Below are 55,074 nucleotides of genomic sequence, written 5' to 3'. Positions count from 1 at the left end.
TCTCAGTAAAGATGTTTGATAAAAGCTCAAAAAGAATTTGACGTTTCGTTTTGTCCAGTTTTCAAGGAACAATCACATCTTGTGACGACTTTTATATCATAACATATCCGGCAGCTTGTGTCAACAAAAAAAGCAAATCAACAAGCAACCATAAAAAGCACAATTTCTATTATACTCGTTATGCAGTAAATTGCAAGTACTTTTTTCGGTTCGCGCAACAAAATCCTATACAATGCACAAAATCTAAATAAATTGAACTTAAGGTTTTTACGTAAAATCAATTATGCTCCGGATAGATATTGTTTCTGGCAATACATAAAGTAATAAATTTATCTCTCCTGAAGGCTTCCGCTGGTACGACAATAAATACGGCATCGGTGTCTAAGGGTTATCCAAACAAAATATAATAAAGCTTCTATTTTGGCCGGTTTCTGCTTTTCAAACCTCACCGGATTAATTCTGTAATAAACAAATCAGGCCGGCTTTCCAAATCCACCATTTCATTGCTGCTAAAAATTTTTACAAGCGGTTTAATGGGAGCGGACGGTTTCATGTAAAGCACTTCTGCTTCTTCATTGTTGGATAAAAAGACCTTTGATCCAATCGTTAAATGGGCAACAAGGCTAATTAATGCATGGATCACAGCAATATCGAACTCTCCGAAGTGATCCTCCAGCAGCTCTTCAATGGCCTGAAACGGGATTTTCTTCTTTTTATAAATATGGTCGCATACGATGGCATGGTATACATCCGCAACGGCCACAATTCTTGACAGGATCGGAATTCTGTCCGGTTTTTCACCAAATGGATAGCCGCTTTTGTCAAGACGTTCATGATGCTGTAAAATTGCGAGTTTCGTTTCGGATTTCAAAAGGGGCGAGTGCTGGACCATTTTTAGCCCGTATACAGGATGGTTCCTGATTTCTTCGTATTCTTCTTCTGTTAAGGAGGCTGATTTTCTCAGCAAAGGCGCAGGGATTTTTGCCATGCCGGCATCTGCGAGGCAGCCCGCCAATGCAGCCTGATAGCAAGTTCCCTTCCCGAGTTGCAGTTTTTGGGCGATTGCGCCGCTTAACAGTCCGACCGAGACGGCATGATGATAGATGTATTCCTCTTTTGTTGCATATTGATGAATAATGCGGATTTTCCCGGGATCCTGTTCGATCAATTCAAAAAGCGGAATAAAAAAATCCCTCACTTCCCCTACACTGACTTTGGAACCGGACTGCCAGCTTTGAAACATTTTCTTGTAACTACCAACCGCAGCCGTGTACTGCTCCCGGAATGCTTCTGGCACTGTTGCCGTTTCCTGACTTTCTTCCCTCGTGCTCTCTTTCGTCTCTTTACGGCTATTGGAACGGCCCACATCCACTTCTTCTATCCCGAATGCTTTCAAAACATGAATCATTTTCTGCGTTAAAAGGGTTCCTTTTGGCATAATGGGGTGAGCCGTTTTCCCCATAACATCCTCAGCCAAACAATAGCCGGGGACGAGATCGACTACTTTTATCTTCAAGTTTTTCTCCCTCCGTCAACAAGCAACTGTGCTGCCCATATTTTATCAAAAAAAAGAAGCATTGTGTGCAATGCTTCCCGAGATTTCTTATTCCTCTCCGGTTTCTTCCACCGGATCAGCATGATTTTCTTCTTCATCTTTTTCCACTTTTGCGACTGTGGCAACATATTCTTCGTCACCAAGACGGATCAGTTTGACGCCCATTGTATTTCTGCCGAGCACCGAAATATCCCCGACAGCCATCCGGATCAGCACGCCGCCCGCTGTAATGAGCATGACATCTTCTTCTCCCGTTACCGTCTTCACAGCAATAAGCGGGCCGTTCTTGCTTGTGATATTGCAGGTTTTCAAACCTTTTCCGCCCCGGCTCTGGATGCGGTACTCGCTTCCCTTTGTCCGTTTTCCATAGCCGTTTTTGGTCACAATAAGCACATCATCGTTTTCTTCCAGAATCTCCATGCCGACCACTTCATCATCGCCGCTTAAGGTAATGCCTTTTACCCCTGTTGCCGACCTTCCCATTGAACGGACATCCGTTTCGGGAAATCTGATCAGCATGCCGTTCTTCGTACCGATAATGATTTCTTTATGGCCGTCCGTCAGTTTTACGGAAATCAGCTCATCTTCTTCTTTCAGATGAATGGCAATCAGGCCGTTCGTCCGGATATTGGCAAATTCAGTTACAGGCGTGCGTTTTGAAATGCCTTTTTTTGTGGTAAAAAATAAAAACCAGTCTTCTACGAAATCTTCCACACGGATCATCGTATTGATCCATTCATCCTTGTCAATTTCAAGCAGGTTGACAATCGGAATGCCCTTTGCCGTTCTGCCGTATTCCGGAATTTCGTATCCTTTCTTCTTATAGACCTTTCCTTTATTCGTGAAGAAAAGGATCGTATCATGGGTTGATGTCGTTAAAAGATGTTCAACGAAATCGTCTTCATTCGTGCCCATCCCCTGCACGCCGCGGCCGCCGCGTTTCTGACTCCGGTACGTCGAAATCGGCAGGCGTTTGATATAGCCGTTATGGGTCAGGGTGATGGCGATGCTTTCCTGCGGGATCAAATCCTCGTCCTCAATCTGGTCAACGCTTGCTGCTATAATTTCCGTGCGCCGTTCATCATTAAACCGTTCTTTAATTTCGAGCAGCTCTTCACGGATGATTTCAAGCACTTTTTCTTCATCTGCCAAAACGGCTTTCAGTTCTGCAATCAGTTGGATCAAGCCCCGGTATTCTTCTTCAATTTTTTCGCGTTCCAGTCCGGTCAAACGTTGCAGCCGCATATCGAGAATTGCCTGTGCCTGCTTTTCGGACAGGGAAAATTGCTCCATTAAGCCGTTGCGGGCAATATCCGTTGTTTGCGAGGAACGGATCAGCTGGATAATCGCATCAATATGGTCGAGTGCAATGCGCAGACCTTCCAAAATATGGGCGCGCGCTTCCGCTTTTTTCAGTTCAAAAGCCGTTCTGCGGCGGATCACTTCTTCCTGATGGTCAAGGTAATACTTGAGCGCCTGTTTTAAATTCAGCACTTTTGGCTGGCCTGCAACAAGTGCCAGCAGGTTGATGCCGAATGTCGTCTGCATGGCGGTATGCTTGTACAAATTGTTCAAAATCACATTCGCATTTGCATCACGGCGGACTTCAATCACCATCCGCATGCCGTTGCGGTCGGACTCGTCACGCAGATCGGTAATGCCATCGATCCGCTTTTCATGCACGAGTTCTGCAATCCGTTCGATCAATTTGGCTTTGTTGACCTGGTAAGGCAGTTCGGTCACAATGATGGATTCTTTGCCATTTGATTTTTGTTCAATTTCCACCTTTGCCCGGAGTGTGATAGAGCCTCTTCCCGTTTCATAAGCACGGCGGATGCCGCTTCTTCCGACAATTAAACCGGCCGTAGGGAAATCCGGCCCGGGGATATATTCCATCAATTCCTGAATCGTAATATCCGGGTCTTTGCTTAAAGCAAGAATCGCGTCGATGACTTCACCGAGTTGATGCGGTGGAATGTTCGTTGCCATGCCGACCGCAATCCCGGAAGAACCGTTCACCAACAGATTCGGAAAACGGGAAGGCAGGACAGCCGGCTCCTTTTCCGAACCATCATAGTTGTCCTGAAAATCAATTGTATCTTTGTTAATATCGCGCAGCAGTTCAAGGGAAATTTTTGACATGCGCGCTTCCGTGTAACGCATGGCAGCAGCCGGGTCGCCGTCAACCGATCCGAAGTTGCCGTGCCCGTCAACCAGCATATAGCGGTAGCTGAAATCCTGCGCCATCCGCACCATTGTTTCATACACGGCCGAATCGCCGTGCGGGTGATATTTCCCGATGACTTCCCCGACGATACGCGCCGATTTTTTATACGCTTTATCAGGAGTCATCCCGAGATCGTGCATCGCATATAAAATTCTCCTATGCACAGGCTTTAATCCGTCCCGTACATCCGGAATGGCCCGGGAAACGATGACGCTCATCGCATAGTCAAGAAAGGATGTGCGCATCTCCTGGGTTAAGTTTACTTCCACAATATTTGATTCCGGTGTGTCAGCCATTTATGCAACCTCCTTTTCTTTAAATGTCCAGGTTTTTCACGTAAATGGCATTTTCTTCGATAAAATTCCGCCGCGGTTCCACTTTATCGCCCATCAGCATTTCAAATGTGCCGTCCGCTTCAATCGCATCGTCAAGGCTCACTTGCAGCATCGTCCGGTTGGCAGGTTCCATCGTCGTCTCCCAAAGCTGTTCCGGGTTCATTTCGCCGAGACCTTTATAACGCTGGATAGCGGGCTTCGGCTGGGCGGGTAGCGTATTAAGCAATTCCTCAAGACCGCGGTCGCTGTATACATATTCGACCCTTTTTCCCTGCTGCACTTTATAAAGCGGCGGCTGGGCGATATAGATATAGCCTGCATCGATTAATGGACGCATATAGCGGTAGAAAAACGTTAATAATAACGTGCGGATATGGGCACCGTCGACATCCGCATCCGTCATAATCACGACTTTATGATAACGCGCCTTCGAGATGTCAAAATCTTCTCCGACACCTGTGCCAAGCGCGGTAATAATGGTCCGGATTTCCGCATTTGACAAAATTTTATCCAAACGCGCTTTCTCTACGTTTAAAATTTTCCCTCTTAAAGGCAGGATCGCCTGAAACATCCGGTCCCTTCCCTGCTTGGCAGAACCGCCGGCCGAGTCTCCTTCGACAATGTAGAGCTCGCTCTCAGCCGGGTCGCGTGATGTGCAGTCTGCAAGTTTGCCCGGTAGGCTTGTCGATTCGAGCGCGCTTTTTCTCCGTGTCAGTTCGCGCGCTTTTTTCGCAGCCATCCTTGCCCGGGCAGCCATCAGCCCTTTTTCGACAATTTTCCGCGCCACTTGAGGATTTTCCATCATAAACTTCTCAAACGTCTCGGAAAATACCGCATCTGTAATCGTTCTTGCTTCTGTATTTCCAAGCTTCGTTTTCGTTTGTCCTTCAAACTGCGGATCCGGGTGTTTGATGGAAACAATCGCAGTGAGGCCTTCCCGGACATCTTCGCCCGTTAAATTGGCTTCATTTTCTTTGATCAGATTGTTTTTCCGGGCATAATCATTGATGACGCGCGTTAAAGCCGTTTTAAAACCGGACTCATGTGTGCCGCCTTCGTAGGTGTGAATATTATTGGCAAAAGAATAGATATTGCTGGCAAACCCGTCATTGTATTGAAGGGATACTTCAACGGTTATGCCGTCTTTTTCGCCTTCTACATAAATCGGTTCCTTATGGAGCACTTCTTTCGAGCGGTTCAAATGCTCCACGTACGATTTGATCCCGCCTTCGTAATGGTATTCTTGTTTGCGCGGATTTTTTTCGCGTTTGTCCTCAATGGTGATTTTGATCCCTTTATTTAAAAAGGCAAGTTCACGGAGCCGGGTTGTAAGAATATCAAAGTCGAACTCGGTCGTTTCCGTAAAAATTTCCGGATCCGGCTTGAAGTGAGTCGTTGTGCCGGTACGATCCGTTTCGCCAATGATTTTTAAGTCAAAGGCAGGTTTGCCGCGGCGGTATTTTTGGTAGTAAATATGCCCGTCGCGGTGGACATAGACATCGAGCTCTGTAGACAGGGCATTCACAACAGACGCACCAACCCCGTGCAGACCGCCGGACACCTTATATCCGCCACCGCCAAATTTCCCGCCGGCGTGCAAAATGGTCATGATGACTTCAACGGCAGGCCTGCCCACTTTTTCCTGGATGCCGACCGGGATGCCGCGTCCGTTGTCCTTCACGGTAATGCTGTTGTCTTTTTCAATAAAAACATTGATTTCATCGCAAAAACCGGCCAGTGCCTCGTCAATGCTGTTGTCGACAATTTCCCAGACAAGATGGTGAAGACCTCTCGCACTTGTCGAGCCAATATACATCCCCGGACGTTTGCGCACCGCTTCCAGCCCTTCAAGAACCTGGATTTGCTCGGCATCATAAGACTGCTTCTGTAATTGTTCTTGTTCCAATTATACCACCTGCACTCTCTTAAATTGAACCGCTCACGATGGATGTTGCGGGATTTGCGGATACTTTAGCACCTACTGGTTATCCCGGCAGATTGCACCCGCCACTTTTTGCGGTTAGCCGGAAACAGACGTGCCAAAAAACACGCCTTGCATAAAGCCGGTTCAACCTGTAACGGGTGTTACAAGCAAGCACCGGTTGAGTAAGCAACATTCTCTTATGTTAAACCGGTTTTCCGGTAAAATGTTCGGTTATAAACCCGGCCGGAGAAAGGCCGATTGCCCGTTTGAACAGAATGCCGGGGGAAAAAGGCGATAAATAGACCGCATTTTGGGTAATCACGGCCGATTTAAAGCTGCCCTTTGCCAAATTGACTGTGGCTTTTTTGAAAGCCTGCAAATAAGCTTTGTTGATCCCGGAGCTATTGAGCGATCTCTCGTCCATAATAGCGATAATGTCATCACTTCGAATCATGACATCTTCTGCGAGATGGAGATACATAGGCACACCTCACCTGACAATTTGTCCTGCCTTCACTGTATACATGGATGCCTCCCGTAACGTTTGATGATCAACCCCATCCACGCTTGTCGTTGTCACAAATGTCTGCACCCTTCCCTGAATCGCATTCAGCAGATGGGACTGGCGGTAGTCATCCAGCTCCGACAGTACGTCATCCAGTAGCAGGATCGGATATTCCCGGATTTCCGAATAAATCAGTTCAATTTCAGCCAACTTAACAGATAATGCGGCTGTCCGCTGCTGCCCCTGCGATCCGAATGTATGGACATCTCTGCCGTTCACGACAAAAGCCAAATCATCGCGATGCGGGCCGGCCATCGTCACGCCCCTGTCAATTTCCCGCTCCCTTATTTCAGCAAATTTATTTTCGTATGATTTTATCATTTTTGACCAATTGAGCTCTTCTGATACATTCACAGAGGGTTTATATTGGATCTCAAGTTGTTCCAAGCCGCGGGAAATCGAATGGTGGATCGGGCGTGCCCATTCTTCGAGCATCCGCACAAATTCAAACCGCCGCATGACAATTTTAGCGGCTTGTTCAATCAACTGTTCGGTTAAAATATCGAGCATCGTCTGGTCTGTCTGTTTTTTCATTTGCAGCTGCTTCAAATAATGGTTCCGTTGCTGCAATATTTTTTGAAACCGGCTCATATCATACAGATAAACCGGCGAAATTTGCCCGATCTCCATATCGATAAAGCGGCGCCTGACCTGCGGGCTCCCCTTTACAAGATTCAAGTCTTCGGGCGCAAACATGACCACATTCATATTGCCGATATACCGGCTTAGTTTTTTTTGCTCAATATGATTGTACTTTGCTTTTTTGCCTTTTTTGGAGATGGTCAATTCAAGGGGGACAGAACCATGCGTTTTGTGAAGTCTCCCTTTTATTTTAGCATATTCTGCGTCCCAGCGGATGAGTTCTTTATCATTTGACGTCCGGTGGGATTTCGCCAATGCCAAAACATAAATGGCTTCCATCAGGTTGGTTTTTCCCTGGGCGTTTTCCCCGAGGATCACATTGACTTTGTTTTCAAACGGAATGGTCAATGTTTCATAGTTGCGGTAATTGTGAAGTTCCAGTTCCTGCAGGTACATATGCCAACATCCTTTATGCGGAAAAAGCGCCGGTCAACCGCGGATAATTTGAAACGTACCGATTCCGCCAATTTCAACCCGGTCCGCCTCTTTCAGTTTCCGCCCTCTTCTTTGCTCCGGTTCTCCATTGACGAGCACTTCATGTTCGGTTAAAAACCATTTTGCCATTCCGCCGCTTTGAATGATATCCGCAAATTTTAAAAATTGGCCAAGCGTAATGGTATCTGTTGAGATTTTTACATTTTTTGCCATTTCTTCACTCTTTTCATGTACTCACTAACATATTATTTTACTAAAAATCAGGCAGAAACACAAAGCATAACAAGGCATTCCCGTTGCCGCCCGCTGTTTTCCGCATGCAACGGAGATGAAAAAAGCCTGTTTTTCAACAGGCATTTTTCATCAATACGTCCTTACCGGCAAAATCAGCTGCAATGTCGTATCATCATTTACCGGCCGGATGACAAATGGCCTCATCGCACCGGTAAAACGGATCGTGATTTCCGTTCCCTCGAGCGCTCTTAACGCGTCCATCATATATTTTGAACTAAACGAGATCTTTACTTCTTCCCCTTCAATCGATTTGCAGTTTACTCTGTCCGTCACTTTCCCGATTTCGGGCGAATTGGAGGTGATTTCAATCGTGCCCGGCATATCCGTAACGGATGAAAGTTTCACAACATTTGCGTTTTGCCCCTCTTTTGCGAGTAACGACGCCCTGTCAATGGCTTGCAAAAACTCTTTTGTATTCACCACGATTTCCGTTTTTCCATCTGTCGGGATCAGCCGTGATGTATCCGGGTAATTTCCTTCCAATAGCCGCGAGAAAAACAATAAACGCTTTGCTTTAAATAAAACCTGATTATCCGTTATCACAATTTCCACTGGTTCATTCGAATCCGGCAAAATTTTATTCAACTCATTTAAACTTTTCCCCGGGATTACAATATTATACTCGGCATCTGCAGCCGTTTCGATTTCCGCTGTCCTTTGCGCCAGGCGGTGGCTGTCTGTTGCAATACAGTTCAGCCGGCTACCTTTAATGCTCCAGTTTACACCTGTCAAGATCGGGCGGGTTTCCGCGGTGGAGACGGCAAATACCGTTTGCCGGATCAAATTTTTTAAAATATCTGCCGGAATCCGGATCACTTTGTCTTCTGTAATTTGCGGCAAATGCGGGTACTCTTCCACATTAAGCCCGTTTAAATTAAAGTTCGATTTGCCTGAGCGAATGATGGTCTGGAATTGATTGACAACCTCTATCTCTACAATATCCATCGGCAGCTTTTTGACCAGTTCCCCGAAAATCTTTGCTTGCAGCACAATGCCGCCTGTTTGCTGAATCACAGCCATTTCATCCCCGTCTTCTTCTTTTGGCACAAATGACTCAATGGAAATATCGGAATCACTGCCCGTAAAAGTAATGCCTTCTTCTGAAGCAGTAATTTTAATACCGGTTAAAATCGGAATCGTGGTTCTGGACGTAATGGCTTTTGACACATCTTGGACACTTTCGATCAGGCGGTTCCGCAAAATAGAAAATTTCATGGTTATTCCTCCATCGTGTGACGCATATACTTATACTTAATCTTTTTTTAAAAAAACAGTAGTACTAGTAATAGGGGTTGTGAACATGTGGATAACGTTGCTGGTACAATGAAATACAGTCTATCCACATGTGGACAGACTGTTCATACATGATCCGTTGTTATGCACAATATGCTCAAGCCCGCTTTTAAAACGTGGACTACCCGTTTTTCAGCAAATTTTGCAGTTCTTCAATTTTCTTTTGAAATTGCGTATCCGTTTGAATCAAATTGGCGATTTTTTCATGGGCATGGATGACGGTTGTATGATCCCGGCCGCCGAATTCTTCCCCGATTTTCGGCAGTGAAAAATCCGTCAGTTCCCTTGATAAATACATGGCAATCTGGCGCGGAAATGCGACCGATTTTGTGCGCTTTTTCGCTTTAAAATCTTCCATTTTTACATGGTATTCTTCCCCGACCACTTTTTGGATGTCCTCAATCGTAATCGTTTTCGGCTTGGAACTTGGAATGATATCTTTCAGCGCTTCTGCAGCAAGGTCGGCATTGATATCCTTGTTAATAAGCGAAGAATAGGCGACAACACGGATTAATGCCCCTTCTAGTTCACGAATGTTCGTGTCAATCTGATTCGCGATGTAAAGCATGACTTCGTTCGGGATATCTAAACCGTCCGCTTTCGCCTTTTTTCGCAAAATGGCGATCCGTGTCTCAAGGTCAGGCGGCGTGATGTCCGTAATTAATCCCCACTCAAACCGCGAACGCAGCCTTTCTTCAAGCGTCGGGATTTCTTTCGGGGGCCGGTCGCTTGAAATGACGATTTGCTTGCTCTCCTCATGTAGCGCATTAAAGGTATGGAAAAATTCCTCCTGCGTGGATTCTTTTCCGGCGAGAAACTGAATATCATCTATCAGAAGGATATCCACATTCCGGTATTTGTTCCGGAATTCGCCTCCTTTATTGTCTCGAATGGAATTGATGAATTCATTCGTAAATTTTTCAGAAGACAAATACACCACTTTGGCTTTTGGATTATGCTCCAGTACATAGTGCCCGATTGCATGCATTAAATGCGTTTTTCCAAGGCCCACGCCGCCGTATATAAATAACGGGTTATAGGCTTTCGCCGGCGCTTCGGCAACGGCAAGGGAAGCAGCGTGTGCAAAACGGTTACCGGAACCAATGACAAAGGTATCGAATGTATACTTTGGAATCAACATACTCTGATAGTCGCGGGTATCATTCAGTTTTTCCGCTGATTTTTTCGGGGACGGGAACAGTTCCGGTTCATCACTGTCCTGCTGTTGCGGAATAACGAATTTAATTTCAAGCTCTTCTCCGGTTATGTCGTACAAGACCGTTGTGATGAGCGGAATATAATGGCCCTCCAGCCAATCCCTGGCAAATTCATTCGGCACGGAAATGACAAACGTATCGTTTTTGAGCGAGTATGCCTTCGTCGATTTCAGCCAGGTGTCAAAGCTGGGTTTACTGATCTTTTTTTCAATCACGGACAATGCTTTTTCCCAAAGATCAGCGATATTTTCCAACGCCAATCCCTCCTTTTTATCAAACGAAAAATAACCATTCTCTCTGTCTGTGTAACAATGTTTCGGCGAAGGTTACGGCCATTTATAAACATGCATATGTTTGTATAGTGGAAAAATATATAATAAGGAATAAATACGGTTTTTCGACAGCATCCACCAATTGTGGACAACTTTACTCCATTGGTCTGGATAAACTGTCCACAAGTTATCCACAAACTGTGGATGAACAAGTTATGCACAACCGGTTATCCAGGGTTAAAACACAATAATCATAACAGATAATCTTAGGTGTTGCAATGATCTTTGTAAATTATCCACAATTCGCAAAAGGTGTGAAAAAACATTATCCACACGCTCTGAATTTGTGTGAAACTTGTCAATAATTGTTGTGGACAGTTAAAAATTCACCGAAAAATTATCCACATACCGGATATGTGGAAAAATGGCGGCTGATGACAAAGGGTGATCATCATGTCCCGTTCTTTTCGGAAACCCGAGCCGTTTTGACCGGAAAAGCAAGGAAGCGGAACCGGAAAAACGGCTCGTTATTTCTGCGGGAAAATGAAAGTCTGGTACGTGAGAAGTTTTGAAGAGCCTTGACAAGCAGGAAAGTTCGTCATTATAATGATATAGACTGTCGTTTATCATTCGAACGAATTCCCTCGAGGAGGTGTCATACATGAAAAGAACTTATCAGCCTAATAAAAGAAAAAGAAGCAAAGTCCACGGCTTCCGTGCGCGCATGAGTACAAAAAACGGCCGCAAAGTATTGGCAAGACGGCGCCGCAAAGGAAGAAAAGTATTATCCGCATAACCACTGAAAAGTCTCAGTGGTTTTTTTTAACAAAAAAGGCGGTTTCGGGGTCACCGCTTTTTCACTGCATCACTGTTGGCAGGTCAGAAGGAGTATATATGAGAAAATCTTATCGGATAAAAAAAAATACAGAATTTCAGGAGGTTTTCAAGCACGGGAAGTCGTTCGCAAACCGCCAGTTTGTTGTATACGTGCTGGAAAAGGAAAACCGAAAACATTTCAGAATCGGGCTTTCCGTCAGCAAGAAGCTGGGGAATGCCGTCAAAAGAAATCAAATCAAAAGATATATCCGGCAAGTGTTTTTAGAGTTGAAAGAAGACATCCCGCCCGGATATGATTATATTATTATCGCCAGAAAACCGGCGGCCGAGATGAATTACCATGAAGTCAAGAAGAGCTTAATCCATGTCCTGAAAATAGCCCATGTCCTTAAAAAAAGTTAGAATAAAAGAAAGAAGTGCCAGGGCGTGTGGCAGCATCCGGCTGCTTTGGATCATCTAAAAAAGTAAGCGTTTTTTGCTGAAATCTCACACAGGGGAGGACAAACGATTGGGAAAAAAGTTTTTTCTGGCAGGAATGGTACTTGCCCTTGCCGCCGTGATGGCCGGCTGTACGGAATTTAATCAGGATATCACACCGGAAAGCAAAGGAATCTGGAACCAGTATATTGTATATCCCTTATCCTGGCTGATTATAAAGGCAGCCCAATTTCTGGGGGGCAGCTATGGGCTATCCATTATTTTGATTACGATTATCATCCGCCTTGCCATTTTGCCGCTGAATATCACCCAGTTAAAAAGTGCGAAAGCCATGCAGGCACTCCAGCCTGAAATCAAAAAACTGCAGGAAAAATATGCCTCAAAAGATGCGGTAACACGGCAAAAACTCCAGCAGGAAATGATGAAATTGTATCAGGAGTACCATATCAATCCTGCCGCAGGATGCCTGCCGATTTTAATTCAAATGCCGATTTTAATCGGATTTTACCATGCCATCAACCGGACGCCGGCTATCCGCGAATCCGCTTTTCTTTGGTTTGATCTCGGATCCGTGGATTATGTGCTTGCTGTGATTGCCGGGATCACCACCTTTCTCCAGCAAAAAGTGATGATGTCCGGGGGAAATTATGATGCAAATCCGCAAATGAAAATGCAAATGAACATGATGCTTTGGTTTATGCCCATTATGATTATTGTAATCGGCGTGGGGCTTCCGTCCGCGCTGCCGCTGTACTGGATTGTCGGGAACATCTTCATGATTGTCCAGTCGTATTTCATTAAAAGTCCTACTGCAAGTATGCCTGTCCAAAACGCGAAAGCCAGGGGGACGAAAAAATGAAGGAAACGACTTCAACAGGGAAAAATGTAGAAGATGCTGTCAACCAGGCCCTCAAAGCGCTTGAAACGGAAAAAGAAAATGTGGAGATTGAGATTCTAGATGAAGGCAAAAAAGGCATATTCGGTCTGCTCGGCGCGAAACCGGCAGTGGTCCATGTCCGGCTGAAAGAGACGCCGGTTGAGCAAGTGCTCTCATATTTGCGCAATATTATCGAAAAAATGGGGGTTTCCCCCGGCCTTCAATTCGAAGAACATGACCGGACATTGCATATTAACGTGACAGGCGAAAATCTTCCACTGCTGATCGGAAAAAGGGGACAAACATTAAACGCTTTGCAGTTTCTCACGCAGCTGGCAGCGAACCGGTATTATCCGCATTATGAAAGAGTGATGCTCAATATCGGCGATTACCGGAAAAGGCGGGAAGAGGCGCTAACCCGGCTTGCGGAAAGGCTTTCTGCCCAGGTTTTGCGCACCGGACGGCCGGTAAAGCTCGAGCCAATGCCATCCTATGAAAGAAAAATCATCCACAGTGCGCTCGCTCATCATAAACAGGTCATCACCTATTCAGAAGGAAATGAACCAAAACGTTATGTTGTCATTGATTTGGCAAAGCGTTGAACGGCCTCCTTCCGGGAAACCGGGGGAGGCTTTTTTTTAGCCGCACCCTCTGGACGGAAAGCTTTTTTGCCGGTTGAAAAAAACCAGCATATCCACAACCTGGAGCAATCAGCTTTTTCTGCCGTTGTTATTCACATGTGGATAAGTTAAAATGGAATTATCGGCTTTTTGTGGATTGTGGAAAAGAACATATCGCTTGTATTCGCGAAAAAATTTGGTATTCTATTACGTTAGGTGAAAAAAAGAAAACAGAATGCCAATCTTTTATATAAATGACCAAAAAAGGAAGCGGGGTGAAAAAATGGAAATGGATACAATTGCGGCGATCTCGACGCCGATGGGAGAGGGAGCGATTTCGATTGTCCGGCTAAGCGGCGAAAATGCGATTGCGATTGCGAATCGATTATTTGCAGGTGTCGGCGGAAAAAAACTGGTGGATGTCCCTTCGCACACGATCCATTATGGGAAAATTGTCGACCCGGACACTGGAGAAACCGTTGAGGAAGCGATGGTGAGCGTGATGAAAGCGCCGAAAACGTTCACGCGCGAAGATGTCGTGGAAATCAACTGCCATGGCGGGCTTGTCGCTGTAAACCGGGTATTGCAGCTCGTTTTAAAAAATGGTGCGCGCCTTGCCGAGCCGGGCGAATTTACAAAACGGGCGTTTTTGAACGGACGCATTGATCTCTCACAGGCGGAAGCAGTCATGGATTTAATCCGCGCCAAAACGGATAAAGCGATGAACGTGGCGATCGGCCAGATGGAAGGCAGATTGTCGAAACTGGTCAAAAAGCTGCGCCAGGAAATACTGGAAGTCGTCGCGCATATCGAAGTCAATATTGATTATCCGGAATACGACGATGTTGAAGAGATGACGCACCGCATGCTGAAAGAAAAAGCACAGTACATCAAAAATGAAATTGAAAAACTGTTGCGGACAGCGCATCAGGGAAAAATTTTGCGGGAAGGGTTGTCAACGGCTATTATCGGCCGCCCGAATGTTGGAAAATCATCATTGTTAAACAGCCTTGTCCAGGAAAATAAGGCAATTGTCACCGATATTCCCGGCACGACACGCGATGTGATCGAAGAATACGTCAATGTCCGCGGTGTGCCGCTGCGCCTGATTGACACCGCAGGCATCCGCGAAACAGAAGATATCGTGGAACGAATTGGTGTGGAACGTTCGCGGAAAGCGCTCAAGGAAGCGGATTTGATTTTGCTTGTTATCAACTCATCCGAGCCGCTCAGCCCGGAAGATGAGGCATTGTTTGAAGCGGTGGAAGGCATGGATGTGATTGTCATCTTAAATAAGTGGGACCTGCCGCATCAAGTGGAGATGGAAAGCGTCCGCGAACTTGCACAAGGCGCGAAAATCCTTACCACGTCGCTTGTAACAGAGGAAGGCATGGAAAAATTGGAAGATGCGATTGCTGCGATGTATTTTGAAGGGCAGATGGAAACAGGCGACCTGACATATGTATCAAACAGCCGCCATATTGCGCTTTTGAACCAGGCATTGGAAGCCATTCAAGATGTGCAAAACGGCATTCAATCCAACACCCCGATTGATATCATCCAAATCGACCTGACCCGGACATGGGACCTGCTCGGCGAAATCATCGGCGACACCGTCCAGGAAAGCTTACTGAACCAACTCTTCTCCCAATTCTGCCTCGGGAAATAGAAAAGCGGAGGCGACTGTATAGCGGCGTACGGATTTTGTAGTCTTCGACCGAGATAAAGGAAACACGATGAGCCGGTAGGCGAATCGATGCCCGCTTATCGAAAGGAGAAGACGTAAAAATCCGTACGCCGCTAGGAGCCGCAGCTAGACAAAGAAAAGCGGAGGGCGTTTGCCCGTTGATTTTATAAAATAAAGGAGTGATAAGCATGCGGCAATACGATGCAGGAGACTATGATGTCATTGTAGTCGGCGCCGGGCATGCCGGTTGTGAAGCAGGCCTGGCCGCCGCAAGAATCGGTGCCAAAACGTTAATGATCACGATTAACCTTGATATGATTGCCTACATGCCGTGCAACCCGTCGATCGGCGGTCCGGCAAAAGGGATCGTCGTCCGCGAAATCGATGCACTCGGTGGTGAAATGGGCAGGAATATCGATAAAACCTATATTCAAATGCGGATGCTCAATACCGGAAAAGGGCCGGCCGTTCAGGCGCTCAGGGCCCAGGCGGATAAAGTCGAATACCAGCGTGAAATGAAAAAAACCATCGAAAACCAGGAAAATTTGACGCTTTTGCAAGGGATGGTCGAAGCACTTGTACTTGAAGACGGTGTCTGCAAAGGCGTTGTTACAAAAACCGGCGCAAAATATACAGCCAAAACGGTTGTGCTGACGACCGGCACGTTCCTGCGCGGCGAAATTATTATCGGGGAACTGAAATATTCAAGCGGCCCGAATAACCAGCAGCCTTCCATTGCCCTCGCTGAAAAACTGGAAGAACTCGGCTTTGACCTCGTCCGCTTTAAAACCGGGACGCCACCGCGCGTAAACGGCAAAACGATCGATTACAGCAAAACGGAAATCCAGCCGGGCGATCTGGAACCGCGGGCATTCAGTTATGAAACGACGAAGATGATCACGGACCAGCTTCCTTGCTGGCTGACTTACACCAATGAACGTACCCATGCCATTATTGACGCCAATCTCGGCCGCGCGCCGATGTTTTCCGGCATGATTAAAGGCACCGGGCCGCGTTATTGCCCATCGATTGAAGACAAAGTCGTCCGCTTCCATGACAAGCCCCGCCACCAACTCTTCCTGGAACCGGAAGGCCGCCACACGGAAGAAGTGTATGTACAAGGGCTTTCAACAAGCATGCCGGAAGAAGTGCAAAGAGAAATTTTGGCCTCCATTGAAGGGCTGGAGCATGCAAAAATGATGCGCCCCGGTTATGCAATCGAATATGATGCGATCACGCCGACGCAGTTGTGGCCGACACTCGAAACGAAAAAAGTGAAGAACCTTTATACAGCCGGCCAAATCAACGGGACGTCCGGTTACGAAGAAGCAGCCGGACAGGGGATTATTGCCGGCATCAACGCAGCGCAAAGAGCACTGGGGAAAGAAGAACTTGTCCTCGGCCGTTCCGATGCTTATATCGGTGTTTTAATTGATGACCTGGTCACAAAAGGAACGCGCGAACCGTACCGCCTTTTAACCTCCCGTGCTGAATATCGCCTGCTGTTGCGTCATGACAATGCGGATCTCAGGCTGACTGAAATCGGCTATCAAATCGGGTTGATTTCCGAAGAACGTTACCGGAAATTTACGGCGAAAAAACAGGCGATTGAAGCAGAAATCAAGCGTTTGAAATCCGTCATTCTAAAACCGGATGAAAAAACACAGACACTGATCCGGGAAGCGGGAGGAAGCGAACTGAAAGACGGCATCCACGCCGCTGATCTCCTAAAACGGCCGGAAATGCGGTATGAACATATCAAAGCGCTTGTGCCGCCTGCAACGGAACTTTCGCCTGAAGTGGAAGAACAGGTGGAAATCCAGATCAAATATGAAGGCTATATCGCAAAATCATTGCAGCAAGTTGAGCGGATGAAAAAGCTGGAAGACAAAAAAATCCCGTCTGATATTGATTATGATGCGATCCACGGGCTGGCAACGGAAGCGCGCCAAAAATTAAACAAAGTGCGCCCGATCTCGATTGCCCAGGCATCACGCATTTCCGGCGTAAATCCGGCTGATATTTCAATTTTACTTGTCTACATTGAACAGGGGAAAATTGCAAAAATCCCTGGATAAGGCATGAAGCCCGGGTTTTTCCGGCTTCTCCCTTTTTTTACATATCAACCGAAAGGATGGAAAAATGGACAGCGGACAATTCATTCCATTATTGGCTGAAAAAGGCATTCCCTTAAGCGAGGAACAAAAGCAGCAGTTTGAAACGTATTATAAATGGCTTGTTGACTGGAACAACAAAATGAATTTAACGGCGATTACGGAAAAAGGGGAAGTGTATCTCAAACATTTTTATGATTCGCTGACAGCCGCCTTTTTTACCGATTTTAACGGCCCGCTGCACGTTTGCGATGTCGGCGCCGGCGCAGGCTTTCCGGGCATCCCGTTAAAAATCTGTTTTCCGGAACTAAGGCTTTCGATTGTCGATTCATTGCAAAAACGGATTACGTTTCTCGGGCATTTAACAGAAGCGCTCGGCTTAAAAGAAGTTTCTCTTTTTCACGACAGGGCTGAAACTTTTGCCAAAAAACCGGAACACCGCGAACAATACGATGTGGTCACGGCAAGGGCGGTCGCCAGAATGTCCGTCCTCTCCGAACTGTGCCTGCCGCTTGTGAAACCCGGTGGCAGATTTATCGCGATGAAAGCCCAGCATGCCAAAGAAGAGCTCGAAAAAGCGGAAAAAGCGATCCGTCTCCTCGGCGGAAAAACGGAGAACGTATACCACTTTACCTTGCCGGTTGAAGAAAGTGAAAGAAACCTCATTGTCGTCAAAAAGGTAAAGGAAACGCCGAAAAAATACCCCCGCAAGCCGGGAACCCCGGCAAAACTCCCGCTTGAATAAGGCGGGCGTTTTACCGTGCCGGAAATCGGGATGATGCGCTAAAATGAGAGAGATTGTTCGAAAAATCGCCGGGAGTTTGGCAGGAACTTGTCTTATAATAGAGAATAAGTAGTTAGGGAGAATTTATAAGGTGGTGTACAGTGAATGAAGCATCCTTTCTCTCGTTTTTTCGGAGTGGAGGAAGAAATCGGAGAAGAAGAACTGGAAGCAGAGAATGAAAATGAAGAGATTAAAAATATCTCCGTCTCCTGTATTATTCCGAACCGGTTTCAGCCACGGACCATTTTTAATGAAGAGAAAATAGATGAACTTGCAAGAACGATCCACACCCATGGCATCATCCAGCCAATCGTTGTCCGCGAATACGAAGCAGGCCAGTATGAAATCATTGCGGGGGAAAGAAGATTCCGGGCTGTCCGGAAACTGGGCTGGGAAACTGTGCCTGCCATCATAAAAAATATGAGCGATACAGAAACAGCCTCGATTGCTTTAATTGAGAACCTGCAACGCGAAGAACTGACGCCGATTGAAGAAGCGATGGCTTACGGAAAACTTTTGGAGCTTCACCATTTGACCCAGGAAGCACTGGCACAGCGCCTTGGCAAAGGGCAATCAACGGTTGCAAATAAACTGCGCCTTTTGAAATTGCCCCCGGAAGTGCAGGAAGCCCTTTTGCAAAAACAGATCACGGAACGCCATGCACGGGCATTGATTCCTTTAAAAGAGGCAGAAAAACAGGTTCGCGTCCTCAATGAAATACTCGCAAAAAATTTAAATGTGAAACAAACGGAAGAGTATGTTACCCGTATGATGAATAAGCCGGAAAAAAAAGCAAAGCCGCGCAGACAGGCGTTCAGCAAAGATATGCGCATTGCTGTCAATACGATCCGCCAGTCTGTTTCGATGGTGACCGATTCCGGGATCAATCTCGATTCAAAAGAAGAAGATTTCGAGGACTACTATCAAATTACGATCCGGATCCCGAAAAAGGCGAAATCCTAATAAAAGAAACTTGGATGACAGGTTTCTTTTTTTCAGGTGCAGGTCATTTCCTATCCTATTCCGATAAAATAAAACTGCCAGGTTTGTGCTGCCTGCCTTAGCTTTACAAAGCCCTTTTTCCTGGTTTCGGCGGTGGTCCTGCGTTCTTTTTTAGCATGGGCGCAAGCTTTGGCATGGAAGCTGCGCCTCCTGATTTCCAACTGCCGAAAAAACTTGAAACAACCTTTTTTCGGTTTTCAGTAAACGAATCTTGCAAACTTTGATACAATAAAGTTACGTGTTTGCCGTTTTGCAAATGAGTAGCTATTTGCAGACGGGCCGTGACGAGCGTGACAAAAAAAGGTAGGTGGCAACCGTGGGAAAAGTGATTTCTATCGCCAATCAAAAAGGAGGCGTAGGAAAAACAACCACTTCTGTCAACTTGGGTGCCTGCTTAGCATACATCGGGAAGAAGGTTTTGCTTGTCGATACCGACCCCCAGGGAAATGCAACAAGCGGAGCCGGAATTGATAAAGGCGAAGTTCAGCAGTGTATTTATGATGTGTTAGTGGAAGATGCGAATATAAAGGAAGTAATCAGGGCAACGGCCGTGGACGGGCTTTATTCCGTGCCGGCAACGATTCAACTGGCGGGAGCGGAGATTGAACTGGTTCCGACCATTTCAAGGGAAGTCAGGTTAAAGCGGGCGATCAGCGCCATTAAAGACGATTATGATTATATTATCATTGACTGCCCTCCCTCTCTCGGCCTATTGACGTTAAATGCGCTAACCGCGTCGGATGCCGTCATTATCCCCGTCCAGTGCGAATATTACGCTTTGGAAGGGTTAAGCCAGCTGCTCAGCACGGTCAGGCTTGTCCAAAAGCATTTGAATCACAATCTGATGATTGACGGCGTGCTGCTGACGATGCTAGATGCCCGTACCAACTTAGGACTCCAAGTCATTGAAGAAGTGAAAAAATATTTCAGGGACAAAGTGTACCGTACCATTATCCCCCGCAATATCCGGTTAAGCGAAGCACCGAGCCACGGACAGCCGATTATTCTTTACGACCCGAAATCGCGCGGTGCGGAAGTGTATTTAGACTTAGCAAAGGAAGTGGCGGCAAATGGCTAAAGGACTTGGAAAAGGCATTAACGCGTTGTTTGCCAATATGGACGTTGACAAAGAAGATGCCGTGCAGGAAGTCAATATTAAAGAATTGCGCCCGAATCCTTATCAGCCGCGGAAGAATTTTGAACCCGAAGCGCTTAATGAATTAAAAGAATCCATTCTCCAGCATGGCATCCTGCAGCCGCTTATTGTGCGCAAGAGCATTAAAGGATACGAAATCATTGTCGGGGAACGGAGATACAGAGCCGCAAAACAAGCAAAACTTACGACGGTGCCGGTTGTCGTCCGCGATTTAAACGACCGGCAGATGATGGAATTTGCCGTGCTCGAAAACTTGCAGCGGGAAGATTTAACGCCGATTGAAGAAGCCAATGCGTACCAGTTTTTGCTTGAGAAACTAAATGTCACACAGGACGAGCTGGCGAAACGGCTCGGAAAAAGCCGGCCCTATATTGCCAATCACCTCCGTATTTTGTCTTTGCCGGTCAGCATCCAGGAGGCCATGTCTAAAGGCAAACTTTCGATGGGACACGGCCGTACGCTGCTTGGCCTGGAAAAGAAAGAAAAAATGGAGGAAATTGCGGAAAAGGTTATTGCCGAAGGATTAAGTGTCCGCCAGCTGGAAAAGCTTGTCCAGCAGCTGAACCGGAATGTTTCACGTGAAACGAAGAAAGACAAGCAGGAAAAAGATATTTTTATCCAGGAACACGAAACGGTTCTGCGCGAAAAGTTTGGGACAACCGTCCATATTAAGCGGACAAAGAAAAAAGGAAAAATTGAAATTGAATTTATGTCCAATGAAGATTTAGAGCGGATTTTACAATTGCTGGATGCCGGTTTTGAACAGGAACCGTAACGATATACAAAGATAAAGAGATAAAAACGGGTGAATTAGATGGTATTGCTGGGGACAATTGTAAACGGGCTGAGCATTGTGGTCGGTTCTTTTATCGGAAGGCTGTTAAACCATATTCCGGAGCAAATGAAAGGCACCGTGATGCAGGCGATCGGGCTTGCGGTGATGGTGCTGGGGCTCGGAATGGGGCTGAAAAGTGAACAGTATATTATCGTAATATTAAGCCTTGTGATTGGCGCAGTCATCGGCGAAATGCTGCGGCTCGAAGCCCATTTGAACGGGCTCGGTGCCTGGCTGGAAAAAAAGTTTGGAAACAGCGGACAGGGCAGTACGGCCGAAGCCTTTGTGACGGCAACGCTCGTTTTTGTGATTGGCGCGATGGCCATTCTCGGAGCATTGGACAGCGGAATCAGGGACGACCATACGGTACTGTACACGAAATCTGTTCTGGATGGTTTCACAGCACTGATCTTATCTTCAACCCTCGGTTTTGGGGTGATTTTTTCGGTTGTTCCGGTGATCCTTTATGAAGGTGCCATTGCGTTATTTGCCACGCAAATTAACCGGCTTGTCCCAGCACCGGTGCTGCATTCGTTTATTACCGAAATGACGGCAACCGGCGGAATTATGATTTTTGCTATCGGTTTAAATATTGCGGGGCTTGCCAAAATCAGGGTGGCGAATTTATTGCCGGGCATCGTGGTGGTTGCCGTGCTCATCGGCCTGTTACATGCTTATCATACGGTTTTTGGCTGAATTTTACAGGAATGAAGCAACACCTGTTTATCGGTTGAAGTATGAATGTGAACCGGCAGAAACTTACTGAAGTTGCGGATCCTTTTTGCCGGATCCCGGGCCATACAGGTTGCCGGCTTATTCATTCATCTGATTCCGATTTTTATGGTATAGAAGTTTGCGTTCACCGGGGAATTTCGGATAAACGGTTTCAAAAATGTTGCTGTTTCTGGATCACTTAAATCATTTTCTCCTTCGCCTGTCCGCTGTTCATGGAAATCATGGCGTTTTGATATTGAAGATGCAGATTGGCACGGCTGATGCCTGCAGCGATTAGTTTTGCCATTTTCAGAACAAGATTTAAACGGGTATTCTGAAGGACGGTAAACTCCATAAAACCGCTGATGTTCACAATTCCTGTAATGTGGATGTCGCCAACAGGAGGCAAATCTTTCTTTACACCCGCCCCCGGTTTCACCGGACCGTCGCCGATTTGGATCATGCCGACGCTCTTCATTTTTCCAAGGCAGGCATCGACGGCAATGACGAAGGGGTCGTGGTGCTTTTGATAAATCCTTTCCATATTTTCTTCAAGGTTTAAAGCATGAACCGGCTTATCGAGCGTTCCGTATACGTTGAAGCAGGACAGACCTGTTTCTTCCAAAAAAGTGCCCGTTAAAGGCCCGAGCGAGTCCCCGGTGGAACGGTCGGTGCCGATGCAGACCACCACCAATTCCCTGTTTGTACTTTTCGGAAGTGCTGATAAAATATGATTGGATATAATTTCTTTTGCCAGAACATCATCATGAAATACCTTGATACGATTGCCGCTGAATTCCAATTGTCCTTTTCTCAGATTCATATCAGCCACTCCCTCTTTGTAATAGTACCAGTATACGGAAAATCAAAAAAATCTATACATTTAACATATCTCTTTTTTGATACCCGCAACCGGCAGTTTTACACTTGATTCAGCCGCCAATCAAAAAGGTAATTTTTGAAAAGCGGAGCCGGTTGTCGAGCAAGCGCGGTTTTTTTGTTACAATAACGTTAAAAGAAATGAAGGTTGGTGGAATATGGGCCATTTTGAGACATATCTCAAACACCTCACATCCAAGTGGTTAAATGAAGATACATGGATCGAAATCGGGGAGACAGTGCTGAAGATCATTGTGGTGATGCTTGTCGCATCGCTTGTCATTAAATTCGGCAAAAAGGCGATTGGCAAAATTTTTGCAGTCCGTGCCAAAGCCCCTCTCCGGTTTTCAGAGCGGCGCGAGGCCACGTTGTTGCGGCTGATGGTGAACACACTGACCTATCTCGTCTGGTTTGTTGCCATTGTCACGATTTTGTCCATTCTCGGCATCAATGTCCAGGGGCTTCTGGCCGGTGCCGGAATTGTCGGGCTGGCTGTCGGGTTCGGGGCGCAAAGCCTTGTAAAAGACGTTATTTCCGGATTCTTTATTATCTTTGAAGACCAGTTTTCGGTCGGTGATACGGTGCAGGTCGGGAAATACGAAGGCGTTGTGGAAGAAATCGGGCTCAGGACAACAAAAATCAAAAACTGGACCGGCGAATTATACATCATTCCGAACGGCAATATTTCCGAAGTCACCAATTTGTCCATTCATAACAGCGTTGCCGTTGTGGATGTCCGTATTCCGTACGAAGAGGATATCGATAAAGCGGAAGCGGCCATTCAGGAAATACTGGTGTCATTTGCCGGACAGCACGAAGAGGTCGTGACAGAGCCTGAACTGTTGGGCGTCCAGCAGCTCGGCACCACGGATGTTACACTCAGGGTGGTAGCGGAAACCCTCCCGATGGCACACTGGTATATTGCGAGAGTGCTGAAAAAAGAAATTAAAAAAGCATTGGACGAAAATCGCATCCATGCACCTTATCCGAAAATGGTGACTTATTCCCGTACTGAGAAAGAAGAGGCATTGGCCGGCCAATTTCTAAAGGGGGATGAACATGGAAGATAAAAATTTCGGGTTGTATGATATTGTGGAAATGAAAAAGCAGCATCCGTGCGGCACAAACCGCTGGAAAATTATCCGGATGGGGGCGGATATCCGCATTAAATGTGAAGGATGTGGACATAGCGTGCTGCTGCCACGCAGGGAATTTGCCCGCAAACTGAAAAAAATCCTCGTTAAGCACGAAGAAGCATAGCCCTTTTATGGGTGTCTTTTTTTGGGAGCCGGGGTGCGGTTAAAATAAGGCCGGCAAACGAAACATGTTAACCGGGCGCATCCGGTGGCACCCCGGGGGTTTTTGATACAGCCGGGAAAAACTTGAAAGATACGAGAATGTTTGAAGGAGTGGACATAAAATGGCGTTAACAGCCGGAATTGTCGGTTTGCCGAATGTCGGAAAATCGACTTTATTTAATGCGATTACAAAAGCCGGGGCCGAATCTGCGAACTATCCGTTTTGTACAATTGACCCGAATGTCGGCATGGTGGAAGTGCCGGACGAACGGCTGGAAAAATTAACAGAACTGTACCATCCGAAAAAAACGGTCCCGACCACTTTTGAATTTACTGATATTGCCGGGATCGTCAAAGGCGCGAGCAAAGGGGAAGGGCTCGGGAATAAGTTTCTTTCCCATATCCGCCAGGTGGATGCAATCTGCCATGTCGTTCGTTGTTTTGAGGACGAGAACATTACACATGTTTCCGGGAAAGTCGATCCGATTGATGATATCGAAACGATCAATCTTGAATTGATCCTGGCCGATCTTGAAACGGTGGACAAGCGGATCGGGCGTGTGGAGAAAATCGCAAAACAGAAGGATAAAGAAGCCGTTGCCGAATATGAAGTGCTGACCAAATTAAAGGCGGCTTTTGAAGCGGAAAAACCGGCACGGGCGGTGGAACTGACCGAAGACCAGCAAAAAATCGTCAAAGGGTTCCAGCTTTTAACAAGCAAGCCGGTTTTGTATGTGGCCAATGTCGGGGAAGATGACATTCAGGATCCGTCTGCAAACCCGTATGTCGGGAAGGTGCGTGAATATGCCAAACAGGAAGGTGCGGAAGTGATTGTCATCTGTGCCCGCATTGAAGAAGAAATTGCCGAACTGGATGACGATGAGAAAAAAATGTTTTTAACCGAACTCGGCATCCAGGAATCCGGACTTGACCAGCTGATTAAAGCTGCTTACAGCCTGCTTGGCCTTGCGACTTATTTTACGGCTGGGGAACCGGAAGTCCGCGCGTGGACATTCAAAAAAGGCATGAAAGCCCCGCAATGCGCAGGCATTATTCACTCCGATTTTGAAAAAGGGTTTATCCGGGCTGAAACGGTGTCATATGAAGATTTAATCAAATATGGCAGCGTGGCAGCAGCAAGAGAAGCCGGAAAAGTGCGCCTGGAAGGAAAAGACTACGTTGTCCAGGACGGCGATGTCATGCATTTCAGGTTTAATGTATAACAGGAATTTTGGACGAATATTCAAATTGTATTGAAAAAATTCAAATCATCCGTTAAAATAGGTATCAGTCGAATATTTTCCTTCGGGGCAGGGTGCAATTCCCGACCGGCGGTGATGAGGAAACTCAAAGCCCGTGACCCGTATTCTCCGGAATGCGGTGGATTTGGTGAAATTCCAAAGCCGACAGTGACAGTCTGGATGGGAGAAGGATCAAACGTTTCATTGGAACGTGTATTTCATGATGCCGTTTTGCCCCGCACATCTTCGTGCGGGTTTTTTGTTTTCACGGGTATATGTTGGCGGAAATTGCATACAGGAGGCATGAAAGGATTGCAAAAAGAAGATTATATGCAGCTTGCACTCCATTTGGCCGAAAGTGTGGCCGGGCAGACTTCCCCGAATCCCCCGGTTGGAAGTGTCGTCGTGAAAAACGGCACGATCGCCGGGATGGCGGCCCACTTAAAGGCGGGAGAAAAACATGCGGAAAGGCTTGCGGTGGAACAGGCCGGGCCGCTTGCAGAGGGTGCTGAAGTTTTTGTGACGCTCGAGCCGTGTGCCCATTACGGAAAGACGCCGCCGTGCGCAGATTTTTTAATTGAAAAAGGCATCAAAACAGTATATATCGCTGCATTGGACCCCAATCCGCTTGTCGCAGGCAAAGGAATAGAAAAGCTCAGGCAAGCCGGAGTAAAAGTGGAAACCGGGATATTGAAGGAACAAGCGGAAAAGTTGTACCGCCCTTTTTTCCACTTTATTCAAACGAAAACACCGTTTGTCACTGTCAAAACCGCCATGACGGCAGACGGAAAAATTGCATCTGAAACCCGTGACAGCAAATGGATCACAAGTGAAGAAGCAAGGCGTGATGCCCGCCGGTTAAGAAGCAGGCATGATGCAATACTTGTCGGCATACAAACCGTTCTCCATGATAACCCCCTTCTCACCACACGTTTGCCCCATTCCGGGAAAAATCCTATTCGCATTGTATTAGACACCCATTTGCGCATCCCGCCGGAAGCGAAAGTGCTAAACGGCGATGCGCCAACCATTATTTTTTGTGGAAGCGATGCACCAAAAGAAAAAGAACAATGTCTGAAGCAGCTTGATGTCGAAGTGGTCCGCATGCCGCATGCCCGCCTCTTGATCCGTGACGTGTTAGCAGCGCTCGGGGAAAAAGGCATCATGACTTTACTCGTCGAAGGCGGCGCGGCAGTAAACGGCTCATTTTTAAAAGAAGGCGCAGTGCAACAGTATATTTTTTACATTGCCCCGAAAGTGATCGGCGGGAAAAACGCGCCGTCCCCTTTCGGCGGACACGGGTTTGGCAAGGTGGCCGATGCTTTGCCGCTCCGGTTTGAAAAAGTGGAACAGATCGGACCGGATTTAAAAATTACGGCTGCCGTCCAAAAGGAGGTGCCGGCGCATGTTTACAGGGATTATTGAAGAAATTGGCATATTGAAACGTGTGGAAAGAGGCCCCCGCTCCCTTAAGCTTGCCGTACAGGCCAGGACGGTTCTCCAAGATGTACGGCCTGGCGACAGCATTGCAGTGAACGGTGTTTGCTTAACCGTCACTTCCTATACGCCAAATGCATTTACGGCTGATGTCATGCCTGAAACATTTTTCAGCACGGCATTGGCCGGGCTGAACATCGGCAGCAAAGTCAACCTTGAACGAGCAATGGCTGCAGGCGGGCGGTTCGGCGGGCATTTTGTCACAGGGCATGTTGATGGCACGGGCACGGTCTGTTTGAAACAAAGGATGGAAAATGCCGTTTATATCACGATTTCTGTTCCCTCCTCCCTGTCCGCCTTTCTGATCCCAAAAGGCTCGGTTGCACTCGACGGCACCTCCCTGACTGTGTTCGGGGCTGCGGACGGGCAATTAACCGTTTCATTGGTGCCGCATACGCAGCAGCATACGATATTGCCGGAAAAAAAGATTGGCGATGCCGTGAATATTGAATGCGATATTTTGGCCAAGTATATGGCAGGGCTGTTCAGGAACGGAGAACGGGCGGAAAAAGAGAGCGGCATGATGGCGCTCTTAAAAGACCAAGGTTTTATGTAAACAAAGGGGTGAAAAACTTGTTTCATACCATTGAAGAAGCAGTAGAAGACTTAAAGGCCGGAAAAGTCGTGATTGCCGTCGATGATGAAAATAGGGAAAACGAAGGTGATTTTATCGGCCTTGCGGAAAAAGCGACACCGGAAATGATCAATTTGATGGCCAAAGCAGGACGCGGGCTCATCTGTGCACCGATTACGGCGGAAAAAGCACGGCAGCTCGATCTTTACCCGATGGCACGGCAAAATACCGACAGCCATGAAACGGCCTTCACCGTGAGCATTGACCATGCTGCCACCCGGACCGGCATCAGCGCATTTGAACGTGCCAAAACGGTCCGGCACCTGGCAGAAGACGGGGTGAAAGCAGAAGATTTTCACCGGCCGGGCCATATTTTTCCGTTAGTAGCCAAAGCAGGCGGCGTCCTGGAACGGTCCGGCCATACGGAAGCAGCCGTTGACCTGGCAAAACTGGCAGGCGCAAATCCGGCAGGCGTAATATGCGAAATCATGAATGAAGACGGCACGATGGCACGACTCCCTCAACTGGAGGAAATGGCCAAAAAATTTGGCATCAAACTGGTGACGATCCAATCGTTAATCGAGTACAGAAAAAAACATGAGAAACTGATTCAAAAAGAAGCGGAAATCACGCTGCCGACGCGTTACGGCACGTTCCGGGCTGCCGGTTACAAAGATCTGCTGTCAGGGGGAGAACATGTTGCCCTTATAAAAGGGGAGGTCAACAGCGAAGAGCCGGTGCTGGCAAGGATCCATTCCGAATGCCTGACCGGTGATTGCTTCGGTTCCCTCCGTTGCGACTGCGGCCCGCAGCTTGCCCGGAGCCTAGCGCAGATTGAAAAAGAAGGGCGTGGTGTCCTCGTTTATATGCGGCAGGAAGGACGGGGGATCGGGCTTCTGAATAAATTGAAAGCTTACCGGCTGCAGGAAAAAGGATTGGATACAGTGGAGGCCAACCGCCGGCTTGGATTTCCGGCAGATATGCGCGACTACTGCATCGCTGCGCAAATTTTAAAAGATCTCGGGGTAACACAAGTCCGGCTTTTAACAAACAATCCTGATAAAGTGGAGGCATTAACGCGTTACGGTATCCGAATTGCGGAAAGAGTGCCGGTTGAAATCGCGCCTGTCCGTGAAAATGAAGGATATTTGCGTACGAAAGCGGAAAAAATGGGGCATTTGCTGCATATATAGGAGGAGATCAAAATGGGACAAGTATTTGAAGGCAATCTGGTTGGAACCGGCTTAAAAATCGGCATGGTTGCCGCCCGCTTTAATGAATTCATTACAACAAGGCTCGTAAGCGGGGCAAAGGATGCATTATTAAGGCATGGCGTTAAAGAAGAAGCAATCGATCTTGCCTGGGTGCCGGGCGCATTTGAAATCCCGCTGGCGGCAAAGAAAATGGCGGAAACGGACAAATATGATGCCGTATTGGCACTCGGCGCGGTGATCCGCGGCGCAACCCCGCATTTTGAATATGTAAGTGCAGAAGCGGCAAAAGGGGTCGCCCATGCAAGCCTTTCTACAGAAACACCTGTTATTTTCGGGATTCTGACAACCGATACGATTGAACAAGCGATTGAGCGGGCCGGGACGAAAGCAGGTAATAAAGGCTGGGATGCGGCAGTGAGCGCGATCGAAATGGCGAATGTCATCCGGAAAATAGAAGCATAAATTTGAAAAGGGTGTTATTGCTTTTGATGTAAAAACTTAAGTCCGTTTTATAAAAAAAGCCCTTGCAAAAGGAACGTATGTTTGATAAAATAGGGATGTCAGCGATAGCAAAAAGCGGGATGGAGTCTTAAGACAATTGATTTTGCCTGCGTGATATGGTATACTTACGACTTGTGAGTAATGAATGCATGAACCATTGCTCCTTGCCCTTTTGAATAAAAGGGCCGCATAGTCCATAAGGAGGTGACAAACAGATGAGAAAGTACGAAATTATGTACATTATCCGCCCAAATATTGAGGATGAGGCAAAAAAAGCGCTTGTTGAGCGTTTTGACAATGTCCTCAACAACCAGGGTGCGGAAATCATCGAATCGAAAGAGTGGGGAAAACGCCGTCTTGCATACGAGATTCAGGACTTCCGTGATGGTTACTACCATATCATCAACGTGAATGCTGAACCGGTTGCAGTCCAGGAATTTGACCGTCTGGCGAAGATTAACGGTGATATTATCCGCCACATTGTTGTAAGAGAAGAAGAATAATTTTTAACGATAAAACGTTTCACGTGAAACGGATTTTGAATCATGAGAGGGGTTGATTCTGATGTTGAACCGTGTTGTTCTCGTAGGCAGGCTGACAAAAGATCCCGATTTGCGCTATACGCCGAGCGGAGTAGCGGTTGCTACTTTTACCCTGGCTGTAAACCGTACGTTTACAAACCAGCAGGGGGAAAGGGAAGCGGATTTCATCAATTGTGTTGTTTGGAGAAAGCAGGCTGAAAATGTGGCCAACTACTTAAAAAAAGGAAGTCTGGCAGGCGTAGACGGCCGGATTCAGACACGCAACTACGAAGCTCAGGACGGCCGGCGCGTGTATGTCACAGAGGTCGTGGCAGACAGCGTCCAGTTTCTTGAACCGAGAAGTGCGAATCAGGAACGCGGCAGCAGCCAGAATTACGGGAACAACCAAGGGAGTCCTTTCCCGGGGTACAATCAGAATCAAAATCAGTATCAGCGTAATCAAAATGATTCAAAGCCTGATGAAGATCCATTCTCTAATGATGGACAACCGATTGACATCTCTGATGATGATCTTCCGTTTTAATGCGGGCAAACCCGTAAAGTTGTGATATAAAGGAGGGTGAAAAAATGGCAGGTGGACGCAGAGGCGGACGGAAACGCCGGAAAGTATGCTACTTTACAGCGAACCATATTACCCATATCGACTATAAAGATGTGGACTTGCTGAAAAAGTTCATTTCTGAAAGAGGAAAAATTCTTCCTCGTCGTGTAACGGGTACAAGTGCAAAATACCAACGTAAATTGACAACTGCAATCAAACGCGCACGTCAAATGGCGTTGCTTCCTTATGTTGCAGAAGACAAATAAGCAGCGGAAAAAGCAACTGGATTTTTCTTTCAATATATGAATGAAAAAAGACACCCTGTTTTCAGGTTGTCTTTTTTCATTTTATTATCTTTTTGCTTCATGGAATGGTTATGGTAAAATGAGGGGAAATGATGGTTTTTTGAAGGGAGCATGCGTGTGAAAAAAACAAGAATGCTGACAGAAGGGGCGATGCTTGCAGCGGTTTTCGGCGTCATGCTGCTTGTGACATTATATGTCCCAGTGATTAGAATAATTGTTCTGGTTTTTCTTCCACTGCCATTAGTCCTGTTTTGTGCCAAATATTCTTTGCGTTCAATTCTTGTCTTCTGTCTGGTTTGTTTGCTTGTGTCTGCCATTATGGGAACAGTCATGGCAATCCCGATGGCCGTTTTTTTCGTTTGTATTGGATTTGTTATGGGATACGCTATTCAGCGAAAAAAATCTAAATTATTTATATACATAGCAACCAGCCTGACCTTTTTAGCCATCACGATCATCGGGCTGTTTGCCACCCTGAAGTTTTTCCACTTGAATATCATCGCGGAAAACTTAAAAATCATGCAGCAGTCAATTGAACAGTCAAAAGCGCTTGTCAACAGTCTGGGGGAATCACAGGCCTATGAGGACAGGTTTGCGCAAATGGCCGATGTCGCAAGCCAGATGTACTCTGTCTATTTGCCGAGCTTGTTATTGCTTTCTGCCTTTATCGCCGTTTTTGTGCTCATTTCTGTGAACTTTCCAATCGCCAAACGTTTCGGTGTCCCGGTTCCGTCCTTTCAACCTTTCCGCGAAATGCGGCTGCCGGGAAATATCTTATGGTATTTCATTCTGGCAATGGTGGCCAACCTGCTGATGCACGGGGACACGGGCAGCTTCTTTGCAAAAGCGGTTCTGAATCTGATGCTGATTTTCCAAATTCTCATTTTGCTGCAGGGGTACGCTTTTATAAGCTTTGTCAGCCACGAGAAAAAATGGCCAAAAGGGTTACTGGCTTTCGCCGTCATTTTATCAATCATATTCAGCCCGCTGCTTTATCTTGTTATGATATTCGGTATAATGGATTTAGGATTTGATTTCAGGCGGATGATTCAAAAGTGACCCTTTCTTAGTTTCTCAATATAGGAGCTGAAGGTATGCCTTCTTACTACAATAAACGATTCATGCGCTATCCGTTATACGGCTTAATTGCAGTGTCTCTCATCCTGCTCGGTATTATTTTCTTTTACCACTGGTGGATAACGGCAGCCGGCATTGTTGTGCTCGGGGCGTTATCCTACTGCGCATTTTACGTGGAACAACGGTCGAGCGAAGAAATCGAACGCTATATCTCCAATCTTTCCTACCGGGTCAAACGCGTCGGTGAAGAAGCGCTGATGGAAATGCCGATCGGGATCATGCTGTACAATGAAGATTACATCATTGAATGGACAAATCCGTTTATGGCCTCCTGCTTTAATGAAGATACACTTGTCGGGCGTTCCCTTTATGATGTAGCGGAAGTGCTCGTACCGCTGATTAAGCAGGAAATGCATTCCGAGACGATTAGTCTGAATGAAAGGAAGTACAGGGTTGTCCTGAAACTGGAAGAGCGGCTGCTTTATTTTTTCGACATTACGGAACAGGCCGAAGTCGAGCAGTTGTATGAAGATGAACGGACCGTGATCGCCATTATTTATTTGGACAACTATGATGAAGTGACACAAGGCATGGACGACCAGTCTGTCAGCAGCCTGAACAGTCTCGTGACCTCGATTTTAAACAAATGGACAATGGAGTTCGGCCTGTTTTTTAAACGAATTTCGTCTGATAAATTTATTGCGGTATTTAATGAACGGATTTTGCATGAATTGGAAGACAATAAATTCTCGATTCTTGATGAAGTCAGGGAGGCCACAGCGAAGCAAAACGTGGCGCTGACTTTGAGCATCGGGGTTGGCGCAGGTGTCCCGTCCCTCCCCGAACTTGGGGAGCTTGCCCAATCGAGTCTCGACATTGCCCTCGGGCGCGGTGGTGACCAGGTTGCCATCCGGCAGGCGAACGGAAAAGTGAAATTTTACGGTGGCAAAACAAATCCGGTTGAAAAGCGGACAAGGGTCCGGGCCCGCGTGATTTCCCATGCGCTGCGGGAACTCATGATGGAAAGAGACAAAGTGATGATCATGGGCCACAAATTTCCGGATATGGATGCCATCGGAGCGGCTGTCGGCATCCGGAAAGTGGCGGAAATCAACCAAAAAGACGGCTATATTATTTTAAATCCGAGTGAAACGGACACAAGTGTCAAGCGGCTGCTTGGGGAAATAAAACAGTATCCGGATTTGTATGCCCGCTTCATTACACCGGATGAGGCGCTTGAAATGGCGACGGATGACACATTGCTTGTTGTCGTTGATACGCACAAGCCTTCCTTTGTCATCGATGAACGAATCGTCAGGCGGATTGAAAATGTCGTTGTCATTGACCATCACCGCCGCGGGGAAGACTTTATTAAAAACCCGCTGCTTGTCTATATGGAACCGTACGCCTCTTCGACATCCGAACTTGTAACCGAATTGATGGAATACCAACCGAAAAACGGCAAAATCAATATGCTTGAAGCAACTGCCCTGCTTGCTGGTATAATAGTGGATACAAAAAGTTTTACATTGCGGACAGGCTCACGGACGTTTGATGCAGCATCCTATCTTCGTGCCCAGGGCGCCGATACGGTGCTTGTACAAAAATTTTTAAAAGAAGATTTGCGTTCGTATATCCAGCGCGCCAAGCTTGTGGAAACCGTTAAATTTCCGCTAAACGGCATCGCGGTGGCAAAAGGGAAAAATGATACCATTTATTCCCCTGTTTTAATGGCGCAGGCTGCCGATACGATTTTAATGATGAACGGCGTCGATGCTTCTTTTGTCATCGGACGGCGCAGCGAGAATGAAGTGGGGATCAGCGCAAGGTCGCTTGGAAGCGTCAATGTGCAAATCATTATGGAAACGCTGGATGGCGGCGGGCACCTTTCCAATGCAGCCACCCAGATGAAAAATATAACGGTTGATGAGGCAGAAGAAAAGCTCATTCAAGTGATAGAAGAGTATATGGAAGGGAGTCAGCAATCATGAAGGTCATATTCCTGAAAGACGTAAAAGGCAAAGGAAAAAAAGGAGACATTAAAAATGTGGCGGATGGTTATGCCCACAATTATTTGTTCAAAAACGGGGCGGCAATAGAAGCGACGCCTGCCAATCTGAAAAGCATGGAAGCCCAAAAACGGAAAGAAGAAAAACTGGCGCAGGAAGAACTGGAAGAAGCCAAAAAATTAAAAGAGAAACTTGAGAACATAACGGTTGAAATCAAAGCCAAATCGGGCCAGGACGGGCGACTGTTCGGCTCGGTTACAAGCAAACAAATCTCTGAACAACTGAAAAAAAGCTTCCAGATTCAGGTGGATAAAAGAAAAATAGAGCTGCCGGATGCGATCCGCACTTTGGGTTACACGAAAGTGCCGGTCAGATTACATCATAACGTAACGGCAGTGCTCAATGTCCACGTTTCCGAATAGAAACGTATTTTACCAGCTTTCTTTTTGTTTTCCGCGTGTTAAAATAATAGTACGTGCAGAAAAATGTGATCCATTTTATCGTGATCACATTTTTTCTATTTGGAATAAGTGTGCGGTTCTCTTACGGCAAACGGGTTACCGGTTAAACTGCCATTCTCCCCGGCATGCTTATGTTTGGTGCCGGAACTGGATGATTTAGGATAAAATGGAGGATTCAAAATGAATGAATTGCAAGACCGCATTCCCCCCCAAAATATTGAGGCGGAACAGGCAGTGCTTGGTGCCATTTTTTTGGAGCCTTCTGCATTTATAACAGCTTCGGAAATTTTGACGGCAGAGGATTTTTACCGGAATGCCCATCAAAAAATTTTCCAGGTGTTTGCGAAGCTGAATGATGCCGGCAAGGCAGTCGATCTTGTAACAGTGGCGGAAGAATTATCAGCCACCCGGCAGCTTGAAGATGCAGGCGGCCTCTCTTATTTGAGCGAACTGGCCGCAAGCGTTCCGACAGCGGCCAATATCGCTTACTATGCCGGAATTGTAGCTGAGAAAGCTTTGCTCAGGCGCCTGATTCGGACTGCCACCCATATTGCCCAGGAAGGCTATACGCGGGAAGACGATGTCGATGAACTGCTTGATGAAGCCGAACGCAGCATTATGGAAGTGGCCCAGCGCAAAAATGCCGGCGATTTTAAACATATCAAAGATGTCCTTGTCAGCACATATGATAACATCGAAATGCTCCATAACCGGAAAGGCGACGTCACCGGGATACCGACAGGGTTTTACGAGCTTGACCGGATGACAGCCGGTTTCCAGCGCAATGATTTGATTATTGTGGCGGCGCGCCCGTCTGTCGGGAAAACGGCATTTGCCCTCAATATCGCGCAAAACGTCGGCACGAAGACAGAGGAAAATGTGGCGATCTTTAGCCTTGAAATGGGCGCTGAACAACTTGTCATGCGGATGCTGTGCGCGGAAGGCAATATCGATGCCCAGCGGCTCCGGACCGGGGCGCTGACAGACGAAGACTGGCGGAAACTGACGATGGCAATGGGAAGCCTCTCTAATTCCGGCATTTATATTGATGATACCCCTGGAGTAAGGGTAACGGAAATCCGCTCGAAATGCCGGCGCCTGAAACAAGAGCACGGGCTTGGCATGGTGGTCATCGACTATTTGCAGCTGATCCAAGGAAGCGCCCGTTCCCGGGAAAACCGGCAGCAGGAAGTTTCTGAGATTTCAAGATCGCTGAAGGCGCTGGCGCGTGAACTTGAAGTGCCGGTCATTGCCCTTTCCCAGCTTTCCCGGGGCGTCGAACAACGGCAGGATAAGCGCCCGATGATGAGCGATATTCGTGAATCGGGAAGCATTGAACAAGATGCTGATATCGTGGCTTTTCTGTACAGGGAAGACTATTATGAACAGGACACGGAGAATAAAAACATCATTGAAATCATTATTGCGAAGCAGCGGAACGGCCCGGTCGGCACCGTCCAGCTCGCTTTTATAAAAGAGTACAATAAATTTGTGAACCTGGAACGGCGGTTTGACGATGCGCCTGTTCCGGCATAGCAAGTATCGATATGAAGCTTTTCCTTTTCGGGGAAAGGCTTTTTTTGTGCGTTTTACGAATAAAAACGCTGAAAAAATATATAAATGTTCGGATTTACATTGACTGTTGGCGGTTTAAGCTGGTAAAATGATGGATGGAAATCATGATTTGTAAAATATGCGGAGGTGCACTCAATGTCGTCAGTTGTCGTGGTAGGTACACAATGGGGGGACGAAGGAAAGGGAAAAATTACCGACTTCCTCTCTGAAAATGCGGAAGTGGTGTCCCGCTATCAGGGCGGGAATAACGCGGGCCATACCATCCGTTTTAATGGGGAAACGTATAAACTACATTTGATTCCGTCGGGGATTTTTTATAAAGACAAAATTTGTGTTATCGGAAACGGTGTCGTCGTCGATCCAAAGGCGCTCGTCGAGGAACTGGATTATCTGAACGGACGGGGTATTTCAACGGAAAACTTGCGCATCTCCAACCGTGCGCACGTCATTCTGCCTTACCATATTAAACTGGACGGTGCAGAAGAGGAACGGAAAGGCAGCAATAAAATCGGCACGACGAAAAAAGGGATCGGCCCGGCGTATATGGATAAAGCAGCAAGGACCGGTATCCGGATTGCTGATCTGCTTGATTACGAAGAATTCAAAGAAAAACTGACGCGCAATCTTGAGGAAAAAAACCGTCTGTTTGAAAAAATATACGAAACGGAAGGCTTTACGCTGGAAGAAATTTTGGAGCCTTATTACGAATACGGCCAGCGCTTTAAACAATATGTCTGCGATACGTCGGTTGTTTTAAACGACGCGCTTGATGCGGGCAAACGCGTCCTTTTTGAAGGGGCGCAAGGGGTCATGCTCGATATTGACCAGGGAACTTATCCGTTTGTCACATCATCCAACCCGATTGCCGGCGGCGTCACAATCGGTTCCGGTGTCGGCCCGTCGAAAATCAACCATGTTGTCGGCATTGCCAAGGCTTATACGACACGTGTTGGCGATGGCCCGTTCCCGACAGAGCTTTTGGATGAAACCGGCGACCGGATCCGCGAAACCGGACATGAATACGGCACAACGACAGGAAGAGCGCGCCGTGTCGGCTGGTTTGACAGTGTTGTCGTCCGCCATGCGCGCCGGGTGAGCGGCCTGACAGACTTGTCCGTAAACCTGCTCGATGTACTGACCGGCATTGAAACGTTGAAAATTTGTGTCGCCTACCGCTATAAAGGGAAAGTGCTTGAAGCGTTCCCGGCCAGCTTAAAAGTGCTGGCTGAATGCGAACCGGTTTACGAAGAACTGCCGGGCTGGACGGAAGATATTACCGGCTGCCGTTCCCTTGATGAGCTTCCGGACAATGCCCGCCATTACCTAGAGCGCATTTCCCAACTGACCGGGGTTCCCCTTTCCATGTTTTCCGTCGGTCCGGACCGCCTGCAGACGATTGTGGTCCAAAGTGTCTGGCGGGTATGATGGAAAGCCCAGATGAATTGGTTTTGGGCTGCCGGATAAAGCGGCGGCGGAAACGTACCTGGAACCACGTGGAAAAAAACGATGAAAAAGGGACGCCGGGCAGACACCACAAAAAGCGGTTTTTATCCCGGAATGTCCAATAGAACGGAAAAACGGCGTGATCCCATAAAAGGGGTTTTTCGCCGTTTTTATTTTATTTTAAAGTGGCACACGTTGCGGCTGCCATGCTTAAAAATGAACTTCCATACCCGTTAGCTTAAAAAATTTGTAGAAATGTGTTGCAAAATGGATGATAGATATGATAACATTACTTCTGTTGTTACAAAATGCACAATGGTCCCGTGGTGTAGCGGTTATCACGCCTGCCTGTCACGCAGGAGATCGCGGGTTCGATTCCCGTCGGGACCGCCATTTTACTTATACATATTTGTTCCCGGTTCAGGCCCGGTAGCTCAGTCGGTAGAGCAAAGGACTGAAAATCCTTGTGTCGGCGGTTCGATTCCGTCCCGGGCCATTTACTAAAAAGCACTGCGATGACTTAGACTCTCGTAGTGCTTTTTTATTATACTATACGGCCCGCCCGGCAAGACAAAATGGAAAACAGAATGCATGCCGGATCCCCGGCGCCTTTGATAGATATTACCAAGGGCATGGTTTCAGTAGAATTGGACAATTTTTATGCAAGTAAGTTAAAATTATAATAGTATGGCTGCTGGAAGCTGCCTGTGAATCCTTGATAACGAGCAGCAATGCTTCTGGACTTCCGGGGGCATTGCTGTTCGCCATGGTTCGGGGAAAATGAAATTTTTTAGGAACATAAAGATAATAGAAAATTGTAGATAGATGTCAATCAATGAAAATGGCGCATTTTAAATGAAGGAGTATGGACGATGGATAAAAAAATCTTGATCGTGGATGATGAAAAACCGATTGCCGATATTTTGCAGTTTAATTTAACAAAAGAGGGCTATACGGTGTTTTGCGCCTATGACGGCGAGGAAGCACTGGAAAAGGTGGAAGAAGTGCAGCCGGATTTAATTGTCCTTGATATTATGCTGCCAAAGCGGGATGGCATGGAAGTTTGCCGCGAAGTGCGGAAAAAATACAATATGCCGATCATTATGGTAACGGCAAAAGACTCAGAAATTGATAAAGTGCTCGGCCTTGAGCTCGGTGCCGATGATTATGTCACAAAACCTTTCAGCACCCGTGAACTGATTGCCCGCGTCAAAGCGAATTTGCGGCGGCACCAGCAGACGCCCCCGGCTCCGGGTGAGGAAGAGGAATCCAATGAAATTGCAATCGGTTCACTTGTCATTCATCCGGATGCTTATGTCGTCTCAAAACGCGGCGAGACGATTGAACTGACGCACCGCGAATTTGAGCTGCTCCACTATCTAGCAAAGCATATCGGGCAGGTCATGACGCGCGAGCACCTGCTTGAGACCGTGTGGGGCTATGACTATTACGGCGATGTCCGGACAGTGGACGTCACGGTCAGACGGCTCCGCGAAAAAGTGGAGGATAACCCGAGCCATCCCGAGTGGATTGTGACAAGGCGCGGTGTCGGTTATTATTTGCGCAACCCTGAACAGGAGTAGCCAAATGAATAAGGTGAAATTCTTCCAGTCTATTCACTTTAAGTTTGTCCTGATTTATATTTTGCTGATCGTCGTCGCGATGGAAATTATCGGGGTGTATTTTATCAACAAGCTGGAAAACCAGCTCGAGACGAATTTTAAAAAATCGATATACGACCAGGTCAATGTGCTTGAATACAGTATTGAAGACCTGCTGACGAAAAAGCAGAACCAGGCGGCGGATATTACGCTGAAAGTGAGAAAAGTGCTGGGTGACTTTAAAAGTACGGATGTTTCTGAAATCCGGCTGATTGACGCGCACAGCGGCGTTATTTTGGGCACTTCTTCGAATGACCAGAGCATTGTCGGCCAAAAAACAACCGAAGATATTGTCAAAAGCGTCCGTGTAACCGGCCAGCCGGAAGACCAGATTTATTTGGACAAGCAGACCGGCGACCGAATGTGGGTGCTGGCTTCCCCGATTAAAGCAAACGGCGAAATGATCGGTATTATTTACCTTGTCTCCAAAATTGAAACGGTTTACCGCCAGGTGCAGGCGATTAACCAGATTTTTATGACGGGGACGGTTATTGCAGTGCTGGTTACAGCCCTGCTTGGCGTCATTACCGCACGCACGATTTCAAAGCCGCTCAGTGAGATCCGCAAGCAGGCGATGGCGATGGCACGCGGCAATTTTGCCCGGAAAGTCAAAGTGATCGGGAATGATGAGATCGGGCAGCTCGCTTATTCGTTTAACCATATGACCAAAAAGCTGCAGGAGGCGCAGGCCAGCACGGAAGGCGAGAGAAGAAAACTCGACTCCATCCTGACCCATATGACAGACGGTGTAATTGCGACCGACCGGAGAGGACGGATTATTTTAATCAACGAGCCGGCTGCCGAGATGCTGGATGTTTCACGTGAAACAGTGCTTTCCCAGCCGCTTATATCGGTTTTAAAAATTGAGAATGAACATAAGTTTGATGATTTATTGACAGAGCAGGATTCCGTTATCCTTGACTTCAGTACGGAGGAAGAACCGTATATTTTACGGGCGAATTTTTCGGTGATTCAAAATGAAGCCGGTTTTGTCAGCGGCCTGATTACGGTTTTGCATGATGTCACCGAGCAGGAGAAAATTGATATGGAACGCCGCGAATTTGTGGCCAATGTGTCCCATGAATTGAGAACGCCGCTGACCACGATGAGAAGCTATTTGGAAGCTTTAACAGACGGGGCATGGAAAGATGAGAAAATTGCACCGCAGTTTTTAGGCGTGACGCAAAATGAAACGGAACGAATGATCCGGCTGGTGAATGATTTGCTGAAGCTTTCAAAAATGGACAGCAAAGACGAACATTTAAATAAAGAGTGGGTCAATTTTGTGGAGTTTTTCCACCATGTCATTGACCGGTTTGAAATGGCAAAGCAGCAAAATGTCACGTTCAAACGTAAGCTGCCGAATACGGAAATTTTTGTGGAAATCGATGAAGATAAAATGACCCAGGTGTTGTACAACATTATATCCAATGCGTTGAAGTACTCCCCTGAAGGTGGCCAGATTACGTTTAAGCTGAGGGAACTGAACGAAAAAATTGAAGTCAGCATTTCTGACCAGGGTGTAGGCATCCCGAAAGAAAACGTAAAGAAAATTTTCGAGCGCTTTTACCGTGTTGATAAAGCGCGCAGCCGCAAACTCGGCGGAACAGGGCTCGGCCTTGCAATTGCAAAAGAAATGGTGGAAATGCACGGCGGAAGCATTTGGGCAAGCAGTAAAGAAGGAAAAGGAACGACCATTTACTTTACCCTTCCCTACGAACCGGCACAAGAGGATGAGTGGCTATGAGTCTTGAAAAAGCAAAAACCATCATATTGACGTTGCTCGTGCTTCTGAGCTTGTTGTTAACGTGGCTGATTTGGAACAACCAGCCGAATTATGACTTGCTCAACTTAAAAGATCTGGACAATATCGCGATTGCGAAGGAAAAAAAGGTGCCCGGCATCATCCTCCCTGACAAAATACTTTACCATGAGAATGACGGGACAACCGGCACGGTTCATGACGGGGAAATTTCACGGGTGATGAATCTGCTTCGAACATGGACATTTGATATGAGCAGCTCCCGCCTGTTGCAAAAAAAAGACCTGTATAATTTAATGTACGGAAAAAACAGAATTGAATTGGACTTTCCGGCCCCTGTCCCGTTCAGTGTCTATCAATCGGTCCTGAACTTTGCCAATAAAAAAGTGCCGGATGCCGATTTTGACCATATTGTTATCGAATTAAACAAGGGAACCAAAAACTTAAACCATGTTTACTTTATTTCAACGGCGTCCAATAAAGTATATGAGGCAAGCACAGATCAAAAATCCATTCAGGTGTTCATCTCAAAACTGAACGACAACAAATCTTTGTACAAGCCGTATACTGCCTTTGCCCTTTCCGGCCCGAGAAGAATCTACCTGCCTGCCGGAAATCCGGTGGTGAACCAGTACAAATATGCGACAACCGATATTGAAATTGATAAATTTAAAAAAGCGCTGTTTGCCGATCCAAACTTTGTAAAGAAAGTGGCGGGGGAATATACAAATGGTATCAGCCTGTTGCGGACAGATGAATCCAATAAAGTCTTAACCTTCGTGAATCCAGGGGAAGACATCGGGTACAGCTCCGATCCGAACCATCTGCTGACGCGGGCCATTGATTTTATTAACCAGCACAGCGGCTGGACGGACCAGTACCAGTATTTCGAAATCAATGAGCGGGAAAATGAAGTCACGTTCCGGCTTTTTAAAGACGGCTATCCTGTTTTTAACGATGACGGCATGGCGGAGATCCGGGAATACTTAGGCAAATCGGAAATTTACAAGTATGTCCGCCCGTATTTCAACCTGTCGCTCAACCTGCCGTTAAAACCGGCTGCTGTTAAACTCCCGCCGGCTCAGGATGTAATCGCCGGCTTGCAGACAAACTCTTCCGTTCAAATGAACAAGGTGAGAGATATTGCAGTCGGGTACCGTTTACAAAAAGACAGTGACGATATCCTTTCGCTGCAGCCGGCCTGGTATTATTGCGAAGACGGAATTTGGAAAATGGCAGGGGGGGATGAAGATGGACTGGAGTAAAACAAAAACAATCTTTATTCTTGTTTTCTTGGTGCTTGATATTTACCTTTCCTGCCAGTTGTATTTCAAACATGTCAAAAATCAGTATGAAGTCATTGGCAGCCCGACAGCGGAACAAAGTTTAAAGGCTGCAAACATTACGTTCGTGAACCTGCCGAAAGGAAAGGCAAAACGGCCGTATATCAGCGCGGAAGAAAAAGTATTTACCGCAAAAGACTTGAAAAAATTGAAAAACCAGCAGGCGGAAATCGTGAACGGGTATCAACTCAGTTCCGCTTTTGATAAGCCGGTGAAATTGGGAACAAAAATCAAAACGGACCAGCTGGAGGCGGTTATTCAGGAAAATATGCTTTACGGCAGCCGCTATAAACTGTGGAACTATGATAAAGACTTGAATCAGGCCGTCTTTTATGAGACATATAACGGAAAAATGATTTTTAATAATAAGAACGCGAAATTGACCGTGTATTTAAATGACCAGAATGAAATCATTTCCTATGACCAGACGTATTTGACCAATATTAAAATCTACCGGGAAGAAGAAGAGACATTGTCGGCGGTAAAGGCGGTGGAAGCCTTATATAAGAAAGGAACGCTGAAACCGAACAGCAAAGTGACGAAGGCGGAACTCGGTTACTATACGAGGGTGCCGGAACTCCAGGTGCTTGTGCCGACATGGCATTTTACAGTAAAACACGGGAATGAAACAGAGCAATTATTTATCAATGCATTTGAAGGTCAGGTCAACGAAATGGAAAATGCACAATAATTTTGGAGAGGATACGATGGGGATGCAATTTAGTGTACTTGCGAGCGGAAGCACGGGAAATGCGATCTATGTGGAGACAGAGCAGCATGCTTTTTTAGTGGATGCCGGTTTAAGCGGAAGGCAAATGGAACAGCTTTTCGGGCAGATTGGCCGCAATATTGCCGATTTAAGCGGAATCCTTGTTACGCATGAACACAGTGACCATATTAAAGGAATCGGGGTGCTGGCACGGAAATACAAGCTCCCGATTTATGCCAATGACAAAACATGGTCGGCGATGGAAGGCATGATTGGAGAGATTCCAACAGATTTGAAGTTTTCATTCGGGATGGAATCTGTCCAATCGTTCGGAAGCCTTGAGATTGAGTCATTCGGCGTTTCCCACGATGCCGTCCAGCCGATGTTTTATATTTTTCATGAAGGCGGCAAAAAATTGGTCATCATTACGGATACAGGTTATGTCAGCGATCGGATGAAAGGGACGATTTCCAATGCGGACATTTTTGTTTTTGAAAGCAACCACGATGTGGAAATGCTCCGGATGGGAAGGTACCCGTGGAGTGTAAAACAGCGCATTTTGAGCGATGTCGGGCATGTGTCGAATGAAGATGCCGCACTTGCGATGAGCGAAGTGATCGGGGACCGGACAAAACGAATATACCTTGCCCATTTAAGCAAAGATAACAATATGAAAGACCTCGCGCGGATGGCGGTTTCCCAAACGCTTCAGGAACAGGGCCTGGCGGTCGGCGAAACGTTTTCATTATATGATACGGATCCGAAAATTCCAACGGCCTTAACAGCTGTTTAACCAGAGCAATCCGGTGGCAGAATCTGTCGCTGTGGGGCCCGCCGCCAACAACCGGGGCAGCGTTTAATCGGCAGGCGGGCCATATTTTTTTATTTTGGCGCTTGATTTTTAGTAATTTTTAATTATCAGCCATTATAATGGAATCAGAACGGGCAAAAAAGAGCTCCTTCATCTAACTTCTATTTTCCTCATCAGTACAGAAAGGGTGGTGCGCAATGGGATATTATGATGATCAGGACGGCCAACGGCGTGGAAAAGAAAACAGGCGGAGCGGCGGAAAATTTGGTTATTTTCTTTCCGGGCTGATTGGCGTGATTGTGGGGGCGCTTGTGGTAGCCCTTCTTTTTCCAAATATTTTTGGAAAAACGAACTCAGACTCTTCTGCGGTAGATTCAAATTCTGTGGCAAATACCAGCACGTCAACGGCAAAAACAACGAAAACCGTCTCGTTAAAGGTGACAACCGATATTACAAAAGCAGTGGAAAAGACGGAGAAAGCGGTTGTCGGCGTCTCAAACATTCAAAAACAAAGTATTTGGTCTGATGATATGTTTGGGCAGGACTCAAAATCTTCTTCCTCTTCTTCTCAGGAAGCCGGATCCGGTTCCGGGATTATTTACAAAAAAGCCGGTGATAAAGCTTATGTCGTCACCAATTACCATGTGATTGAAGGGGCAAATGCGCTGGAGGTGACCTTATCGAACGGGAAAAAGCTTTCTGCCAAACTTGTCGGCGGCGATAAATATACGGATCTGGCCGTTCTACAAATAGACGGCAGCAATGTGACAACGGTTGCTCAATTCGGTGATTCGGATGCATTAAAACTTGGAGAATCTGTTATTGCGATCGGTAACCCGCTTGGTGAAGAATTTGCCGGATCTGTTACAGAAGGGATTGTTTCCGGGTTGAATCGGACTGTTCCGGTGGATATCGACGAAGATGGAACGGAAGATTGGCAGGAAGAAGTCATTCAAACCGATGCTGCGATCAACCCTGGCAACAGCGGTGGTGCTTTAATCAATATTTCCGGCCAGGTTGTCGGGATCAACTCCATGAAAATTTCAAATGAGTCGGTTGAAGGCATCGGATTTTCGATTCCAATTAATTCAGCAAAACCGGTCATTCACCAGTTGGAAACAAAAGGGAAAATTACCCGCCCGGCAATGGGTGTCGGGATTGTAAACGTCTCGGATATCTCGGCTTACCAGCAGCAGGAAACGTTAAAATTGCCTACCAATGTGACGACCGGCGTTGTGATTGGCTCTATTGAAAACGGGTCCCCTGCCGGTAAAGCCGGTTTGAAAGAATTTGACGTCATTTACAAACTGGACGATCAAAAAATTAACAACACCGTGGAATTAAGGAAATATCTGTATGAGCATAAACAGCCCGGCGATAAGGTGAAAGTGTCGGTATACCGGAACGGCCAGCCGAAAACATTCACATTAACACTCGGGACCGCTTCGGGAAGCAATTAACAAACTGCGGAGGAAAGGCGGAAAGCTTTTCCTTCCTTTTTTTGCGGCATTCAGTTATCAACAGGTCAAAGCGTGCTGCGGATCGCATCCAGAATGAACATTTTGTTGGAAAAGGTTCCTGTACGGGCGGATATTTGTGGAAATTGCTCGAAAAAAAGGTTATAAACAGGCTGTGAATAGCGAAAAATGGTGAAATATATCTTGTATGGAACGGTTATTCCCACACAAAATGTGGATAGTTTCTGTGGATATGTGGATAACCCTTGTCAGTAGCTTGTGGGTAAGGTGGGTGTAAGTTGTGAATATCTCTATCGTTACAGTGGGAAAATTAAAAGAAAAATATTTGAAACAAGGCATTCAGGAATATTTAAAACGTCTTTCCGCTTATGCAAAAGTTGAAATCATCGAAGTAGCGGATGAAAAAGCGTCCGAAATGCTGAGTGCAGCGGAAATGGAGCTGGTAAAGCAGAAGGAAGGCGAGCGGATTCTTGCAAAAATCAGCCCGGACACCTATGTCATCACCCTGGCGATCGATGGGAAAATGAAGTCGTCAGAGGAACTGGCCGATTCACTCGACCGCCTTGCGACATACGGCAAAAGCAAAATAGCCTTTGTGATCGGCGGCAGTCTCGGCTTAAGCCAAGCGGTTCTGCAGCGCGGCAACGAAAGCCTCTCTTTTTCAAAAATGACCTTCCCCCACCAGCTCATGCGACTCATCTTAGTCGAACAAATTTACCGCGCATTTCGGATTATTAGGGGGGAACCGTATCATAAGTAGGGCAAAAAAGTTGTAGAGAAAGCGGGTATTGAAAATATGTTCATTATCCGTTTCGCGATACAACATGTAAATAAGTTATAGGTTATTGAAAATAACGGTAGAAGGCAGATCCCAGCTGTGGAAAGGGAACCGCCCTCTTTATATTCAAAAGTATTGAAAAATGAACAAAAATTTAGGACAATAAAAGAAAGATATTTGTGGGATTGGAGGGGGAAAAATGAACAGTGAAATAGAACAGCAATTAGAAAAGCAACTCAAAGGCTTTGAAACGTTGCCCTTTTTATTTGTAGGTGCAGGCCTGTCAAGAAGATATTTGAATACACAAAGCTGGGATGGATTGCTTCAAGACTATGCAAACTTAGCCAAAAGCAACGAGTTTGGTTATCAACTATACTTGGAAGAACTAAAAGAGCATGAGACACCCGTTGGAAAAAATCCTAAACTTGCCACGCTCATTGAAAGAGATTTTAATAAACTTTGGTTGATGGATGATAGATATGCAGAAAAAAGAAGACTTCATAAAGAAAAGGTTCAAGCCGGTATATCTCCATTTAAAATTGACATCGCTCAAAACTTGATAGAAAAGCAAGAAAAAGTCGTTGATGAGTATGAAGAAGAAATAAAGCTTTTTAAACAGCTTGGAAATAATCATATAGCTGGAATCATTACAACCAACTATGACACCTTTTTAGAGTCATGCTTTGAAGACTATAGTGTATATATTGGACAAAGTGAGTTAATTTTTTCTGTTATTCAAGGAATTGCAGAGATATATAAAATCCATGGTTGTGTGACAAAACCAGAGTCTATTGTTATAAATGAAGATGACTATTTGGCATATGTTAGCAAAAACGCCTATTTGGCAGCAAAAATTCTCACAATTTTCTTGGAGCATCCAATAATATTTATTGGTTACTCCATTAATGACCCCAATATAGAGGAAATCTTGAATTCAATTGTGACTTGTTTGGATGACGAACAACTTGAGACATTGAAGGATCGATTTATATTTGTGGAATGGAACAATTCAGGACGGGAGGACTCAATAAAAACCTTTCAAAAGTCTTTCCCGAGTGGTAAGCGTATTGAAATGACCCATCTATTCATAAAAGATTATGCCTCTCTCTATAAATTGCTTACAATTTTAAAAGCAAAGTACAAAGCCCCGGTTTTAAGAAAACTGAAAAGTGAGATATATGAATTGGTACTGACTAGCGAGCCAAGTGAGAGTTTAAAAGTAGTAAATATAGACGACGAAAGATTAGAGAATATTGAAGTGGTTGTCGGAGTGGGAGTTATAAAGAACTTTGCTCAGAAAGGGTACGAAGGGATTTCCGTTAAGGAAATTTATGAAGATGTGGTCTTTGATGACAAGAATTTTGATCCTGCATTAGTCGTGGAAAAGTCGCTACCTACATTGTTGAAAAGACATAGTAACAGTATTCCTATTTATAAATATATAAAAGAATATAAAGGAGTTTTGCCAGCACAGATTTCCAAGGAGATTAAAACGGACTTCAATTCGTTTCTCAATAGATACTTGATTCAAAGAAAGAAAAAATTTCATCTTGAAGAACGATCTGTAAAAGAGATTGCAAAAAAATACGAGTTAGAAAAGGCTTTAGAATATATTTGTCTTTTGGATGAGAAGGAAATTAAATTAGATGAGTTAAATCACTTCTTGGAAGTGACTTTTAAACAAAATCCCAATATTTTAGAAAACAAAAAGGTGGCAACAAACTTTAGAAGGGTAGTAAAAATTTTTGATTGGTTGAAGTACGCAAAATAAAAAGCCCGAGAAACATAGTAAGGACTGAACACTCACGACTGTTTCTAGGGCTTTGGTACCGAATGCCAGTAAGCAGCAAGGGCATTCACTTGCGACTTCCTATAGCATTGTAAACTTATCTTATACAACTTAAAGTTAACATATGAATTTCGTTTCGTCAATTAGATACCCTCGACAAAAGCGAAAAATTTTTTTGTGATTTTGTGTACGTTTGAAATTAAAACTGTAAATAGATATTAGAGTGTATGTTCTAATGCTGATTTTTGCCTCTCAAATAGTCACGAGGAACCGTATCATCAGTAAACAAAGAATGCCAAGTGTCCAATGCCGGACATTTGGCATTTTCCTTCTATTGCCTGTTCTGTCTGCAGCATGGCAGCCATGAAAGCAACATGGCCTTCTTGAAAAGCTAAATCCATCCTTTTTCTTCGGCGATACTTGCTGCTTCTGTCCTGTTGTTTGCCCCCAGTTTATGGATGATGTCAGAGATATAGTTGCGGACCGTGCCGGAGGATAAATAAAGCTCTTCGGTAATCGCTTTTGTCGTTTTTCCTAAAGCTGCCAGACGCAAAATTTGCTGTTCTCTTTCGGTTAGAGGATTTTCTTCCCGAATGGCATCGAACATAAGCTCCGGACTGAATACCCGCTTGCCGGCCATACATTTGCGAATGGCATCTGCCAGTTCACGAATCTCGCCATCTTTCAGCAGGTAGCCGTGTACCCCGCTTTTCACCGCCCTTTCGAAATAACCGGGGCGGGCAAAGGTTGTCAAAATGATGACTTTCGTTGAGGCATTTCTATTTGCCAGCTCTCTTGCAACGTCTAATCCACTTAATGCCGGCATTTCAATGTCCATTAAGCAAACATCAGGCTTCAGCTTGAAAATGGCCTCGAGCGCTTCCCTGCCATTCACCGCCTGGCCGATTACCTCCATATCTTCTTCCATGCCGAGCAAGGAGCCTAATGCACTTAAAAGCATTCTCTGATCTTCGGCAATAAAGATGCGAATCATAAAACAACCTCCTCCTGTTCTTTCTTAATCATCGGAATGGACAATTCCAAAATTGTGCCATTTTGGTTGTAAAAATGAAGCTCTCCATTGATTAACTGCAATCTTTCTTCCATCCCCCGCAAACCATTGCCCATTGGTTTATTTTCATCTATTCCCTTCCCATTATCTTGAATGACGATTTTGACATTTTCAGCAGACTGTGAAATGGAAAGGATACAATGCGTTGCCCTGCTGTGTTTCACGACATTTGTCACGGCTTCACGAATACACAAACTTACAATATTTTGCGTTAACGGGGGAATTTTTGAAAAATCAACGCCGGTACTGTACTGGTAAGTAAAGTTTGCCGCTCTCAAAATCTGTTGAATTTGAACGAGTTCCTCTGCAATGGTAATCGTCCGCAGATCGGAAACAAGTTCCCTGACCTGCTTAAGGACTGCTCTTGAAGTTAATTCTATTTCTTTTGCCTCCTGCTGCGCACGTTCAGTGTCAATGGAAATGAGACGTTGCACCAATTGACTTTTTAAAGTGAGCAGAGAGAGGGTATGGCCCAGTTTGTCATGGAGATCGCGGGAAATCCGCACGCGTTCCTCACGCTTGATGAGTTCAGCGATACGCTGGTTTGCCTGGTCAAGCTTCCGTTCAAGCTCTCTTTTCTGTACAATGGAGCGTAACCCGAAAGGCGAGATAAGCATGACGATAAGAAAGGGGATGAAAAATAACAATTCTCCCGCCCGGGGCAAGGATGGCGCATGCCATATATGATAGAGGAGCGGCACCAAAAGTACCAAAGTAAGACCTGTAAGTCCCCGGTAAAATTTTGTATTTTCCCGATAATAACCGGTAAAGTTTGCCGGGAAAAAGCCTAAGAAAACGTAACTTAAACCGTAAAATATACAATAAATGAAAATGATGGACAGCTGTAAAGCCAGCCAATAGGTGAAAGCTTTTTTCCCGATTGTAAAATAAAGCTGGCGATACGTCATAAAGAATAGCATAAGCATTCCATAGCCCACAAGCTGCTTCATTCCGGTTTCTTTTAATAACGAAAAAGCAGGGAACAGCATATAAATCAAAAAGACATAGGGAAAGAAGCCCAAACGGCTTGGAAACAGGCGGGGCATTTTCATTTTGGTCACACCGTTTCTTGTTTTCTTTGAATATATTTTGATAGTAGCATGAACACAACAAAATAAGTGAGCAAAACCAAAATATTTTTCCAGCCCGGCATCCCGCCTTGAACAATTTCCCATGCGCCGCTTCCAAAATGATAGGATGGCAGCCAATGGGCGATATTTTGCATCGTTTTTGGCATCACTTCAATCGGCATCCACATCCCGCCGCAAACGGCTAGCAACATATAGAGGACATTGCTGATTGCGGCTGCTGTTTCAACTTTTTTCATACAGCCGATTAAGGTTCCAATCGAGAGAAATGGAAGCGATCCAAGCAATATCCATCCACCGCTCATAGCCCATTCTGCCGGAGCCAATGAGACCCTGTTCAGAATGGCCCCTGCAAAGAAAATCATACATATGGAAAAAACATGAATTACGCTCTGTCCGGCCATCCGGGCTGATAAATAAATAGAATCAGGAAGGGGTGTGAGGCGCATAAATGCCGCCCATCCTTGTGCACGCTCCTGGACGATGCGGATTCCAAGGGTCATGATAGAGGAGCCCATCACACTAAAGGCGGTCATGGACATTAAGTAATGGGCTTTCCATGCGGCGGGATCCGGAGCATGGGTGTCCACCACTTTGGTAAAAATGTAATAAAAGACAATGGGCATGGCCAGCGACCAAAAAACAAAATAACGGTTCCGCAGCACGCGTTTTATCTCCATTTTGCATTGCAGTTGAAAAGCTTTCATTTTAATCGGCCTCCTGATTTTCTTTTGTTATCCGGCTGAATGCATCTTCCAGATTTCCATTGTCAATTTGAATATTGTACGCTCCGATTTTTTCCCGAAAAAGCAGTTCCAGTACGCTGTCTGTATTATCCGAGCAGATGTACACCCGGTTATTTTTCCGAAAGATTTGCCCGACTTCAGGATGATGATCAAGCAATTTCAGTGATTGTTCAGAATTCGTGCAAAAAGAAACGGTTTTCTTTGAAATGTTTGTTTTGATTTGTTCGGGCGTCCCGCCGGCAATGATTCCGCCGTCCTTAAAGAGCAGGATCCGGCGGGCATTGTCATCTGCTTCCTGTAAATAATGGGTGGAGAACACGATCGTCTTTCCCTGGTTTGCCATGAGGTTAATCGTTTCCCAAAAATGTTGTCTCGCGGTGATATCCATTCCAACGGTTGGTTCGTCAAAGATCAGAAAATCCGGGTTTCCGGCAAGTGCCAGCGCAAAGTTCAAGCGTCTTTTCTGGCCGCCGGATAATTTTTCCGTCCGTGTTTTTAAATCTTTTTCCGTCAGCCCCGTTAAACGGACCAGGTCCTTTAGCGGCAATGGACTAGGATAGTAACTTCTGACCAGCATAAGAAGTTCATTTATGGTCAGCCCCGGCATTATGCTCACTTCCTGCAGCATGACGCCGGTTCTTTGGCGGGCCTGCAATGTGCCCGGCTCGTTGTTGAAAAGTTTAATCTTGCCGGCTGTCGGTTTTAGTAACCCTAAAATCATGGAAATGGTGGTCGTCTTTCCCGCGCCATTCGGGCCAAGAATGGCTGTTACTTCCCCCTTGTGAATTGAAAAACTGACATCCTTGACCGCTGGTTTCTGTTTAAACGTTTTTATGACATTTTCCAGACATAAAACTTCATTCATGATCCGCACCTCCTTGTATGTACGATTATTGTATAAGGAGCATGGAGTGATTTTAAGTAAGGAATGTCACCATTTTGGCATGACAATTGTCATATCATGATTTAGAAGCGAGGGCCAAGACGAGCGGTTTAACCGTGAGGATCGGGGAGAAAGGAACCGGGGTTTTTACTTGGCAGGGATTTTTTTGCACAAAAACAGCTGCAGCCTGCCACGCTGCAGCTGTTTGGCATTTTCAGGTGATAATTTTGTTTTTCGAATCCGGGCGGGATTGAAGTTCTGCTTCGATCCGGGAATGCTTCGAGGATTCGGCCATGAATAAGTAGGTGAGCAGGCTGATGGCAATACAGCCGGCAACGTAGTAGAAAAAGGCGGATTCCACGCCGGCATTTTTCAGCCAAAGCGCGATAAACTCGGCTGTTCCGCCAAAGATTGCGACAGTTAATGAATAGGGAAACCCGACACCAAGCGCGCGGATTTCAGTCGGGAACAGCTCAGCTTTTACAATGGCATTAATGGAAGTATAGCCGGTTACAATGGTCAGCCCTGCCATCATGAGAAGAAAAGCAAAAACCGGGTTCTGCGTTTCTCTCAACCATAAAAATATCGGCACGGTCAAAAGGGTCCCAAGAATGCCGAAGCCGATTAACAGCGGCCTGCGCCCGATCCGGTCGGACAGCTTTCCGGCAAGCGGCTGGAAAACAACAAAGATGAAAAGGGCAATGAAGTTGATCCAGCTGACGGTTTCTTTATCAATTCCCGACGTGTTCACCATAAATTTTTGCAGATAGGTGGTGAATGTGTAGAATGCGACAGTGCCGCCAAGCGTAAGGCCGACAACGGTCAGCACCGCTTTCGGATAATTCATCAGAACCTTCAGCGTTCCGGCATTTTTACGCGTTTCCGATCCCATCTCCTCGAATTGTTCGGACTCGTCCATCGTACGGCGCAGCCACAAGACCACCAATGCGCCAATCGCGCCGATCACAAACGGGATCCGCCATCCCCACGAGGTCATTTCGCTTTCATTTAATGCGAGTTGGAGCACAATTTGGACACCAAGTGCGATCAACTGCCCCGATACAAGCGTGACGTATTGGAAACTGGAATAGAAGCCGCGGCGGCCGCTGCTTGCCATTTCGGACAAATAAGTAGCAGAAGTGCCGTATTCCCCGCCCAGCGAGATCCCCTGAACAAGGCGGGCCAGGACCAAAATAACCGGTGACAGCACACCAATCCTGCTGTATCCCGGTGTACAGGCAATGACAAGCGAACCGAGCGCCATAATGGCAACGGAAAGGGTCAGTGCAGCCCGGCGGCCGTACCGGTCTGCATACCGGCCCATGATCAGGCTCCCGAGCGGCCGCATCAGAAAACCAATGGCAAAAATCCCGGCTGTATTTAATAACTGGACAGTTTGGTTCCCCTCCGGAAAAAACTCTGATGAAAAATAAACCGCAAACGCAGAATAAACATACCAATCATACCATTCGATCAGATTGCCAAGTGATCCTTTAAAGATGTTAGCAGTCACATGTCTGGATGTGCGTCCGGTTGTTTGTGCCAATTTGTCTTCCCCCTTTGTAAAATGAAAATTCCCGTCTTCAATCCGTGAAAAATATCTCCTGGCATCCCCCCTTTGGTAAATGCAAGAAATATACTAGTAAAATTTCTATTTACAAGATTCATTATATTATATTTTTAAGCAAAATGAAGAATGAATCATTCAGCAAATAAAAAGGTTTCCTGATATTTCCATTGTCAAATTGTGTATCATTATTCTAAAGAATTATCATAAAATATGATATTATGATATTAAGACTTGTAAAGCGTTTTCCCGGGGACTGTCTTGTTCTGAAAAAGAGGCAGTGTGTCCGGAATAATATTAGCAAATACAGGGATAAGGAGAAGGTAATCATGAGCATCAGACAGGGAAAGACAGACGTCATCTTAATCGGTGCCGGCATTATGAGTGCAACGCTGGGCACCTTGCTGAAAGAACTGGCCCCGGATTGGGAAATCACCGTATATGAGAAGCTGGCAAAACCGGGGGAAGAAAGTTCGAATGAATGGAACAATGCGGGGACCGGGCACTCGGCATTATGTGAGCTGAATTATACGCCTGAAAAACCGGACGGCTCAATAGATATTACAAAAGCTGTAAATGTAAATGAACAGTTCCAGCTTTCAAGGCAGTTCTGGTCCTACCTGGTCAGCAAGGGGCTGATCCGCAATCCGCAGGACTTTATCCGGCCGATCCCGCATATGAGCCTCGTAGAAGGGGAGGAGAACGTTGCTTTTCTAAAAAAACGATTTAAAGCGCTGTCAGCCCATCCGCTTTTTGAAGGAATGGCGTTTTCCGACGACCCCGGGCAATTAAAGGAATGGATTCCGCTTGTGATGGAAGGCAGGAAGTCCAATGAACCGGTAGCGGCGACAAAAAGCGATGCAGGGACGGACGTCAACTTCGGCGCCTTGACCCGCATACTGTTTGACCATTTGGAACGCCAAGATGTCGAAATAAACTATAAGCATGCCGTTCAAGATATTCAACGCACCCCGGAAGGAAACTGGGAAGTGAAAGTGCATGATATTGAGCACAACAGAATCGAATACCATACGGCGAAATTCATTTTTATCGGGGCCGGTGGCGGAAGCCTGCCGTTGCTTCAAAAAACCGGCATTCCGGAGTCCAAACATATTGGAGGGTTTCCGGTAAGCGGGTTATTTATGGTGTGCAACAATCCTGAAGTCATCAACCGCCACCATGCAAAAGTGTACGGGAAAGCGAAAGTCGGTGCGCCGCCGATGTCTGTGCCGCATTTGGACACAAGATATATTGACCATAAAAAATGTTTGCTGTTCGGCCCGTTTGCCGGCTTCTCGCCGAAGTTTTTAAAAACAGGGTCAAATTTAGACCTGATTGGTTCTGTGAAGCCGAATAATGTCGTAACGATGCTTGCGTCCGGGGCAAAAAATGTACCGCTTGTTAAATATTTGATCGGGCAGCTTCTATTGTCAGACGAAAAACGCCTGGAGACACTGCAGGAATTCATTCCGGATGCGAGATTGGAAGACTGGGATGTTGTCGTAGCCGGGCAGCGTGTCCAGGTGATTAAAGATACGGAAGCAGGCGGAAAAGGCACGCTTCAGTTCGGCACGGAGGTGGTAACGGCTGCTGACGGTTCAGTCGCAGCATTGCTCGGCGCTTCGCCGGGTGCTTCTACTGCTGTCCATGTTATGCTCGAAGTCATTGAAAAATGCTTCCCGGACCGGAAAAAAGCATGGGCACCAAAAATAAAAGAAATGATTCCTTCTTATGGCGTGCGGCTCGCAGAAAATCCGGATCTGCTGCATCAAATTCACGCTGAAACGGCAGAGACGCTCGGCCTGACGGAAAAAGAACCGGCCTACCGGTAACACGCTTGAGCGCTAAAATGAAAGGCCTTTGATCCTAAAGCGGATTGAAGGGCCTTTTTTTGGCTGTAACGCAGGCTCAACCAGCACTCCTGTTGCAGGCAGCCGGAAAACAGCACAGGTGCAAGCGAAGGGACAATTTCGGCATGCTGTTTTCTTTTTTGGGTGCCATCCAAAGAAAACCCTATCAAGTCGATAGGAATATATTGATTTTTGTCCCGGCGTTCAGTAAAATAAAGATGTTGCTAAAATGCTGAAAATTTCTTATCCCGGGCGGCGGAAGGGCTGTCCTTGGAAACCGGCATCATAATAGGTATCGTTCATGATCGTCTATCAAGATAAGAAAACCGCAGCAATACCTGAAAAAGGGCAGTCGTTTTCTTAGGAAACGGCTTTTTGTCGTCCGGTCTTTGAAATGCGCTGGACACCTGAATCGGGACAGCAACGTGATACATATCGGGCGGCTGGTGCAAGCCCGCCTGGATTGAAGAGAATTTTTCAAAAAAGTCCTACGGTGTGATGTCAAGGGTTAAAAACAAGTGAATTGGAAATTTTGTTGGCTCTATGTCGTAAAAATG

At 46.2% G+C, this 55,074-nt stretch carries 49 protein-coding genes, 2 tRNA genes and 1 riboswitch; of the genes, 37 read left to right on the top strand and 14 right to left on the bottom strand.

From position 1 onward, the window contains the following. Positions 1-445: 445 nt before the first annotated feature. From NFR98_RS08375 to dnaA, 8 genes are all read right to left on the bottom strand, one after another. Complete coding sequence (locus NFR98_RS08375; RefSeq protein ID WP_251459958.1) at positions 446-1,516, bottom strand: HD-GYP domain-containing protein; 1,071 nt, start codon at positions 1,514-1,516, stop codon at positions 446-448. Positions 1,517-1,603: 87 nt separating this feature from the next. After that, entirely contained in the window at positions 1,604-4,078 is a 2,475-nt protein-coding gene (gyrA, locus tag NFR98_RS08370; protein ID WP_251459956.1) for a DNA gyrase subunit A, read from the bottom strand. A gap of 19 nt (positions 4,079-4,097) precedes the next feature. Continuing rightward, positions 4,098-6,023 (bottom strand): DNA topoisomerase (ATP-hydrolyzing) subunit B, encoded by a 1,926-nt coding sequence (gene gyrB / locus NFR98_RS08365; protein ID WP_035183056.1) that lies wholly within the window; start codon positions 6,021-6,023, stop codon positions 4,098-4,100. 220 nt (positions 6,024-6,243) lie between these two features. Beyond that, complete coding sequence (gene remB / locus NFR98_RS08360) at positions 6,244-6,522, bottom strand: extracellular matrix regulator RemB (protein WP_014096599.1); 279 nt, start codon at positions 6,520-6,522, stop codon at positions 6,244-6,246. 9 nt (positions 6,523-6,531) lie between these two features. Beyond that, positions 6,532-7,644 carry a DNA replication/repair protein RecF gene (gene recF / locus NFR98_RS08355; RefSeq protein WP_035183060.1) on the bottom strand — a complete coding sequence of 371 codons (1,113 nt, stop codon included), beginning with the start codon at positions 7,642-7,644 and terminating at the stop codon, positions 6,532-6,534. A gap of 33 nt (positions 7,645-7,677) precedes the next feature. Beyond that, a complete protein-coding gene (gene yaaA / locus NFR98_RS08350) occupies positions 7,678-7,896 on the bottom strand; it encodes a S4 domain-containing protein YaaA (protein ID WP_071452210.1) in 219 nt (72 codons plus the stop codon). A gap of 150 nt (positions 7,897-8,046) precedes the next feature. Continuing rightward, positions 8,047-9,192 carry a DNA polymerase III subunit beta gene (gene dnaN / locus NFR98_RS08345; RefSeq protein WP_071452209.1) on the bottom strand — a complete coding sequence of 382 codons (1,146 nt, stop codon included), beginning with the start codon at positions 9,190-9,192 and terminating at the stop codon, positions 8,047-8,049. A 199-nt stretch (positions 9,193-9,391) separates the two neighbouring features. Next, positions 9,392-10,741, bottom strand: coding sequence for a chromosomal replication initiator protein DnaA (gene dnaA, locus NFR98_RS08340; protein ID WP_026683507.1), 1,350 nt, complete (start codon positions 10,739-10,741; stop codon positions 9,392-9,394). Positions 10,742-11,420: 679 nt separating this feature from the next. Here dnaA and rpmH point away from each other — a divergent pair. From rpmH to NFR98_RS08285, 11 genes are all read left to right on the top strand, one after another. Then, positions 11,421-11,555 (top strand): 50S ribosomal protein L34, encoded by a 135-nt coding sequence (gene rpmH / locus NFR98_RS08335; protein WP_003397591.1) that lies wholly within the window; start codon positions 11,421-11,423, stop codon positions 11,553-11,555. A 98-nt stretch (positions 11,556-11,653) separates the two neighbouring features. Next, complete coding sequence (rnpA, locus tag NFR98_RS08330) at positions 11,654-11,998, top strand: ribonuclease P protein component (protein WP_014096604.1); 345 nt, start codon at positions 11,654-11,656, stop codon at positions 11,996-11,998. 106 nt (positions 11,999-12,104) lie between these two features. Then, positions 12,105-12,893 (top strand): membrane protein insertase YidC, encoded by a 789-nt coding sequence (gene yidC, locus NFR98_RS08325; protein WP_014096605.1) that lies wholly within the window; start codon positions 12,105-12,107, stop codon positions 12,891-12,893. Further along, a complete protein-coding gene (gene jag, locus NFR98_RS08320; protein WP_251459952.1) occupies positions 12,890-13,513 on the top strand; it encodes an RNA-binding cell elongation regulator Jag/EloR in 624 nt (207 codons plus the stop codon). The genes yidC and jag overlap by 4 nt, the downstream gene beginning before the upstream one ends. A 301-nt stretch (positions 13,514-13,814) precedes the next feature. After that, on the top strand, positions 13,815-15,200 hold the full coding sequence (gene mnmE / locus NFR98_RS08315; RefSeq protein WP_014096607.1) for a tRNA uridine-5-carboxymethylaminomethyl(34) synthesis GTPase MnmE: 1,386 nt from the start codon (positions 13,815-13,817) through the stop codon (positions 15,198-15,200). A gap of 206 nt (positions 15,201-15,406) precedes the next feature. Beyond that, complete coding sequence (gene mnmG / locus NFR98_RS08310; RefSeq protein ID WP_211062421.1) at positions 15,407-17,296, top strand: tRNA uridine-5-carboxymethylaminomethyl(34) synthesis enzyme MnmG; 1,890 nt, start codon at positions 15,407-15,409, stop codon at positions 17,294-17,296. A 64-nt stretch (positions 17,297-17,360) separates the two neighbouring features. Beyond that, entirely contained in the window at positions 17,361-18,077 is a 717-nt protein-coding gene (gene rsmG, locus NFR98_RS08305) for a 16S rRNA (guanine(527)-N(7))-methyltransferase RsmG (RefSeq protein WP_211062420.1), read from the top strand. Positions 18,078-18,221: 144 nt separating this feature from the next. Beyond that, positions 18,222-19,079 carry a nucleoid occlusion protein gene (noc, locus tag NFR98_RS08300; RefSeq protein ID WP_014096610.1) on the top strand — a complete coding sequence of 286 codons (858 nt, stop codon included), beginning with the start codon at positions 18,222-18,224 and terminating at the stop codon, positions 19,077-19,079. Between the two features lie 355 nt (positions 19,080-19,434). Continuing rightward, positions 19,435-20,196: a ParA family protein gene (locus NFR98_RS08295; RefSeq protein ID WP_017550668.1), complete on the top strand. Its 762-nt coding sequence runs from the start codon at positions 19,435-19,437 to the stop codon at positions 20,194-20,196. After that, entirely contained in the window at positions 20,189-21,049 is an 861-nt protein-coding gene (locus NFR98_RS08290; protein WP_035183075.1) for a ParB/RepB/Spo0J family partition protein, read from the top strand. The genes NFR98_RS08295 and NFR98_RS08290 overlap by 8 nt, the downstream gene beginning before the upstream one ends. Positions 21,050-21,088: 39 nt before the next feature. After that, positions 21,089-21,805 carry a DUF554 domain-containing protein gene (locus tag NFR98_RS08285; protein WP_035183078.1) on the top strand — a complete coding sequence of 239 codons (717 nt, stop codon included), beginning with the start codon at positions 21,089-21,091 and terminating at the stop codon, positions 21,803-21,805. A 217-nt stretch (positions 21,806-22,022) separates the two neighbouring features. Here NFR98_RS08285 and yyaC read toward each other — a convergent pair whose 3' ends face one another. After that, positions 22,023-22,646 (bottom strand): spore protease YyaC, encoded by a 624-nt coding sequence (gene yyaC, locus NFR98_RS08280; RefSeq protein ID WP_017550665.1) that lies wholly within the window; start codon positions 22,644-22,646, stop codon positions 22,023-22,025. Between the two features lie 214 nt (positions 22,647-22,860). Here yyaC and NFR98_RS08275 point away from each other — a divergent pair, with 214 nt between their 5' ends. The 25 genes from NFR98_RS08275 to NFR98_RS08155 all read left to right on the top strand — a co-directional run bounded on the left by NFR98_RS08275 (position 22,861) and on the right by NFR98_RS08155 (position 47,293). Further along, a complete protein-coding gene (locus NFR98_RS08275; RefSeq protein WP_014096615.1) occupies positions 22,861-23,772 on the top strand; it encodes a mechanosensitive ion channel family protein in 912 nt (303 codons plus the stop codon). Next, entirely contained in the window at positions 23,762-23,962 is a 201-nt protein-coding gene (locus NFR98_RS08270) for a DUF951 domain-containing protein (protein WP_013860891.1), read from the top strand. Before NFR98_RS08275 ends, NFR98_RS08270 begins: the two co-directional genes overlap by 11 nt. Before the next feature lie 160 nt (positions 23,963-24,122). Beyond that, complete coding sequence (gene ychF, locus NFR98_RS08265) at positions 24,123-25,223, top strand: redox-regulated ATPase YchF (protein WP_014096616.1); 1,101 nt, start codon at positions 24,123-24,125, stop codon at positions 25,221-25,223. Between the two features lie 74 nt (positions 25,224-25,297). Then, positions 25,298-25,437, top strand: a riboswitch (FMN riboswitch). A 116-nt stretch (positions 25,438-25,553) separates the two neighbouring features. After that, complete coding sequence (gene ribD, locus NFR98_RS08260) at positions 25,554-26,666, top strand: bifunctional diaminohydroxyphosphoribosylaminopyrimidine deaminase/5-amino-6-(5-phosphoribosylamino)uracil reductase RibD (protein ID WP_179234842.1); 1,113 nt, start codon at positions 25,554-25,556, stop codon at positions 26,664-26,666. Next, the gene (locus NFR98_RS08255; RefSeq protein WP_035183081.1) at positions 26,647-27,294 is read left to right on the top strand and encodes a riboflavin synthase; all 648 of its coding nucleotides are present in this window, start codon (positions 26,647-26,649) and stop codon (positions 27,292-27,294) included. The genes ribD and NFR98_RS08255 overlap by 20 nt, the downstream gene beginning before the upstream one ends. Before the next feature lie 17 nt (positions 27,295-27,311). Then, positions 27,312-28,505, top strand: coding sequence for a bifunctional 3,4-dihydroxy-2-butanone-4-phosphate synthase/GTP cyclohydrolase II (locus tag NFR98_RS08250; RefSeq protein ID WP_251459950.1), 1,194 nt, complete (start codon positions 27,312-27,314; stop codon positions 28,503-28,505). Positions 28,506-28,517: 12 nt separating this feature from the next. Beyond that, positions 28,518-28,988 carry a 6,7-dimethyl-8-ribityllumazine synthase gene (ribH, locus tag NFR98_RS08245; RefSeq protein ID WP_071452204.1) on the top strand — a complete coding sequence of 157 codons (471 nt, stop codon included), beginning with the start codon at positions 28,518-28,520 and terminating at the stop codon, positions 28,986-28,988. 254 nt (positions 28,989-29,242) lie between these two features. After that, the gene (rpsF, locus tag NFR98_RS08240; protein WP_014096621.1) at positions 29,243-29,530 is read left to right on the top strand and encodes a 30S ribosomal protein S6; all 288 of its coding nucleotides are present in this window, start codon (positions 29,243-29,245) and stop codon (positions 29,528-29,530) included. Positions 29,531-29,591: 61 nt separating this feature from the next. Continuing rightward, the gene (ssb, locus tag NFR98_RS08235; protein ID WP_046721068.1) at positions 29,592-30,092 is read left to right on the top strand and encodes a single-stranded DNA-binding protein; all 501 of its coding nucleotides are present in this window, start codon (positions 29,592-29,594) and stop codon (positions 30,090-30,092) included. A 44-nt stretch (positions 30,093-30,136) separates the two neighbouring features. Further along, positions 30,137-30,376, top strand: a complete 240-nt coding sequence (rpsR, locus tag NFR98_RS08230; RefSeq protein ID WP_013860883.1) for a 30S ribosomal protein S18 — start codon at positions 30,137-30,139, stop codon at positions 30,374-30,376. 156 nt (positions 30,377-30,532) lie between these two features. Continuing rightward, on the top strand, positions 30,533-31,474 hold the full coding sequence (locus NFR98_RS08225) for a YybS family protein (protein ID WP_251459948.1): 942 nt from the start codon (positions 30,533-30,535) through the stop codon (positions 31,472-31,474). A gap of 35 nt (positions 31,475-31,509) precedes the next feature. Then, on the top strand, positions 31,510-33,483 hold the full coding sequence (locus tag NFR98_RS08220; RefSeq protein WP_061565616.1) for a DHH family phosphoesterase: 1,974 nt from the start codon (positions 31,510-31,512) through the stop codon (positions 33,481-33,483). Beyond that, the gene (rplI, locus tag NFR98_RS08215; RefSeq protein WP_014096625.1) at positions 33,480-33,923 is read left to right on the top strand and encodes a 50S ribosomal protein L9; all 444 of its coding nucleotides are present in this window, start codon (positions 33,480-33,482) and stop codon (positions 33,921-33,923) included. The genes NFR98_RS08220 and rplI overlap by 4 nt, the downstream gene beginning before the upstream one ends. A gap of 219 nt (positions 33,924-34,142) precedes the next feature. After that, complete coding sequence (gene dnaB, locus NFR98_RS08210) at positions 34,143-35,498, top strand: replicative DNA helicase (RefSeq protein WP_014096626.1); 1,356 nt, start codon at positions 34,143-34,145, stop codon at positions 35,496-35,498. A gap of 174 nt (positions 35,499-35,672) precedes the next feature. Continuing rightward, positions 35,673-36,962, top strand: a complete 1,290-nt coding sequence (locus tag NFR98_RS08205) for an adenylosuccinate synthase (protein WP_014096627.1) — start codon at positions 35,673-35,675, stop codon at positions 36,960-36,962. 335 nt (positions 36,963-37,297) lie between these two features. Next, positions 37,298-37,373, top strand: a tRNA-Asp gene (locus tag NFR98_RS08200). 30 nt (positions 37,374-37,403) lie between these two features. After that, positions 37,404-37,476 (top strand) — tRNA-Phe (locus tag NFR98_RS08195). Between the two features lie 376 nt (positions 37,477-37,852). Then, positions 37,853-38,563 carry a response regulator YycF gene (gene yycF / locus NFR98_RS08190; RefSeq protein WP_013860876.1) on the top strand — a complete coding sequence of 237 codons (711 nt, stop codon included), beginning with the start codon at positions 37,853-37,855 and terminating at the stop codon, positions 38,561-38,563. Positions 38,564-38,567: 4 nt separating this feature from the next. Continuing rightward, positions 38,568-40,388: a cell wall metabolism sensor histidine kinase WalK gene (gene walK, locus NFR98_RS08185; RefSeq protein ID WP_251459946.1), complete on the top strand. Its 1,821-nt coding sequence runs from the start codon at positions 38,568-38,570 to the stop codon at positions 40,386-40,388. Further along, a complete protein-coding gene (locus tag NFR98_RS08180; protein WP_014096630.1) occupies positions 40,385-41,668 on the top strand; it encodes a YycH family regulatory protein in 1,284 nt (427 codons plus the stop codon). The genes walK and NFR98_RS08180 overlap by 4 nt, the downstream gene beginning before the upstream one ends. Further along, positions 41,655-42,437, top strand: coding sequence for a two-component system regulatory protein YycI (locus NFR98_RS08175; RefSeq protein ID WP_026683518.1), 783 nt, complete (start codon positions 41,655-41,657; stop codon positions 42,435-42,437). Before NFR98_RS08180 ends, NFR98_RS08175 begins: the two co-directional genes overlap by 14 nt. Before the next feature lie 16 nt (positions 42,438-42,453). Continuing rightward, on the top strand, positions 42,454-43,248 hold the full coding sequence (locus NFR98_RS08170) for an exodeoxyribonuclease YycJ (RefSeq protein ID WP_061565617.1): 795 nt from the start codon (positions 42,454-42,456) through the stop codon (positions 43,246-43,248). Positions 43,249-43,463: 215 nt separating this feature from the next. Beyond that, positions 43,464-44,726, top strand: a complete 1,263-nt coding sequence (locus NFR98_RS08165) for a S1C family serine protease (protein WP_026683520.1) — start codon at positions 43,464-43,466, stop codon at positions 44,724-44,726. Positions 44,727-45,024: 298 nt separating this feature from the next. Next, positions 45,025-45,504, top strand: a complete 480-nt coding sequence (gene rlmH, locus NFR98_RS08160; protein ID WP_035183097.1) for a 23S rRNA (pseudouridine(1915)-N(3))-methyltransferase RlmH — start codon at positions 45,025-45,027, stop codon at positions 45,502-45,504. A gap of 217 nt (positions 45,505-45,721) precedes the next feature. Further along, the gene (locus NFR98_RS08155) at positions 45,722-47,293 is read left to right on the top strand and encodes an SIR2 family protein (protein WP_133536984.1); all 1,572 of its coding nucleotides are present in this window, start codon (positions 45,722-45,724) and stop codon (positions 47,291-47,293) included. Positions 47,294-47,702: 409 nt separating this feature from the next. Here the strand turns inward: NFR98_RS08155 and NFR98_RS08150 are convergent, their stop codons facing one another. The 5 genes from NFR98_RS08150 to NFR98_RS08130 form a co-directional block, all read right to left on the bottom strand. Then, positions 47,703-48,305: a response regulator transcription factor gene (locus tag NFR98_RS08150; protein WP_133536982.1), complete on the bottom strand. Its 603-nt coding sequence runs from the start codon at positions 48,303-48,305 to the stop codon at positions 47,703-47,705. Further along, entirely contained in the window at positions 48,302-49,435 is a 1,134-nt protein-coding gene (locus NFR98_RS08145) for a sensor histidine kinase (RefSeq protein WP_251459944.1), read from the bottom strand. The genes NFR98_RS08150 and NFR98_RS08145 overlap by 4 nt, the downstream gene beginning before the upstream one ends. A 5-nt stretch (positions 49,436-49,440) precedes the next feature. Further along, complete coding sequence (locus tag NFR98_RS08140) at positions 49,441-50,178, bottom strand: ABC transporter permease (protein WP_014096643.1); 738 nt, start codon at positions 50,176-50,178, stop codon at positions 49,441-49,443. 1 nt (position 50,179) lies between these two features. Further along, on the bottom strand, positions 50,180-51,082 hold the full coding sequence (locus NFR98_RS08135; protein WP_251459942.1) for an ABC transporter ATP-binding protein: 903 nt from the start codon (positions 51,080-51,082) through the stop codon (positions 50,180-50,182). Positions 51,083-51,314: 232 nt separating this feature from the next. Next, positions 51,315-52,646 carry an MFS transporter gene (locus NFR98_RS08130; RefSeq protein WP_251459939.1) on the bottom strand — a complete coding sequence of 444 codons (1,332 nt, stop codon included), beginning with the start codon at positions 52,644-52,646 and terminating at the stop codon, positions 51,315-51,317. A gap of 350 nt (positions 52,647-52,996) precedes the next feature. Here NFR98_RS08130 and NFR98_RS08125 point away from each other — a divergent pair, with 350 nt between their 5' ends. Further along, entirely contained in the window at positions 52,997-54,499 is a 1,503-nt protein-coding gene (locus NFR98_RS08125) for a malate:quinone oxidoreductase (RefSeq protein ID WP_251459936.1), read from the top strand. The last annotated feature ends 575 nt before the right edge of the window (positions 54,500-55,074 follow it).

It is taken from the genome of Weizmannia agrestimuris, assembly GCF_943193165.1.
Taxonomy (GTDB): Bacteria; Bacillota; Bacilli; order Bacillales; family Bacillaceae_C; genus Weizmannia; species Weizmannia faecalis.
The sequence above is the reverse complement of the archived record's forward strand: the minus strand, read 5'-3'. Positions and strand labels throughout refer to the sequence as shown.

What these genes read in the sequence shown, in the direction of transcription:
- gyrA (WP_251459956.1), bottom strand. Translation starts at nt 4,078, where the DNA reads ATGGCTGACACACCGGAATCAAATATTGTGGAAGTAAACTTAACCCAG.
- remB (WP_014096599.1), bottom strand. Translation starts at nt 6,522, where the DNA reads ATGTATCTCCATCTCGCAGAAGATGTCATGATTCGAAGTGATGACATT.
- recF (WP_035183060.1), bottom strand. Translation starts at nt 7,644, where the DNA reads ATGTACCTGCAGGAACTGGAACTTCACAATTACCGCAACTATGAAACA.
- yaaA (WP_071452210.1), bottom strand. Translation starts at nt 7,896, where the DNA reads ATGGCAAAAAATGTAAAAATCTCAACAGATACCATTACGCTTGGCCAA.
- dnaN (WP_071452209.1), bottom strand. Translation starts at nt 9,192, where the DNA reads ATGAAATTTTCTATTTTGCGGAACCGCCTGATCGAAAGTGTCCAAGAT.
- rpmH (WP_003397591.1), top strand. Translation starts at nt 11,421, where the DNA reads ATGAAAAGAACTTATCAGCCTAATAAAAGAAAAAGAAGCAAAGTCCAC.
- rnpA (WP_014096604.1), top strand. Translation starts at nt 11,654, where the DNA reads ATGAGAAAATCTTATCGGATAAAAAAAAATACAGAATTTCAGGAGGTT.
- jag (WP_251459952.1), top strand. Translation starts at nt 12,890, where the DNA reads ATGAAGGAAACGACTTCAACAGGGAAAAATGTAGAAGATGCTGTCAAC.
- mnmE (WP_014096607.1), top strand. Translation starts at nt 13,815, where the DNA reads ATGGAAATGGATACAATTGCGGCGATCTCGACGCCGATGGGAGAGGGA.
- mnmG (WP_211062421.1), top strand. Translation starts at nt 15,407, where the DNA reads ATGCGGCAATACGATGCAGGAGACTATGATGTCATTGTAGTCGGCGCC.
- rsmG (WP_211062420.1), top strand. Translation starts at nt 17,361, where the DNA reads ATGGACAGCGGACAATTCATTCCATTATTGGCTGAAAAAGGCATTCCC.
- noc (WP_014096610.1), top strand. Translation starts at nt 18,222, where the DNA reads ATGAAGCATCCTTTCTCTCGTTTTTTCGGAGTGGAGGAAGAAATCGGA.
- NFR98_RS08290 (WP_035183075.1), top strand. Translation starts at nt 20,189, where the DNA reads ATGGCTAAAGGACTTGGAAAAGGCATTAACGCGTTGTTTGCCAATATG.
- NFR98_RS08285 (WP_035183078.1), top strand. Translation starts at nt 21,089, where the DNA reads ATGGTATTGCTGGGGACAATTGTAAACGGGCTGAGCATTGTGGTCGGT.
- yyaC (WP_017550665.1), bottom strand. Translation starts at nt 22,646, where the DNA reads ATGAATCTGAGAAAAGGACAATTGGAATTCAGCGGCAATCGTATCAAG.
- NFR98_RS08275 (WP_014096615.1), top strand. Translation starts at nt 22,861, where the DNA reads ATGGGCCATTTTGAGACATATCTCAAACACCTCACATCCAAGTGGTTA.
- NFR98_RS08270 (WP_013860891.1), top strand. Translation starts at nt 23,762, where the DNA reads ATGGAAGATAAAAATTTCGGGTTGTATGATATTGTGGAAATGAAAAAG.
- ychF (WP_014096616.1), top strand. Translation starts at nt 24,123, where the DNA reads ATGGCGTTAACAGCCGGAATTGTCGGTTTGCCGAATGTCGGAAAATCG.
- NFR98_RS08255 (WP_035183081.1), top strand. Translation starts at nt 26,647, where the DNA reads ATGTTTACAGGGATTATTGAAGAAATTGGCATATTGAAACGTGTGGAA.
- ribH (WP_071452204.1), top strand. Translation starts at nt 28,518, where the DNA reads ATGGGACAAGTATTTGAAGGCAATCTGGTTGGAACCGGCTTAAAAATC.
- rpsF (WP_014096621.1), top strand. Translation starts at nt 29,243, where the DNA reads ATGAGAAAGTACGAAATTATGTACATTATCCGCCCAAATATTGAGGAT.
- ssb (WP_046721068.1), top strand. Translation starts at nt 29,592, where the DNA reads ATGTTGAACCGTGTTGTTCTCGTAGGCAGGCTGACAAAAGATCCCGAT.
- rpsR (WP_013860883.1), top strand. Translation starts at nt 30,137, where the DNA reads ATGGCAGGTGGACGCAGAGGCGGACGGAAACGCCGGAAAGTATGCTAC.
- NFR98_RS08220 (WP_061565616.1), top strand. Translation starts at nt 31,510, where the DNA reads ATGCCTTCTTACTACAATAAACGATTCATGCGCTATCCGTTATACGGC.
- rplI (WP_014096625.1), top strand. Translation starts at nt 33,480, where the DNA reads ATGAAGGTCATATTCCTGAAAGACGTAAAAGGCAAAGGAAAAAAAGGA.
- dnaB (WP_014096626.1), top strand. Translation starts at nt 34,143, where the DNA reads ATGAATGAATTGCAAGACCGCATTCCCCCCCAAAATATTGAGGCGGAA.
- NFR98_RS08205 (WP_014096627.1), top strand. Translation starts at nt 35,673, where the DNA reads ATGTCGTCAGTTGTCGTGGTAGGTACACAATGGGGGGACGAAGGAAAG.
- yycF (WP_013860876.1), top strand. Translation starts at nt 37,853, where the DNA reads ATGGATAAAAAAATCTTGATCGTGGATGATGAAAAACCGATTGCCGAT.
- walK (WP_251459946.1), top strand. Translation starts at nt 38,568, where the DNA reads ATGAATAAGGTGAAATTCTTCCAGTCTATTCACTTTAAGTTTGTCCTG.
- NFR98_RS08180 (WP_014096630.1), top strand. Translation starts at nt 40,385, where the DNA reads ATGAGTCTTGAAAAAGCAAAAACCATCATATTGACGTTGCTCGTGCTT.
- NFR98_RS08175 (WP_026683518.1), top strand. Translation starts at nt 41,655, where the DNA reads ATGGACTGGAGTAAAACAAAAACAATCTTTATTCTTGTTTTCTTGGTG.
- NFR98_RS08170 (WP_061565617.1), top strand. Translation starts at nt 42,454, where the DNA reads ATGGGGATGCAATTTAGTGTACTTGCGAGCGGAAGCACGGGAAATGCG.
- NFR98_RS08165 (WP_026683520.1), top strand. Translation starts at nt 43,464, where the DNA reads ATGGGATATTATGATGATCAGGACGGCCAACGGCGTGGAAAAGAAAAC.
- NFR98_RS08155 (WP_133536984.1), top strand. Translation starts at nt 45,722, where the DNA reads ATGAACAGTGAAATAGAACAGCAATTAGAAAAGCAACTCAAAGGCTTT.
- NFR98_RS08150 (WP_133536982.1), bottom strand. Translation starts at nt 48,305, where the DNA reads ATGATTCGCATCTTTATTGCCGAAGATCAGAGAATGCTTTTAAGTGCA.
- NFR98_RS08145 (WP_251459944.1), bottom strand. Translation starts at nt 49,435, where the DNA reads ATGAAAATGCCCCGCCTGTTTCCAAGCCGTTTGGGCTTCTTTCCCTAT.
- NFR98_RS08140 (WP_014096643.1), bottom strand. Translation starts at nt 50,178, where the DNA reads ATGAAAGCTTTTCAACTGCAATGCAAAATGGAGATAAAACGCGTGCTG.
- NFR98_RS08135 (WP_251459942.1), bottom strand. Translation starts at nt 51,082, where the DNA reads ATGAATGAAGTTTTATGTCTGGAAAATGTCATAAAAACGTTTAAACAG.
- NFR98_RS08125 (WP_251459936.1), top strand. Translation starts at nt 52,997, where the DNA reads ATGAGCATCAGACAGGGAAAGACAGACGTCATCTTAATCGGTGCCGGC.